Source organism: Streptomyces sp. HUAS 31 (assembly GCF_028198125.1).
In the GTDB taxonomy this organism is placed as follows: Bacteria; Actinomycetota; Actinomycetes; order Streptomycetales; family Streptomycetaceae; genus Streptomyces; species Streptomyces chartreusis.
On sequence record NZ_CP116353.1, the window covers coordinates 1,938,503 to 1,996,173 of the forward strand.

Annotated in this window: 45 protein-coding genes and 1 tRNA gene (2 of these 46 running past the window's edge); 24 read left to right on the top strand and 22 right to left on the bottom strand. The window is 70.9% G+C overall.

Annotation, left to right across the window (positions count from 1 at the left end; genetic code table 11):
- Window positions 1–1,179, bottom strand: partial view of a depupylase/deamidase Dop gene (gene dop / locus PGH47_RS08455; RefSeq protein WP_365100936.1) — the 5' portion only. 333 nt of this gene lie to the left of the window's left edge; only the first 1,179 of its 1,512 coding nucleotides appear in the window; the start codon lies at window positions 1,177–1,179; its stop codon lies off the left edge, out of view.
- A gap of 245 nt (window positions 1,180–1,424) precedes the next feature.
- The gene (gene arc / locus PGH47_RS08460; protein WP_093867001.1) at window positions 1,425–3,191 is read right to left on the bottom strand and encodes a proteasome ATPase; all 1,767 of its coding nucleotides are present in this window, start codon (window positions 3,189–3,191) and stop codon (window positions 1,425–1,427) included.
- A gap of 245 nt (window positions 3,192–3,436) precedes the next feature.
- Between arc and PGH47_RS08465 the strand changes: the two genes are divergently transcribed.
- Window positions 3,437–3,742, top strand: coding sequence for a ferredoxin (locus PGH47_RS08465; RefSeq protein ID WP_030955196.1), 306 nt, complete (start codon window positions 3,437–3,439; stop codon window positions 3,740–3,742).
- A gap of 58 nt (window positions 3,743–3,800) precedes the next feature.
- Here the strand turns inward: PGH47_RS08465 and PGH47_RS08470 are convergent, their stop codons facing one another.
- The 3 genes from PGH47_RS08470 to PGH47_RS08480 form a co-directional block, all read right to left on the bottom strand.
- The gene (locus PGH47_RS08470; protein WP_271662901.1) at window positions 3,801–4,379 is read right to left on the bottom strand and encodes a hypothetical protein; all 579 of its coding nucleotides are present in this window, start codon (window positions 4,377–4,379) and stop codon (window positions 3,801–3,803) included.
- Window positions 4,380–4,640: 261 nt separating this feature from the next.
- Window positions 4,641–5,543 (bottom strand): tRNA (adenine-N1)-methyltransferase, encoded by a 903-nt coding sequence (locus PGH47_RS08475; RefSeq protein WP_030959514.1) that lies wholly within the window; start codon window positions 5,541–5,543, stop codon window positions 4,641–4,643.
- A gap of 67 nt (window positions 5,544–5,610) precedes the next feature.
- Window positions 5,611–7,191, bottom strand: coding sequence for a site-2 protease family protein (locus PGH47_RS08480; RefSeq protein WP_271662902.1), 1,581 nt, complete (start codon window positions 7,189–7,191; stop codon window positions 5,611–5,613).
- A 189-nt stretch (window positions 7,192–7,380) separates the two neighbouring features.
- On the opposite strand from PGH47_RS08480, the gene PGH47_RS08485 reads away from it, so the two are divergent.
- Both PGH47_RS08485 and PGH47_RS08490 read left to right on the top strand, forming a co-directional pair.
- Window positions 7,381–8,433, top strand: coding sequence for a RecB family exonuclease (locus PGH47_RS08485; RefSeq protein WP_271662903.1), 1,053 nt, complete (start codon window positions 7,381–7,383; stop codon window positions 8,431–8,433).
- Between the two features lie 14 nt (window positions 8,434–8,447).
- On the top strand, window positions 8,448–9,119 hold the full coding sequence (locus PGH47_RS08490) for a response regulator (protein ID WP_030946450.1): 672 nt from the start codon (window positions 8,448–8,450) through the stop codon (window positions 9,117–9,119).
- Window positions 9,120–9,201: 82 nt separating this feature from the next.
- Here the strand turns inward: PGH47_RS08490 and PGH47_RS08495 are convergent, their stop codons facing one another.
- The 4 genes from PGH47_RS08495 to metH all read right to left on the bottom strand — a co-directional run bounded on the left by PGH47_RS08495 (window position 9,202) and on the right by metH (window position 17,351).
- Window positions 9,202–10,782, bottom strand: coding sequence for an ABC transporter substrate-binding protein (locus PGH47_RS08495; protein ID WP_271662904.1), 1,581 nt, complete (start codon window positions 10,780–10,782; stop codon window positions 9,202–9,204).
- A 93-nt stretch (window positions 10,783–10,875) separates the two neighbouring features.
- Entirely contained in the window at window positions 10,876–12,480 is a 1,605-nt protein-coding gene (locus PGH47_RS08500) for an ABC transporter substrate-binding protein (RefSeq protein WP_271662905.1), read from the bottom strand.
- 423 nt (window positions 12,481–12,903) lie between these two features.
- On the bottom strand, window positions 12,904–13,638 hold the full coding sequence (locus PGH47_RS08505; RefSeq protein ID WP_373309870.1) for an HAD family hydrolase: 735 nt from the start codon (window positions 13,636–13,638) through the stop codon (window positions 12,904–12,906).
- A gap of 194 nt (window positions 13,639–13,832) precedes the next feature.
- The gene (metH, locus tag PGH47_RS08510) at window positions 13,833–17,351 is read right to left on the bottom strand and encodes a methionine synthase (protein ID WP_271662906.1); all 3,519 of its coding nucleotides are present in this window, start codon (window positions 17,349–17,351) and stop codon (window positions 13,833–13,835) included.
- A 295-nt stretch (window positions 17,352–17,646) separates the two neighbouring features.
- Here metH and PGH47_RS08515 point away from each other — a divergent pair, with 295 nt between their 5' ends.
- The 7 genes from PGH47_RS08515 to PGH47_RS08545 all read left to right on the top strand — a co-directional run bounded on the left by PGH47_RS08515 (window position 17,647) and on the right by PGH47_RS08545 (window position 28,151).
- Window positions 17,647–18,411 (top strand): IclR family transcriptional regulator, encoded by a 765-nt coding sequence (locus PGH47_RS08515; RefSeq protein ID WP_271662907.1) that lies wholly within the window; start codon window positions 17,647–17,649, stop codon window positions 18,409–18,411.
- Window positions 18,412–18,788: 377 nt separating this feature from the next.
- Window positions 18,789–19,583: an MIP/aquaporin family protein gene (locus PGH47_RS08520; protein WP_271662908.1), complete on the top strand. Its 795-nt coding sequence runs from the start codon at window positions 18,789–18,791 to the stop codon at window positions 19,581–19,583.
- Between the two features lie 96 nt (window positions 19,584–19,679).
- A complete protein-coding gene (gene glpK, locus PGH47_RS08525; protein ID WP_271662909.1) occupies window positions 19,680–21,221 on the top strand; it encodes a glycerol kinase GlpK in 1,542 nt (513 codons plus the stop codon).
- A gap of 48 nt (window positions 21,222–21,269) precedes the next feature.
- Window positions 21,270–22,886 carry a glycerol-3-phosphate dehydrogenase/oxidase gene (locus PGH47_RS08530; RefSeq protein ID WP_107909251.1) on the top strand — a complete coding sequence of 539 codons (1,617 nt, stop codon included), beginning with the start codon at window positions 21,270–21,272 and terminating at the stop codon, window positions 22,884–22,886.
- Window positions 22,887–23,217: 331 nt separating this feature from the next.
- Window positions 23,218–26,142: an NACHT domain-containing protein gene (locus PGH47_RS08535; protein ID WP_271662910.1), complete on the top strand. Its 2,925-nt coding sequence runs from the start codon at window positions 23,218–23,220 to the stop codon at window positions 26,140–26,142.
- 89 nt (window positions 26,143–26,231) lie between these two features.
- Window positions 26,232–26,903 carry a FadR/GntR family transcriptional regulator gene (locus PGH47_RS08540; protein ID WP_030953901.1) on the top strand — a complete coding sequence of 224 codons (672 nt, stop codon included), beginning with the start codon at window positions 26,232–26,234 and terminating at the stop codon, window positions 26,901–26,903.
- Between the two features lie 324 nt (window positions 26,904–27,227).
- On the top strand, window positions 27,228–28,151 hold the full coding sequence (locus PGH47_RS08545) for a PAC2 family protein (RefSeq protein WP_271662911.1): 924 nt from the start codon (window positions 27,228–27,230) through the stop codon (window positions 28,149–28,151).
- A gap of 73 nt (window positions 28,152–28,224) precedes the next feature.
- On the opposite strand, the gene PGH47_RS08550 is transcribed toward PGH47_RS08545, so the two are convergent.
- Complete coding sequence (locus tag PGH47_RS08550; protein ID WP_271662912.1) at window positions 28,225–29,199, bottom strand: SMP-30/gluconolactonase/LRE family protein; 975 nt, start codon at window positions 29,197–29,199, stop codon at window positions 28,225–28,227.
- A 312-nt stretch (window positions 29,200–29,511) separates the two neighbouring features.
- On the opposite strand from PGH47_RS08550, the gene PGH47_RS08555 reads away from it, so the two are divergent.
- Together PGH47_RS08555 and PGH47_RS08560 are read left to right on the top strand one after the other, a co-directional pair.
- Window positions 29,512–31,257, top strand: a complete 1,746-nt coding sequence (locus PGH47_RS08555; RefSeq protein WP_271662913.1) for a S8 family peptidase — start codon at window positions 29,512–29,514, stop codon at window positions 31,255–31,257.
- A 35-nt stretch (window positions 31,258–31,292) separates the two neighbouring features.
- Entirely contained in the window at window positions 31,293–31,847 is a 555-nt protein-coding gene (locus PGH47_RS08560; RefSeq protein WP_271662914.1) for a hypothetical protein, read from the top strand.
- A gap of 100 nt (window positions 31,848–31,947) precedes the next feature.
- Here the strand turns inward: PGH47_RS08560 and mshC are convergent, their stop codons facing one another.
- The 4 genes from mshC to PGH47_RS08580 form a co-directional block, all read right to left on the bottom strand.
- Window positions 31,948–33,177 (bottom strand): cysteine--1-D-myo-inosityl 2-amino-2-deoxy-alpha-D-glucopyranoside ligase, encoded by a 1,230-nt coding sequence (gene mshC, locus PGH47_RS08565; RefSeq protein ID WP_093745411.1) that lies wholly within the window; start codon window positions 33,175–33,177, stop codon window positions 31,948–31,950.
- A 129-nt stretch (window positions 33,178–33,306) separates the two neighbouring features.
- Complete coding sequence (locus PGH47_RS08570) at window positions 33,307–34,125, bottom strand: SCO1664 family protein (protein WP_271662915.1); 819 nt, start codon at window positions 34,123–34,125, stop codon at window positions 33,307–33,309.
- Window positions 34,089–34,679, bottom strand: a complete 591-nt coding sequence (locus PGH47_RS08575; protein ID WP_271662916.1) for a DUF3090 domain-containing protein — start codon at window positions 34,677–34,679, stop codon at window positions 34,089–34,091. The genes PGH47_RS08570 and PGH47_RS08575 overlap by 37 nt, the downstream gene beginning before the upstream one ends.
- Before the next feature lie 99 nt (window positions 34,680–34,778).
- Window positions 34,779–35,465, bottom strand: coding sequence for a histidine phosphatase family protein (locus tag PGH47_RS08580; protein WP_271662917.1), 687 nt, complete (start codon window positions 35,463–35,465; stop codon window positions 34,779–34,781).
- A gap of 62 nt (window positions 35,466–35,527) precedes the next feature.
- Here PGH47_RS08580 and corA point away from each other — a divergent pair, with 62 nt between their 5' ends.
- Window positions 35,528–36,526 carry a magnesium/cobalt transporter CorA gene (gene corA, locus PGH47_RS08585; RefSeq protein WP_107909243.1) on the top strand — a complete coding sequence of 333 codons (999 nt, stop codon included), beginning with the start codon at window positions 35,528–35,530 and terminating at the stop codon, window positions 36,524–36,526.
- Window positions 36,527–36,529: 3 nt separating this feature from the next.
- Here the strand turns inward: corA and PGH47_RS08590 are convergent, their stop codons facing one another.
- Together PGH47_RS08590 and PGH47_RS08595 are read right to left on the bottom strand one after the other, a co-directional pair.
- A complete protein-coding gene (locus tag PGH47_RS08590) occupies window positions 36,530–37,318 on the bottom strand; it encodes a ferritin-like domain-containing protein (protein WP_271662918.1) in 789 nt (262 codons plus the stop codon).
- Window positions 37,319–37,555: 237 nt separating this feature from the next.
- Complete coding sequence (locus PGH47_RS08595; protein ID WP_126901938.1) at window positions 37,556–38,611, bottom strand: LLM class F420-dependent oxidoreductase; 1,056 nt, start codon at window positions 38,609–38,611, stop codon at window positions 37,556–37,558.
- Between the two features lie 185 nt (window positions 38,612–38,796).
- Here PGH47_RS08595 and PGH47_RS08600 point away from each other — a divergent pair, with 185 nt between their 5' ends.
- Window positions 38,797–39,780, top strand: coding sequence for an aldo/keto reductase (locus PGH47_RS08600; protein WP_271662919.1), 984 nt, complete (start codon window positions 38,797–38,799; stop codon window positions 39,778–39,780).
- On the top strand, window positions 39,777–42,026 hold the full coding sequence (locus PGH47_RS08605) for a helix-hairpin-helix domain-containing protein (protein WP_271662920.1): 2,250 nt from the start codon (window positions 39,777–39,779) through the stop codon (window positions 42,024–42,026). The genes PGH47_RS08600 and PGH47_RS08605 overlap by 4 nt, the downstream gene beginning before the upstream one ends.
- 331 nt (window positions 42,027–42,357) lie before the next feature.
- Here PGH47_RS08605 and PGH47_RS08610 read toward each other — a convergent pair whose 3' ends face one another.
- On the bottom strand, window positions 42,358–43,092 hold the full coding sequence (locus PGH47_RS08610) for a hypothetical protein (RefSeq protein ID WP_271662921.1): 735 nt from the start codon (window positions 43,090–43,092) through the stop codon (window positions 42,358–42,360).
- Between the two features lie 47 nt (window positions 43,093–43,139).
- On the opposite strand from PGH47_RS08610, the gene PGH47_RS08615 reads away from it, so the two are divergent.
- Window positions 43,140–43,328: a DUF5703 family protein gene (locus PGH47_RS08615; RefSeq protein WP_005485166.1), complete on the top strand. Its 189-nt coding sequence runs from the start codon at window positions 43,140–43,142 to the stop codon at window positions 43,326–43,328.
- 95 nt (window positions 43,329–43,423) lie between these two features.
- On the opposite strand, the gene PGH47_RS08620 is transcribed toward PGH47_RS08615, so the two are convergent.
- From PGH47_RS08620 to PGH47_RS08630, 3 genes are all read right to left on the bottom strand, one after another.
- Window positions 43,424–44,287, bottom strand: coding sequence for a chaplin (locus PGH47_RS08620; protein ID WP_271662922.1), 864 nt, complete (start codon window positions 44,285–44,287; stop codon window positions 43,424–43,426).
- A gap of 145 nt (window positions 44,288–44,432) precedes the next feature.
- Entirely contained in the window at window positions 44,433–44,666 is a 234-nt protein-coding gene (chpH, locus tag PGH47_RS08625) for a chaplin ChpH (protein WP_030954008.1), read from the bottom strand.
- 157 nt (window positions 44,667–44,823) lie between these two features.
- Window positions 44,824–46,149 carry a M20/M25/M40 family metallo-hydrolase gene (locus PGH47_RS08630; protein ID WP_271662923.1) on the bottom strand — a complete coding sequence of 442 codons (1,326 nt, stop codon included), beginning with the start codon at window positions 46,147–46,149 and terminating at the stop codon, window positions 44,824–44,826.
- 190 nt (window positions 46,150–46,339) lie between these two features.
- On the opposite strand from PGH47_RS08630, the gene PGH47_RS08635 reads away from it, so the two are divergent.
- Window positions 46,340–46,427 (top strand) — tRNA-Leu (locus PGH47_RS08635).
- A 13-nt stretch (window positions 46,428–46,440) separates the two neighbouring features.
- On the opposite strand, the gene PGH47_RS08640 is transcribed toward PGH47_RS08635, so the two are convergent.
- The gene (locus PGH47_RS08640; RefSeq protein WP_271662924.1) at window positions 46,441–47,706 is read right to left on the bottom strand and encodes a hypothetical protein; all 1,266 of its coding nucleotides are present in this window, start codon (window positions 47,704–47,706) and stop codon (window positions 46,441–46,443) included.
- A gap of 351 nt (window positions 47,707–48,057) precedes the next feature.
- Between PGH47_RS08640 and PGH47_RS08645 the strand changes: the two genes are divergently transcribed.
- From PGH47_RS08645 to PGH47_RS08655, 3 genes are all read left to right on the top strand, one after another.
- Window positions 48,058–51,912, top strand: a complete 3,855-nt coding sequence (locus tag PGH47_RS08645; RefSeq protein WP_271662925.1) for a Pls/PosA family non-ribosomal peptide synthetase — start codon at window positions 48,058–48,060, stop codon at window positions 51,910–51,912.
- 77 nt (window positions 51,913–51,989) lie between these two features.
- On the top strand, window positions 51,990–53,333 hold the full coding sequence (locus tag PGH47_RS08650; RefSeq protein ID WP_271662926.1) for a M1 family metallopeptidase: 1,344 nt from the start codon (window positions 51,990–51,992) through the stop codon (window positions 53,331–53,333).
- 13 nt (window positions 53,334–53,346) lie between these two features.
- Complete coding sequence (locus tag PGH47_RS08655) at window positions 53,347–53,721, top strand: YchJ family protein (RefSeq protein ID WP_271662927.1); 375 nt, start codon at window positions 53,347–53,349, stop codon at window positions 53,719–53,721.
- 10 nt (window positions 53,722–53,731) lie between these two features.
- Here PGH47_RS08655 and PGH47_RS08660 read toward each other — a convergent pair whose 3' ends face one another.
- Window positions 53,732–54,433, bottom strand: a complete 702-nt coding sequence (locus PGH47_RS08660) for a FadR/GntR family transcriptional regulator (protein WP_030952673.1) — start codon at window positions 54,431–54,433, stop codon at window positions 53,732–53,734.
- Between the two features lie 137 nt (window positions 54,434–54,570).
- On the opposite strand from PGH47_RS08660, the gene PGH47_RS08665 reads away from it, so the two are divergent.
- From PGH47_RS08665 to PGH47_RS08680, 4 genes are all read left to right on the top strand, one after another.
- Window positions 54,571–55,089, top strand: a complete 519-nt coding sequence (locus PGH47_RS08665; RefSeq protein ID WP_271662928.1) for a gluconokinase — start codon at window positions 54,571–54,573, stop codon at window positions 55,087–55,089.
- 92 nt (window positions 55,090–55,181) lie between these two features.
- Complete coding sequence (locus tag PGH47_RS08670; protein WP_271662929.1) at window positions 55,182–56,579, top strand: GntP family permease; 1,398 nt, start codon at window positions 55,182–55,184, stop codon at window positions 56,577–56,579.
- A 10-nt stretch (window positions 56,580–56,589) separates the two neighbouring features.
- Window positions 56,590–57,348: an SDR family oxidoreductase gene (locus PGH47_RS08675; protein WP_107909228.1), complete on the top strand. Its 759-nt coding sequence runs from the start codon at window positions 56,590–56,592 to the stop codon at window positions 57,346–57,348.
- A 14-nt stretch (window positions 57,349–57,362) separates the two neighbouring features.
- Window positions 57,363–57,671, top strand: partial view of an L-idonate 5-dehydrogenase gene (locus tag PGH47_RS08680; protein WP_271662930.1) — the beginning only. It continues 717 nt past the right edge of the window; 309 of the gene's 1,026 nt are visible here — the first part of the coding sequence; the start codon lies at window positions 57,363–57,365; its stop codon lies beyond the right edge, outside the window.

Sequence of the window (57,671 nt, forward strand, 5' to 3'; positions counted from 1 at the left end):
CTGGAGGTCGACCAGGTGCAGCCTGGCCGCGTCCCAGTCGAGGTCGTCGCGGCGGCGGTAGCCCTCCATGAGCTCCCGCTTGGCGACCCAGTCGAGCTCGCCCGAGAGGCTCATCGGGTCGCGTTCGAGCCGGTTCAGGGTGTCCTCCCAGCGGGCCAGGACGTCCTTGGTCTGCTCGTCGGCGTCCGCGCCGAAGCGCTCCTCGACGTATTTGCGGGACAGCTCGTAGTACTCCATCTGGAGCTGCACCGCGGTGAGTGTCCGGCCGCTGCGGAGGGTGACCAGGCGCTTGAGGGACGGGTCGTGCGAGACCTGGTGCAGTGTGCGTACGGGCTGGTCGACGGCCAGGTCCACCGCGATGAAGCCGTCCTCGATCATGGACAGGACCAGGGCCGTCGTGCCCAGCTTGAGGTAGGTCGAGATCTCGGAGAGGTTGGCGTCACCGATGATCACGTGGAGCCGGCGGTACTTCTCCGCGTCGGCGTGGGGCTCGTCGCGGGTGTTGATGATCGGGCGCTTCAGGGTGGTCTCGAGCCCTACCTCGACCTCGAAGTAGTCCGCGCGCTGACTGAGCTGGAAGCCGTGTTCGTGGCCGTCCTGACCGATGCCCACGCGGCCCGCTCCGGCGAAGACCTGCCGGGAGACGAAGAAGGGCGTGAGGTGGCGCACGATGTCCGAGAAGGCGGTCTCCCGCTTCATCAGGTAGTTCTCGTGCGTGCCGTAGGAGGCGCCCTTGTTGTCGGTGTTGTTCTTGTAGAGGTGGATGGGCTGGGCGCCGGGAAGCTGGGCGGCCCGCTCGGCGGCCTCGGCCATGATGCGCTCGCCGGCCTTGTCCCACAGGACGGCGTCGCGCGGATTGGTGACCTCGGGCGAGCTGTACTCGGGGTGCGCATGGTCGACGTAGAGCCGCGCTCCGTTGGTGAGGATCACGTTCGCGAGGCCGATGTCCTCGTCGGTGAGCTGGCTGGCGTCGGCGGCCTCACGGGCGAGGTCGAATCCCCGCGCGTCCCGCAGCGGGTTCTCCTCCTCGAAGTCCCAGCGGGCCCGGCGGGCCCGGTGCATCGCCGCCGCGTAGGCATTGACGATCTGGGATGAGGTGAGCATGGCATTGGCGTTGGGGTGGCCGGGGACGGAGATCCCGTACTCCGTCTCGATGCCCATTACTCGCCGTACGGTCATGCGGCCCTCCTTGCCCGGCGGCACCCTCGGTCGTGGGCGCCGCACAAGTACCGCTGGCGCTCGGTTGCGTGTGCGGTGCCCGTCCCCGCACTGCGCGACTCGGCGGTACGGAAGAGCCTAGAGCGCCTTTGCCCTGGTGGGGAGATCATTTGCGTCATTGCCTTGCACGCCTTGTGTTCCGGTTGTGGCCGGAAAAACAGTGGGCTGCGGGTACCCGATGAGGGCACCCGCAGCCGCCCTGGTTTTTACAGGTACTGTCCGGTGTTGGCCACCGTGTCGATGGAGCGTCCGGTGTCGGCGCCCTGCTTTCCGGTGATCAGGGTGCGGATGTAGACGATCCGCTCGCCCTTCTTTCCGGAGATCCGGGCCCAGTCGTCCGGGTTGGTGGTGTTGGGCAGGTCCTCGTTCTCCTTGAACTCGTCCACGCATGCCTGGAGCAGGTGGGAGACGCGGAGGCCCTTCTGCTTGTGCTCGAGGAAGTCCTTGATCGCCATCTTCTTGGCGCGGCCCACGATGTTCTCGATCATGGCACCTGAATTGAAGTCCTTGAAGTAGAGGACTTCTTTGTCGCCATTGGCGTAGGTGACTTCCAGGAAGCGGTTCTCCTCGGATTCGGCGTACATCTGCTCGACGGCGGTCTGGATCATGCTCTGGACCGTCATGGCCTTGTCGCCGCTGTGCTCGCCGACGTCCTCGGGGTGGAGCGGGAGACGCTGGGTGAGGTACTTGCCGAAGATGTCCTTGGCGGCCTCGGCGTCGGGACGCTCGATCTTGATCTTCACGTCCAGGCGGCCGGGGCGCAGGATGGCCGGGTCGATCATGTCCTCCCGGTTGGAGGCACCGATCACGACCACGTTCTGCAGGCCCTCCACACCGTCGATCTCGGCGAGCAGCTGCGGGACGATGGTGTTCTCCACGTCCGAGCTGACACCGGAGCCACGGGTGCGGAACAGGGACTCCATCTCGTCGAAGAAGACGATGACGGGCGTGCCCTCGGAGGCCTTCTCACGCGCACGCTGGAAGACGAGGCGGATCTGCCGCTCGGTCTCGCCGACGTACTTGTTCAGCAGCTCCGGACCCTTGATGTTGAGGAAGAAGCTCTTGCCCGCGGCCACGCCGGTGACTTCGGCGACCTTCTTCGCCAGCGAGTTGGCGACGGCCTTGGCGATGAGCGTCTTTCCGCATCCGGGCGGCCCGTAGAGCAGGACGCCCTTGGGCGGGCGCAGTTCGTGCTCCTTGAACAGGTCCGGGTAGAGGTACGGCAACTCGACGGCGTCGCGGATGGCCTCGATCTGACCGCCCAGGCCACCGATCTGCTCGTAGCCGATGTCGGGAACCTCTTCGAGGACGAGCTCCTCGACCTCGCTCTTCGGAACGATCTCGTAAACATAACCGGAACGGGGTTCGAGCAGCAGGGCGTCGCCGGGGCGGATGTTCACGCCGCGCAGCGGCTCGGCGAGCCGTACCACCCGCTCCTCGTCGGTGTGCCCGAGCACCAGGGCGCGTTCGCCGTCCTCGAGGATCTCCTTGAGGGTGACGATGTCCCCGACGCTCTCGAATTCCATGGCCTCGACCACGTTGAGGGCTTCGTTGAGCATCAGTTCCTGGCCGCGCCGGAGGTCGTCGAGTTCGACGCTCGGGCTGACATTCACGCGGAGTTTGCGTCCTCCGGTGAAGATGTCGGCGGTGCCGTCCTCATTGGCTTGCAGGAAGACACCGAAGCCGGCCGGCGGCTGTGCGAGCCGGTCGACCTCTTCCTTGAGGGCCACGATCTGGTCTCGGGCCTCACGGAGCGTGTTCGCCAGCCGCTCGTTCTGGGCGGACACGCCGGCCAGGTTCGTCTGCAACTCGACGATCCGCTCTTCGAGAATCCTCGTGTGTCGCGGAGAGTCGGCGAGCTTGCGTCGCAGGACGGCGATCTCCTGCTCAAGGTAGGCAATCTGCCCGGCCGGGTCGTCGGACCCTCGTCCCGGGCGGATGCCGCGGTTCATGTCGTCGTCGTGGGCTGCCACGGTCCTCACCTCCTCCAAGGGGAGCTGGACGCTTCCAGACCCTACCTGGGTGGGTGTCGATTGAAACCCCTAGATCACAAAGACGGTCGGGGTGTGTCCGATCTTCACCCTTGCGCTCTCCCTCACGCCAGGGGAATACCCACCGGACATGATTGGAACCCAGTCGAAGGTAGGGTCGAAGCGTTCAACACCCGTCAGAGCTGGCCGGATTCCCGTTCGGCTCGGCGCAGCGAGCGGTAGGAGAGATGAGCGTGGAGCGGACGGCCGGGGTCGAGGGTGAGGCACTGGAGGTCTGGATCGATCAGGATCTCTGTACCGGCGACGGCATCTGTGCCCAGTATGCGCCCGAGGTGTTCGAGCTGGACATCGACGGTCTGGCCTATGTGAAGAGCTCCGAGGACGAGCTCTTGCAGGCCAAGGGGGCCACAACGCCCGTACCCCTGCCGCTTCTCACGGATGTCGTGGACTCGGCGAAGGAGTGCCCGGGCGACTGCATCCATGTGCGTCGCGTTTCGGACAAGGTCGAGGTGTTCGGCCCGGACGCCGAGTGACCTTTCGTTCACGGGGTGTTACGACTGTCTGATTTCTCACAACTCTCCGTGGCGAGGGTCAGACGCTGTGGGCACCGGCGGGTGTCGAGCGCACGAACGAGCCGTTCTGCCACTGCCATTTCGCGCTCTTCTTCACGTCCGGGCAGCACCGCGGCACGTCGGTCGACGAGTAGCCGAGCAGCTCGGCCTCGACCGCTCCGTCACGGACGGCGATGTCACTGACGGTGATGCTGTCCTTCGGGTCGACGAGGGTCGCGACAACACGGGGAGCGGCCGTCTCCTTGGCGTGCGTGAGGACGTAGACGCCGTCGGGCGGGGTGCCCATCGGGGAGTCGCAGTGCACTACGGCCACGGTCTCGGGGCTGCCGTCGCCGTCGAGGTCTCCACTGGCCTTCTTCACCACCACCGCCTTGACGGGGCCGCATTCGAGCGGGAAGTCGATGCGCGCGGGGTCGGGGGGTGTGACCGCCGCGGCGGCGTGCTTCGTCTCCGGGCCGGCTGCCTGGGCCGCTGTCGCCGCGCCCGGCTGGAGGACCGAGGAGAACGCCACGACACCGGCGACCGCTGTGGCGGTGGCGAGCCAGTGGATGGGCCGGGTGTGGGTGTGTGCCAGTTCCGGGACGGCGGATTGCTGCACTAGGAGCGTCTCCTGTGAGGGCTGTGCCGGTGGGGGTGGGTGGCACGCATCGTGCCACACGTCACAGTGTCACGGAACGGCGGGGGTGTGGAGTTCCGGTGCCGGATGTCGGGTGGCCGGGGGTGCGGGCGGGGCGCGCGGAGCTCGGCAGGCGGTCGGTTCCCGCGGGCACGTCAACAGAAAGACGCTGTGGTCGAGTTCCCGGGTTGACCTGGGAACTCGACCACAGCGCCGGTGCGTTGGATGCGGTACGGGACCGGCTCAGCGGCCGGTGCCACCGTCGGCGTTGGGGCCCTCGTAGTCCTCGCCGTAGGCGCCCTTGGCGGGGCGTCGGCGGCGCATGGGCGGCTCCACTCCGTCGGCGAGTCGGCGGGCGGTGAGGAGGAAGCCGGTGTGTCCGATCATCCGGTGGTCGGGGCGGACGGCCAGGCCCTCGATGTGCCAGTTGCGGATCATCGACTCCCAGGCGGTCGGCTCGTTGAAGCAGCCGATCTCGCGGATGGACTCGACGGTCCGGGCGAGCTGGGTGGTGGTCGCGACGTAGCAGCAGACGATGCCGCCGGGGACGAGCGCCTTGGAGACGGCCTCCAGGCACTCCCAGGGGGCGAGCATGTCGAGGATGACGCGGTCGACCTCGGTGTCGGACAGGTTGTCCTGGAGGTCGCCGACGGTGAGCTGCCAGGCGGGGTGGGGGCCGCCGAAGTAGCGCTCGACGTTCTGCCGGGCGATGTCGGCGAAGTCCTCGCGGCGCTCGTAGGAGTGCAGCATGCCCTGGTCGCCGATGGCGCGCAGCAGGAAGCTGCTGAGCGAGCCGGAGCCGACGCCGGCCTCGACGACGCGGGCGCCGGGGAAGATGTCGGCGAAGGCGAGGATCTGTCCCGCGTCCTTGGGATAGACGACGGCTGCCCCGCGGGGCATGGACAGGACGTAGTCGGGGAGCAGGGGGCGCAGCGCGAGGTAGGCGACGTTCCCGGTGGTGCGGACAACGCTGCCCTCGGGAGCACCGATCAGTTCGTCGTGCGGGAAGGAACCCTTGTGGGTGTGGAAGTTCTTCCCGGCTTCGAGCGTGAACGTGTAGTGGCGGCCCTTGGGGTCGGTCAGCTGAACCTGGTCCCCGACCTTGAAGGGCCCGCGACGGCGGGCGGCACCGGTCGGTTCGGACATGTGAACAGCCTACCGGCGTTTCCCGGGGCCGCCGACCACGGGTGAGCGGCCCCGGGAGCGGGCTGCGTCAGTTCGGGCGGGCCATGGCCTTCACGAAGGCGCGCTCGACGTCGGCCGCCGACAGCACGCCGTAGATCTCGCCGGTCTCCTCGACGACCAGGTACTCGGTGGCGGGGGCGGCCCGTAGGGCGTCGAGGAGTTCCTCGCCGGAGAGTTCGGCGGAGACGCGCATGCCGTCGGTCAGGTCCTGGGCGACACCACTGACGGGGACCCAGGGGCGGCGGTGTTCCGGTACGCCGACGATGGCGGCCTCGCGGACGAGGGAGAGGGGGTTGCCGTCGGCGTCGACGACGACCAGGGCGCGGGCGCCGGCCGCGTTGGCGCGGCGCAGGGCCTCGGACAGGGGGGTGTCGGTCTCGACGGGCACGGCGCGGCGGGTCAGGTTGCGGGCGCGCAGCTCGGGGAGGTGCTCGCGCAGCCTGGCCATGCGCAGGCTGTTGCCGGCGCCGGTCCAGATGATCGCCGCGAGGATGGCGGCGAGCAGGGCGTCCATGACGGTGTCCATGCCGACGTTGTCGACGGCGTCGGAGCCGAGGGCGCCGGACTGGGTGAGCCACGGGAGGCCGACCAGGACGGAGACGGCGAGGGCGCGGCCGATCCAGGCGGCGGCGACGGTGCCGCTCATCGGCCTGCCGGTGATCTTCCAGACGACCGCGCGGAGCATGCGGCCGCCGTCGAGGGGCAGGCCGGGCAGCAGGTTGAAGGCGGCGACGATGAGGTTGGAGATCATCAGGCCGGCGAGCAGGACGCCGGGGACGGTGCCGGGTTCGACGAACTGCATGGCGCCGTAGAAGACGCCGCTGAGGACCAGGGAGAGCAGGGGGCCGACGAAGGCGAGCACGAACTCCCGGCCGGGGGTCTCGGCTTCCTTCTCGATCTCGGAGACGCCGCCGAAGAACTGGAGCTGGATGCGCCGGACCGGGAGCTTGAAGCGCAGGGCGGCGACCGTGTGGGCGAGTTCGTGGACCAGGACGGACGCGTAGAAGGCGACCGCGAAGAACAGCGAGACGAGGTAGCGGGCGGCGCCGAGCTCGGGCAGTACGCGGTCGAGCTGCCCGCCGAACACCCAGGTGATCAGGGCGGCGACGAGGAACCAGCTGGGCGCGACGTACACGGGCACGCCGAACGGCCGCCCCATCAGCAGCCCGCCCCGGGGATCCTTGGGCCGCTGCGGCGGACGCCCCTTGGTGGTGCCGGAGTGGGCGAGCGTGCGGTCGAGATGGGGGGTGGCCTGCTGGTCGTGCGGGGTGGGGGCGTCGGGGCGCGGGCGCCGGGGCTCGTGTGCGCCGGAGGCGGCGCCCTCCTCCGTGCCGGGCTCGGCGGGAGCGGAGGTCGATTGCGGGGCCTCGGGGCGGGTGGTGTCCTGCACCTCCGGGCGGTCGGCGGAGCCGTTCCCGGCGTCGCCAGCGCCGTCCGTGCCCTCTGGGCCCTGCGTGCCGTTCTCGGGCTCGGAGTCCGCGTGCGCGGTGTCGGACGGGGTCGGGTCGGGGCGTGTGGGGTCGGTGGCCGGGGCCGTACGGTCTGGTCGGCGCTCGGTCGACTCGTCGGTGCCGGACCGCGGCTGCCCGCTCCCGCCGCTCTCGTCCACGATGTCCCCTCGTTCTCAGCGTCTTCCGCCCAAGCGTCTTCCGCGCCTGCCGGGCGGAAGGGTCTCGGGTCGATGGTATGCGGCCGTCCTGAAGCGTTCCGCCCCGGCACCCCCTGAGTTTCCCCTGACGTACCGCCCGTAACAGCCGGGCTGGGTCACTGTCAGTGGTGGGCCGTAAGGTCTGTGGTCATGGAGACGAGCACGGAGGGTGCCGCGGCGGACAGCGGCAGCGACGTCACGCCGGTGACGGCACCGGTCACGGGGCCGGTGGCGGACGAGGAGCCGGCGGGGGCGGACGGTCCGGCGGATGCGGTCGCGACCGGCGAGGGCGTGACGGGTGAGGGCGCGGCCGCCGAGGCGGGCGAGGCCGGCGAGGTCGCCGCTCTGCCGGTGATACCGCCGAGCTCGCTGTCCCCGTCCCGTGCCAGTGACTTCATGCAGTGCCCTCTGCTGTACCGGTTCCGGGTGATCGACCGGCTGCCCGAGAAGCCGAGTGCGGCGGCGACCAAGGGGACGCTCGTGCACGCGGTGCTGGAGCGGCTCTTCGACTCCCCGGCCGCCGAGCGGACCGCTCCGCGGGCCAAGTCGCTGATCCCCGGGCAGTGGGACCGGCTGCGGGAGAGCAGGCCGGAGGTCGTGGAGCTGTTCGCGGACGACCCCGAGGGCGAGCGGCTGGCGACCTGGCTGGGCGAGGCTGAGCAGCTCGTCGAGCGCTGGTTCGGGCTGGAGGACCCGACCCGCCTCGAGCCCGCCGAGCGCGAGCTGTTCGTCGAGGCCCGGCTGGACTCGGGCCTGAAGCTGCGCGGGATCATCGACCGCGTCGACGTGGCGCCCACGGGCGAGGTGCGGATCGTCGACTACAAGACGGGCAAGGCGCCCCGGCCCGAGTACGCCGAGGGCGCGCTGTTCCAGATGAAGTTCTACGCCCTCGTGGTCTGGCGGCTGAAGAACGTCGTCCCGCGTCGGCTCCAGCTCGTGTACCTCGGCAGTGGTGACGTGCTGACGTACGACCCCGTGCTCGCGGACCTGGAGCGGGTCGAGCGCAAGCTGCTCGCACTGTGGGACGCGATCCGGCAGGCGACGGAGTCGGGCGACTGGCGGCCCCGGCCGACGAAGCTGTGCGGCTGGTGCGATCACCAGGCCCACTGCCCGGAATTCGGGGGCACTCCCCCGCCGTATCCGTTGCCGGTCGGGGCGGGCGAGTCCGGTGGCGGTGCGCAGGGCAGAATGGGGCCGGACTAGCGAAGGAGACTCACGTGGCCATCCGCGTCCTACTGGTCGACGACCAGCCCCTGCTGCGAACCGGCTTCCGGATGATCCTGGAGGCCGAGCAGGACATCGCGGTCGTGGGCGAGGCCGGTGACGGCCTCCAGGCCCTCGACCAGGTGCGGGCCCTGCAGCCCGACGTGGTCCTGATGGACATCCGCATGCCCCGCATGGACGGGGTGGAGGCGACGCGGCAGATCACCGGGCCCGGGCGGGACGGCCCGGCCAAGGTGCTGGTGCTGACGACCTTCGATCTCGACGAGTACGTGGTGGAGGCGCTGAAGGCGGGCGCCAGCGGGTTCCTGCTGAAGGACGCCCCGGCCAATGAGCTGGTGCAGGCGATCCGGGTGGTCGCCGCCGGTGAGGCGATGCTCGCACCGAGCATCACGCGCCGGCTGCTCGACAAGTACGCCACGCATCTGCCCTCGGGCGACGAGCCGGTCCCGGACACCCTGCACACGCTGACCGAGCGCGAGGTGGAGGTGCTCAAGCTGGTGGCGCGGGGGCTTTCGAACGCCGAGATCGCCGCCGACCTGTTCGTCAGCGAGACGACCGTGAAGACCCATGTGGGTCACGTGCTGACCAAGCTGGGTCTGCGGGACCGGGTGCAGGCCGCGGTGTACGCGTACGAGAGCGGTCTGGTGCGCCCCGGCGCGCAGTAGCAGACCGGGTCACGACGAAGAGGGCGCCCCTTCCGGAAGGAAGGGGCGCCCTCGGTGCGTTCGGGCCGCGTGCGGCCGTCCGTCAGCCCTTGCTCAGTTCCCAGAAGCGGAACACGGTGGACGCGTCGAGGCAGTACTCCAGGCCGTAGACGTTGTCCCGGACGACGGCGTACTGCTTGGCCTGCCAGACCGGCAGGACGGGCAGCTCCTTGGCGACGATGTCCTGGAGCTGGCCGAAGTCGTCCTCGGTCGCGGCGCGGTCGCTCTCGGCCGCGGTGCGCGGGATGAGCGTGCCGGTGATCGCGTTGTTGCTGTAGTTGTTGCTCAGCACGTTGCCCTTGCCGAAGAAGGGCGCGGTGAAGTTGTCGGCGTCCGGGTAGTCCGGGATCCAGCCCTTCACGTACACGCCGTACTTGCCGTCGGCGATGTCCTTCTCGTACTGGTCGAACGCGACGGACTGCACGTCCGCGTCGAACAGGCCGCTGGCGTTGAGCTGCTTGGCGATCGCCTTCAACTCGTCGTCGGTGGCGGGGCCGTAGCGCGACGGGGTGGACCACAGGGTCAACTTGACCTTGCCGTTCACGCCCTCGTCCTGGAGCGCCGCGGCGGCCTTGGCGCGGGAGGGGCGGGCGCCGTAGGTGTCGAAGAAGGCCGTGTTGTGGCCGCCGATACCGGCCGGGATGATCGAGTACAGCGGCGTGGCCGTGCCCTGGTAGACGTCCTTGATGAGGGCGTCGCGGTCGATCAGGTAGGCGATGGCCTTGCGCACGCCGAGCTTGCCGGTGACCGGGTCGTCCATGTTGAAGACCAGGTGCTGGACCTCGGCGCTGCCGCCCTCGACGACCTCTATGCCGGAGTCGCCGCCGGAGTTCTCGACGTCGGTGATGTCGCCGGCGGTGAGACCGCGGTAGGCGATGTCGACCTCGTTCTCCTTGACGGCCTTCTTCAGGGCTTCCTGGTCGCCGTGGAAGAACTTCATCGTCACGCCGGAGTTCTGCACTTCGGCGGTGCCCTTGTAGTTCTCGTTGACCGAGAAGACGGCCTCGTCGTCGTCGAACTTGTCGAGCTTGTACGGGCCGGAGCCGACCGCCTGGCCGTCCTTGCGCAGGCCCTCGGCGTCGTACTGGTCCTCGTCGACGATGGAACCGGCACCCGAGGCGATCTTGCTCGGGAAGGTGGCGTCGGAGGAGTTGAGCCGGAAGACGACCGTCTTGTCGTCCGGCGTCTCGACCTTGCTCAGGGTGGGGAACATGACCGCGGGGCCGTCGGGGTCATTGATCTTCAGCAGGCGGTCGAAGGAGAACTTGACGTCCTTCGAGGTGAGCTCGTCGCCGTTGCTGAACTTCAGGCCGTCCTTCAGCGTGCACTCGTAGACCGTGGCCTTGGAGTCGGAGAAGGCGCACTCCTCGGCGGCCTCGGGCTGCGGTTCCGTGGCTCCCTTGGGGAAGCTGAGCAGCGACTGGAAGACGTTGTTGAACAACAGCCAGGAACCGGGGTCGTAGCCCGAGGCGGGGTCCGTGGCCAGGACGTCGTCCGACATCCCCATGACCACCGAGGTGCCGGTGCCGCCGGCGCCCCCGGTCTCCGTGCCACAGCCGGTCAACAGGCCGGAGGCCAGCCCTGCCACTACGGGCAGGACTGGCCACTGGTTGCGCATGTTCACTTACGAGTGCCTTGTCGTCGATTGTGCGGAACCCGTCCCGGGTCCCCGGGCCAGGCCCGGCGTCCTGTTGGGGGCGCCGGGCTCGGAGAGACGTCAGCCGCTCACGCCACGGCCGAGCTCCCACAGCTGAAGGGTCGAGGAGGAGTTGAGGACGTAGGCCGTGCCCGTGACGGCGTCGTTCGCGGCGACGAACTGCTTGCCCTGCCACAGCGGCAGCACCGGCACGTCGTTGGCGACGATGTCCTGCATCTCCGTCAGGCTGCCGGAGGCGGACAGCCGGTCGGCGACCCGGCGGGACTCCGGGATCAGATCGCTGCGGATCGCGGAGTTGGCGTACGGCGAGCCGAGGAAGTTGTCCTTGTCGAGGAACGGCGCGAGGTAGTTGTCGGCGTCGGGGAAGTCCGGGAACCAGCCCATGCCGTAGACGTCGTACGCGCCCTTCTGCTCGGCGGGGCGGAACGTCGCCCAGGGCGTGCCCTTGATGTCGACGTCGAACAGACCGCTGTCGTTCAGCTGCTTCTTCAGCAGCTCGAACTCCTTCTCGGTGGCCGAGCCGTAGTGGTCGGTCGTGTAGTGCAGGGTCAGCTTCACCGGGGTGGTGACGCCGGCCCGCTCCATCATCGACTTGGCCTTGTCGACGTCGGGGTCGCCGTACTTGTTGAAGAACGAGTTGGAGTGGCCCGTGATGCTGGCGGGGACCAGCGAGTACAGCGGCTCGGCCTGCGAGCCGTAGACCTTGGAGACGAGCTCGCCGCGGTCGATGACCTGGGCCATCGCCTGGCGGACGGCCTTGCTCTTCACCGTCGGGGCGTTGGTGTTGAAGGCCAGGTAGCGGATCTCCAGGCCCGACATGTCGACGAGGTCGACCTTGTCGTCGGAGTCCGCCGACAGCTTCTGGATCTGCTCGGGCGACATGGTGCGGGTCATCAGGTCGATGTCGCCCTTGTCGAGGGCGCTGCCCATCTCGTCGGCGTCCTTGAAGTTCCGCAGCTCGACCTTGTCGTTGTTCACCTTCAGGCTCCCCTGGTAATTGGGGTTCTTGGTGAACACGGCGGAGACCAGCTTGTCGTCCTCGACCTCGGCCTTGAGCGTGTACGGGCCGGACCCGTCGAGCTCGAAGCCGTCGCGCAGCTTCTTCTTGTCGTAGATGTCGGGGTCGACGATGCCGGCGACCGGGGTCGACAGCTTGAACGGGAACGTGGCGTCCGCGGTCTTGAGGTGGAAGATGACTTCGTTGTCGCCCTGGGTCTCGACGGTGTCGATCGTGGACAGCAGGGCGAAGACACCGCTGTCGGCCTTCAGGGCGCGGGCGCGGTCGATGGAGTACTTGACGTCCGAGGCGGTGACCGGGTCGCCGTTCGCGAACTTCAGGTCCTTGCGCAGCGTGCAGGCGTAGCGCTCGTTGCCGCTGTCGGTGAATCCGCAGCTCTCGGCGGCCTCGGGGACCGGCTCGCCCTCACCACGCGGCTGGATCATCAGGGTCTGCACGGTCTGGCGCAGGATGTTCCAGGTGCCGACGTCGTAGGCGAAGGCCGGGTCGAGGGGGGCGGGAGCGTCCTTCGAGGCAGTGAACGCGTCGGTGGTGCCGACGACGATCGCGTCGCCATTGTCGCTGCCGCTGTCGGTCCCGCCACAGGCGGCGAGAACCGGCACGAGCAGGCCGATGACGGCCGGCAGCACCAAAGTCTTGCGGTTCATGCTCGGGTTTCTCCAGCGGTCGACTCCGTGTACCCGGCATGCAGGGGTGTCGCGGCGGATCACGGGGTAAGTTCGATGTTCTCGCGATGAGATTAGTCCGCGCGCGCAGGACGGTTCGAAGCGACCGGAGTTGAGGATCCATCACGGAGCGGAACCGGGCGCGGACGCAACGAAAACCTGACCGGGGAAGGATTCGTGCACCGGTCCATCAATCAGGACACAAAGGTGCGTCCGGCACCCCCGGCCGGGGGTCGACGGCACAGCGTGCGACTTCTGTCGACCCCCATTGAAGTGTTGAACATCACAAACTGAACGGTCTTCGGAGGCACCGGAATTCAGCCATCCGACACGTTCGAATTCACCCGTGGAATTCTCGCGTTATCGATGTTGCACGCTGGGTGAACGTCCGGCGCATTTGCGTTGTCAGGCGGCCATCAGCCCGCGCAGAAATGCCAGATCGACCTCTTCGAGGGAGGACACCACGGTGCGGCGGTCGGCCGGCGCGATGGGGGCGATCGACGGTACGGCCACCACATGGCAGCCGGCGGCCTCCGCCGCGGCGACGCCGGTCGCCGTGTCCTCGACGACCGCGCATCTGGCCGGGTCGGCGCCGAGTCCGGCCGCGGCGAGCAGGTAGGGGTCCGGGTGCGGCTTGGTGCGCTCCACCTCGTCACCGGCGACGGTCAACGCGAAGTACTGCGGGCCGAGCGAGGTGAGGACGCGGTCGATGATGCGCCGGTGCGAGGCGGAGACCAGGGCCGTGGGGATCTCGTAGGCGGCCAGTTCGGCCAGCAGCCGGGCCGCTCCCGGCATCAGCGGCAGGGCGCGGTCGATACGGTCCTCGAAGCCCTGGTTGAGCAGCACCGTGAGTTCCGCGAGCGCGATGTCGGCGCCGGTGGCCTCGATCAGGAAGCCGGCGCTGCGGGTCATGGGGCCGCCGACGACCACATGGCGCCAGGAGTCGTCGAGGGTGTGACCGAGGCCGGCGAAGATCTCGACCTCGACGTCCCACCAGAAGCCCTCCGTGTCCACCAGAGTGCCGTCCATGTCGAGGAGAACAGCCTGAAGAGCCGAACCATCGGCCATTGGGGTGTCCCCTGCTCGAGCGGAGCCGAGAGCTTGGGGAAGGGTTCCTGGCGCGGGGACCGTACTGGTCATCCTGGCGCACCTCCTTGAGGGGCGGACAGGCCGGCTCCCACTAGGGGAACCGGCCTGCGGTGGACCGTCCAGTGTACGACGTGCGCCGCCGGAGCGCCTGGTTTAACCGGTGTGCCCCGGGGCACACCGCAAACACGCCGGGGAGCGCTCCGACCTGCGTGGAAGCGGGCCCGGGAGCGGCGGCACGGGGCGCCTCACCGTGCGTTGAAGTACTTCGCCTCCGGGTGGTGGATCACGATGGCGTCCGTGGACTGCTCGGGGTGCAGCTGGAACTCCTCGGACAGGTGGACGCCGATGCGCTCCGGCTGGAGCAGATCGGCGATCTTGGACCGGTCCTCCAGGTTCGGGCAGGCGCCGTAGCCCAGCGAGAAGCGGGCACCCCGGTACTTCAGCGCGAACATGTCCTCCATCTCGGCCGGGTCCTCACCGGCGAAGCCGAGTTCCGAACGCACGCGCGCGTGCCAGTACTCGGCGAGCGCCTCGGCCAACTGCACGGACAGGCCGTGCAGTTCGAGGTAGTCGCGGTAGGAGTTCGACTCGAAGAGCCGGGCGGTCTCCTCGCCGATGCGGGAGCCCACGGTGACGACCTGGAGGCCCACGACGTCGGTCTCGCCGGACTCCTGCGGACGGAAGAAGTCCGCGAGGCACAGCCGGCGGCCGCGGCGCTGGCGCGGGAAGGTGAAGCGGGTGCGCTCGTTGCCGTGCTCGTCGAGCAGGATCAGGTCGTCGTCCTTGGACACGCACGGGAAGTAGCCGTAGACGACGGCCGCTTCGAGGAGGTTCTCCGTCTGGAGCTTGTCGAGCAGACCGCGCAGCCGCGGGCGGCCCTCGGTCTCGACGAGTTCCTGGTACGACGGTCCCTCGCCGCTGCGGACCTCCTTGAGGCCCCACTGCCCCTTGAACAGGGCGCCCTCGTCGAGCCAGGAGGCGTACTCCTTGAGCTGGATGCCCTTGATGACACGGGTGCCCCAGAAGGGCGGCTCGGGGACCGGGTTGTCGGTGGCGACGTCGGAGCGGACGTGGCCCTCCTCGGGCCGCTCGTCCACCACGGCCGCGGTGGCGGCGGTCCGTACGCGGCGCTGCTTGAGCTCGGGCAGCTGGACGCCGGGCACGCCGCGCTTGACGCCGATGAGGGCGTCCATCAGGCGCAGGCCCTCGAACGCGTCGCGGGCGTAGCGGACTTCGCCCTCGTAGATCTCGTGCAGGTCCTGCTCGACGTAGGCACGGGTCAGGGCGGCGCCGCCGAGGATGACGGGGTAGTCCGCCGCCAGGCCGCGCTGGTTGAGCTCCTCCAGGTTCTCCTTCATGATCACCGTGGACTTCACCAGCAGGCCGGACATGCCGATGACGTCGGCCCGGTGCTCCTCGGCGGCCTCCAGGATCGCGGAGACGGGCTGCTTGATGCCCAGGTTCACCACGTTGTAGCCGTTGTTGGACAGGATGATGTCCACGAGGTTCTTGCCGATGTCGTGCACGTCGCCGCGCACGGTGGCCAGCACGATGGTGCCCTTGCCGTCGGCGTCGGTCTTCTCCATGTGCGGTTCGAGGTAGGCGACGGCGGCCTTCATGACCTCGGCGGACTGGAGGACGAACGGCAGCTGCATCTGGCCGGAGCCGAAGAGCTCGCCGACGACCTTCATGCCGTCCAGGAGGGTGTCGTTGACGATGTCGAGGGCGGGGCGGTCCTGGAGCGCGGCGTCCAGGTCGGCCTCCAGGCCGTTCTTCTCGCCGTCGATGATGCGGCGCTTGAGGCGCTCCTCCAACGGGAGCGCGGCCAGCTCCTCGGCCTTGCCCGCCTTCAGGGACTTGGCGGTGGCGCCCTCGAAGAGCTGCATCAGCTTCTGCAGGGGGTCGTAGCCCTCGCTGCGGCGGTCGTGGATGAGGTCGAGGGCGGTCTGGACCTCCTCCTCGCTGAAGCGGGCGATCGGCAGGATCTTCGAGGCGTGCACGATCGCCGAGTCCAGGCCCGCCTTGGTGCACTCGTCCAGGAAGACGGAGTTCAGCAGGATGCGGGCGGCCGGGTTGAGGCCGAAGGAGATGTTGGACAGACCGAGGGTGGTCTGGACGTCCGGGTGACGGCGCTTGAGTTCGCGGATCGCCTCGATGGTGGCGATGCCGTCCTTTCGGGACTCCTCCTGACCGGTACAGATGGTGAAGGTCAGGGTGTCGATGAGGATGTCCGACTCGTGGATGCCCCAGTTGCCCGTCAGGTCCTCGATCAGCCGTTCGGCGATCTCGACCTTCTTCTCCGGCGTGCGGGCCTGGCCCTCCTCGTCGATGGTCAGCGCGATCAGGGCGGCGCCGTGCTCCTGGGCGAGCTTGGTGACCTTCGCGAAGCGGGACTCGGGGCCGTCGCCGTCCTCGTAGTTCACGGAGTTGATGACCGCGCGGCCGCCGAGCTTCTCCAGACCGGCCCGGATGACCGGCACCTCGGTGGAGTCCAGGACGATCGGCAGGGTGGAGGCGGTGGCGAAGCGGCCGGCGAGCTCCTCCATGTCGGCGACGCCGTCCCGGCCGACGTAGTCCACGCAGAGGTCGAGCATGTGCGCGCCCTCGCGGATCTGCTCGCGCGCCATCTCCACGCAGTCGTCCCAGCGGGCCTCCAGCATGGCCTCGCGGAACTTCTTGGAGCCGTTGGCGTTGGTGCGCTCGCCGATGGCCAGGTAGGAGGTGTCCTGGCGGAACGGGACGGTCTGGTAGAGGGAGGCGGCACCGGGCTCGGGGCGCGGGGCGCGCTCGGTCGGGGTGACGCCCTGCACGCGCTGGACCAGCTGGCGCAGGTGCTCGGGGGTGGTGCCGCAGCAGCCGCCGATCAGGGAGAGGCCGTAGTCCCGTACGAAGGTCTCGTGGGCGTCGGCGAGCTCCGGGGCGGTGAGCGGGTAGGTGGCGCCGTTCTTGCCGAGGACCGGCAGGCCCGCGTTCGGCATGCACGACAGCGGGATGCGGGAGTGCCGGGAGAGGTAGCGCAGGTGCTCGCTCATCTCGGCGGGGCCGGTGGCGCAGTTCATGCCGATCATGTCGATGCCGAGCGGCTCCAGCGCGGTGAGCGCGGCGCCGATCTCGGAGCCCAGCAGCATGGTGCCGGTGGTCTCGACGGTGACGGAGACGATGATCGGCACGTCCAGGCCGGCGATCTCGCGGGCGCGCTGGGCGCCGATCACGGCAGCCTTGGTCTGGAGCAGGTCCTGGGTGGTCTCCACGATCAGGGCGTCGGCGCCGCCCGCGATCAGGCCCTCGGCGTTCTGCTGGAAGGCGTCGCGGATCGTGGTGTACCCGATGTGGCCGAGCGTGGGCAGCTTGGTGCCGGGCCCGATGGAGCCGAGGACCCAGCGCTGGCGGCCGTCCCGGGCCCCGAACGCGTCGGCGGTCTCGCGGGCGATACGGGCGCCCGCCTCGGACAGTTCGTACACCCGGTCGGCGATGTCGTACTCGGCCGCCGCGGCGTAATTGGCGCCGAAGGTGTTGGTCTCCACGCAGTCCACGCCTGCGTCGTAGTACGCCTCGTGGACGGAGCGGACGATGTCCGGACGGGTGACGTTCAGGATTTCGTTGCAGCCCTCGAGGTTCTGAAAGTCCTCCAGGGTGGGTTCCTGGGCCTGCAACATGGTGCCCATCGCTCCGTCGGCCACCACCACTCGGGTGGCGAGCGCCTCACGGAGTGCGGACACGCGGGTCCGGCTGTCGGCGGAAGGGGTCGTTGGCAACGAGGCCATGAAAGGGCTCCCTGGAGTGCGACGGCTGTCGGCTTTGCACCCGGCACGGAACGGTCCGCTGTGGGCGCACGCCGCCAGCGTAGCCGGGTCCGTGCGGAAGTGGTCGGGCAGTCCACGACGCGGGACGGGCATGATGCCCGGGTCGATCTTCGGCCACGGGTGCGGTGACCGAAGCGGACCGATACCGGCCGACCATTAGCGAGAGGTCGGCATCGACCGGTAGTGTTCGACATTGCCGAACGGCGGCAGCGACGTCGCAGGGTCGACGCTCGAAGGGGACGGAGGCAGCACGGGGATGGCACGGAACATCCAGTCGCTCGAACGGGCGGCCGCGATGCTGCGGCTTCTCGCAGGCGGCGAGCGACGCCTCGGCCTGTCGGACATCGCCTCCTCACTGGGCCTCGCCAAGGGCACCGCCCACGGCATCCTGCGCACCCTCCAGGCGGAGGGCTTCGTCGAGCAGGACGAGGCGTCGGGGCGCTATCAGCTGGGCGCCGAACTGCTGCGCCTGGGCACCACCTATCTGGACGTGCACGAACTGCGGGCACGCGCCCTGGTCTGGACGGACGACCTTGCCCGCTCCAGCGGGGAGAGCGTCTATCTGGGCGTCCTGCACCAGCAGGGCGTGCTGATCGTCCACCACGTCTTCCGCCCCGACGACAGCCGGCAGGTGCTGGAGATCGGCGCAATGCAGCCGCTGCACTCCACGGCGCTCGGCAAGGTCCTGTCCTCGTACGACCCGGTCGCGCACAGCGAGGCGATCGAGGCCGACCGCAAGGCCTTCACCGACCGCACCATGTGCGAGCTGGACGGCTTCGAGCACATCCTCGACATGACACGCGCGCGTGGGTACGCCGCCGATGTCGAGGAGACCTGGGAGGGCGTCGCCTCCGTGGCCGCCCCCATCCACGACCGCCGCCGTATGCCGGTCGGCGCCGTCGGCATCACCGGCGCCGTGGAGCGGCTGTGCCGGGACGGCGAGCTGCGTCCCGAGCTGATCGCGGCGGTGCGGGACTGCGCGCGGGCCGTGTCACGGGATCTGGGCGCCGGACGCTTCTGAGCGCCGTACGAACAAGTAGTTACCGACCGGGACGTCATAGGACGTTCCGGTCTTCGACATAAGCGCACACAGCCGGGCGAACCACCCTTCGGGAACTCACCGTGTTCCCTACGCGGCAGTACGCATCGGATCGACCAGTGTCGACAAATCAACACATCCGATAACGATCGAGCATTCGATAACAGGACCCTTGACGCACGCCTTACACCGGGGCAAGCTCCCGTCCATCGGTCGGCATTGTCGAACACCTACCGGCAATACGCGCTAGAGTGTGACAGTGCCAAGGGCCGGCATCGCCCTCACCCCCGAGGGCAACGCGAACCACCGGTGGGACCCGGGGTTCGGCTTCCCCTGGACGAAGGACAAAGGAGTCGCGGGTGTCCAGCTCCGACATCTTCATCGGCGAGACCATCGGTACCGCCATACTCATCCTGCTCGGCGGTGGCGTCTGCGCCGCCGTCACGCTGAAGGCCTCCAAGGCTCGCAACGCCGGCTGGCTCGCAATCACCTTCGGGTGGGGCTTCGCAGTGCTCACGGCGGTCTACACCTCGGCGCCGCTGTCCGGCGCCCACCTGAACCCGGCCGTGACGGTCGCCCTGGCGATCAAGGACAACGACTGGAGCAACGTTCCGACGTACTTCGCCGGTCAGCTCCTCGGCGCCATGATCGGTGCCGCTCTGGTCTGGGTCGCCTACTACGGGCAGTTCCACGCCCACCTCACCGACAAGGAGATCGTCGGCGGTCCGGGCGCACAGGCCACGGCCGCCAAGGCCGTGGAGGCCCAGGAGAAGGGCGCGGGCCCGGTCCTGGGCATCTTCTCCACCGGTCCTGAGATCCGGAACGCGGTGCAGAACCTCCTCACGGAGATCATCGGCACCATCGTGCTCGTGCTCGCGGTCCTGACCCAGGGCCTGAACGACAGTGGCAAGGGCCTGGGCACCCTGGGCGCCCTGATCACCGCGCTCGTGGTGGTCTCGATCGGTCTGTCGCTCGGCGGCCCGACCGGCTACGCGATCAACCCGGCCCGTGACCTCGGTCCGCGCATCGTGCACGCCCTTCTGCCCCTGCCCAACAAGGGCGGCTCCGACTGGGGCTACGCCTGGATCCCCGTGGTCGGTCCGCTCATCGGCGGCGCCATCGCGGCAGGCATCTACAACGTCGCTTTCGCTTAGGAACAGTGAGTTCACCCATCCGGGTGAGATGCACCGAAACTCTCAGCGCGCGCCGTACGTAAAGCCCCATAACCACGGAACTTCCAGGAGCTAACTGTGACCGACGCCCACACCGCCGGCCCCTTCATCGCCGCGATCGACCAGGGCACGACCTCGTCCCGCTGCATCGTCTTCGACCGCGACGGCCGTATCGTCTCCGTCGACCAGAAGGAGCACGAGCAGATCTTCCCGAAGCCGGGCTGGGTCGAGCACAACGCCAACGAGATCTGGACCAACGTCCAGGAGGTCGTCGCCGGAGCCATCCAGAAGGCCGGCATCACCCGTGACGACATCAAGGCCATCGGCATCACCAACCAGCGCGAGACCACCGTGCTGTGGGACAAGAACACCGGTGAGCCCGTCCACAACGCCATCGTCTGGCAGGACACCCGCACGGACGGGCTCTGCAAGGAGCTCGGGCGCAACGTCGGGCAGGACCGTTTCCGCCGTGAGACCGGTCTGCCCCTCGCCTCCTACTTCGCCGGTCCCAAGGCCCGCTGGCTGCTGGACAACGTCGAGGGCCTCCAGGAGCGCGCCGCCGCCGGCGACATCCTCTTCGGCACCATGGACACCTGGGTCATCTGGAACCTGACCGGCGGTGTCAACGGTGGCAAGCACGTCACCGACGTCACGAACGCGTCCCGCACCATGCTGATGAACCTGCACACCATGGAGTGGGACGACAAGATCGCCGAGTCGATCGGCGTGCCGCTGCAGATCCTGCCCGAGATCCGCTCCTCCGCGGAGGTCTACGGCGAGATCACCGGCGGCAAGCTGGGCGACCTGCTCGGCGGCATCCCGGTCGCCTCCGCGCTCGGCGACCAGCAGGCGGCGCTGTTCGGCCAGACCTGTTTCGCCGAGGGCGAGACCAAGTCGACGTACGGCACCGGCACCTTCATGGTGATGAACACCGGCGACAAGATCATCAACTCGTACGCGGGTCTGCTGACCACCGTCGGCTACAAGATCGGCGAGCAGGACACGGTCTACGCCCTCGAGGGCTCGATCGCCGTCACCGGTTCGCTGGTGCAGTGGATGCGGGACCAGATGGGCCTGATCTCCACGGCCGCCGAGATCGAGACGCTCGCGCTCTCGGTCGAGGACAACGGCGGCGCCTACTTCGTACCGGCCTTCTCCGGTCTGTTCGCCCCGCACTGGCGCTCCGACGCCCGCGGTGTGATCGCCGGTCTGACCCGGTACGTCACCAAGGCGCACCTCGCGCGTGCCGTCCTGGAGGCCACCGCCTGGCAGACGCGGGAGATCGCCGACGCCATGACGAAGGACTCCGGTGTCGAGCTGTCCACCCTCAAGGTCGACGGCGGCATGACCGCCAACAACCTGCTGATGCAGCAGCTCTCGGATGTCCTGGACGCGCCGGTGGTGCGTCCGATGGTCGCCGAGACCACCTGCCTCGGTGCCGCCTACGCCGCCGGTCTCGCCGTCGGCTTCTGGTCCAGCACGGACGAACTGCGCGCCAACTGGCGCCGGGCCGCCGAGTGGACCCCCCGCATGGACGCGGAGACCCGCGACCGTGAGTACAAGAACTGGCTCAAGGCCGTCGAGCGGACCATGGGCTGGATCGAGGACGACGAGAGCTGACGACAGCCTTCGCCAGCCTCGAACTCTGATGAGGAGTAAGAACCCGAAATGACCAGTCAGACCACCCTGCAGTCCGTGCCTGCCCTCGGTACGCGCCCGGCCTCCGGCTTCAACCCGAGCCGAGCCGAGACCCGGGAGCAGCTCTCCAAGGCGTCGTACGACCTTCTCGTGATCGGCGGCGGCATCCTGGGCATCTCCACCGCCTGGCACGCCGCGCAGTCCGGCCTCAGGGTGGCTCTGGTCGACGCCGGCGACTTCGCCGGCGCCACCTCCTCCGCCTCCTCCAAGCTGCTCCACGGCGGTCTGCGCTACCTGCAGACCGGCGCGGTGAAGCTGGTGGCGGAGAACCACTTCGAGCGCCGTGCGGTCTCCCGCCAGGTGGCCCCCCACCTGGCGAACCCGCTCACGTTCTACCTCCCCGTGTACAAGGGCGGGCCGCACGGCGCCGCGAAGCTCGGAGCGGGCGTCTTCGCCTACTCCGCGCTCTCCGCCTTCGGTGACGGCGTCGGTCACCTCCTGTCCCCCGCCAAGGCGGCGCAGGACGTGCCCGAGCTGCGCACCGACAACCTCAAGGCCGTGGCCGTGTACGGCGACGACCAGATGAACGACGCGCGCATGGCGCTGATGACGGTCCGCGGGGCCGTCGAGGCCGGCGCGGTCGTGCTCAACCACGCCGAGGTCACCGGCCTGCGCTTCACCAAGGGCCGGGTGACCGGCGCGGACCTCAAGGACCGTCTGTCCGGTGACGAGTTCGGCGTCAACGCCCGTCTCGTGCTGAACGCGACCGGCCCCTGGGTCGACCACCTGCGCAAGATGGAGGACCCGAACGCCGCCCCGTCGATCCGGCTGTCCAAGGGCGCGCACCTGGTCCTGAAGCGGACGGCGCCCTGGAAGGCGGCGCTCGCGACCCCGATCGACAAGTACCGCATCACCTTCGCCCTGCCCTGGGAGGACATGCTGCTCCTCGGCACCACGGACGAGGAGTTCGAGGGCGACCCGGCGGACGTCGCGGTCACCGAGAAGGACACGGCCCAGATACTCGACGAGGCCGCGTTCTCCATCCGCGACCAGCAGCTCGACCGCGACCTGATCACCTACGCCTTCGCGGGTCTGCGTGTGCTGCCCGGCGGCCCCGGTGACACGGCGAAGGCCAAGCGCGAGACGGTCGTGACCGAGGGCACCGGCGGCATGCTGTCCGTCGCCGGCGGCAAGTGGACGACGTTCCGCCACATCGGCCGCACGATCATGCAGAAGCTGGAGGCGCTGCCGGGCCACCCGCTCGGCGACGACTTCGAGCCCATCTCCTCCCTGCCGAAGAAGCTGCCGCTGCCGGGTATCGCCAACCCGCGCGCGGTCGCCCACCGGCTGCTCACCGACCGCCCGGCGCCGGGTCCGCGCATGGCGGCCGACACGGCGAAGCACCTGGCGACGCACTACGGCTCCCTGGCCTTCGACATCGCCCGCATCGCCAACGAGAACCCGGAGCTGGGCGAGCGCGTCCACCCGGACGCCCCGGAGATCTGGGCGCAGGTCGTCTACGCCCGGGACAACGAGTGGGCCGAGACGCAGGACGACGTGCTGCGCCGCCGTACGACGCTGACGATCCGCGGCCTTGCGACGGACGACGTCCGGGCGAAGGTGCAGGACCTGCTCGACAAGAAGTGACCTCGCACGCGCGGCGGGCGGATTTTCGCCGGATGAGCCACTCGCCGCGCAAGGTCCGGCCACTCCCCTGACCACGCCGGACCGTACGAGGGCGGCCCCTTCCGCACCGGGGCCGGCCACCACCGGAAGGGGCGGCCCCACGCCGATGGGAGCCGCCCCTTCCGTCTGTGCGGAACTGATGCACGAGGCCGGCGGCCCGAGCTTCCGGCAGCCCTCCGACTGCTCCCGCGCGCCCCTCCCCCGGACCGGTGAATCGGTGATCCGCACCCCGCACGGCCGCTAGAAAAGTGCCTTTGCACAGGGTTCGGTTCGACACGGGGAGCGTCGGGTCATGAGTGGCGGATGGCGGAGTGCGCGGCTGCGCCGACGCGTGGCCTTCGGGGTGTGCGGAGCCGCGCTGGTGGCGCTGGCGGCCGTGCTGCGCACGATCGACGACGTGAGTGCCGCGAGCGTGCTCGTCTCCGTGATCGGCGCGGTCGTGTCGGTCGCCGCACTCCTAGCCGACGTGCTGCGCGGTGACGCCGATCCCCTGCCCCGGCCGGCCGCGGAGTTACGGCACCGGGCCGCCGACGCGCTCGCCGATGCGGTACGGGAGCAGTGGGCGGCGGAGTTCCGGCTGCGCAGGCTCCAGGACCCGGAGCCGGTGGACGTGCCATGGGTCGCGGCGGATCCCCGGCTGGCCGACCATCCGGAGAACGTCCGGCGGATCCCAGCGCCCCGCGACGGCGAACGGCAACTGGGCGGCATCGTGGACGCGTTCGCGGCCGCGCCGGGCCGCCGGCTCGTGGTCCTCGGCGGCCCCGGTTCCGGCAAGAGCGTGCTGGCCCTGCGGTTCACCCTGGGCCGGCTGGCCGTCCGGCGACCCGGCGGCGCGGTGCCGGTGATCTTCCCGCTGGCCGGCTGGGACCCCGGGCACAACGGGCTGCGCGACTGGATCGCCGAGCGCCTGGCCGCCGACCACCGCCCCCTGGCCGCGCTCGCGGACGGGCGGCGCACCCTGGCTCGCGCCCTGCTCGACACCGGGCTGGTGCTGCCCGTCCTCGACGGCTTCGACGAACTGCCGCAGGCCGTGCACGGGGAGGCCGTACGGCGGATCAACGCCGAACTCGACGACGACCTACCGCTGTTGCTCACCAGCCGTCCGCAGGCCTGGGCGACGGCCGTGGACGAGGGCGATGTCCTCACGGCCGCCCAGGTCGTGAAGCTGCTGCCGCTGGACATAGGGCAGTCGGCGGCGTATCTGGAGCGCACGGCCCGGCCCCTGCCCGCCGACGGTGGCCGCCGGGCGACCGTGTGGACGCCGGTGCTGCGCTACCTGGAGGAGGAGCCGGGGCACCCGCTGGCCGCGGTGCTGACGGTGCCGCTGATGGTGGCACTGGCCCGGACCGTCTACGGCGACAGGTCCCGGGATCCGGCCGAACTGCTGGACGACGCCCGTTTCGAGAGCGCCGAGCGGATCGAGGAACACCTGCTGGAGGCGTTCGTGCCGGCGGCGTTCCACGACGCCGGGGACGGGGGCGCGGTGGAGGCGAGGCGCCGGCTGGGGGCGCTGGCGCGGGAGTTGCAGAAACGCGGGACCGGGCGCCTGGGGTGGTGGGAGCTGGAGGCCATGGCGCCGCGGGTGCTGCGGGTGTACGCGCCTGGGCTGGTGGCGATGGCGGCGACCGCGGTGCTGCTGATCCCCGGGCTGCTGAGCCGTGCGTCGGCGGACCTGGCCACGGTGGAGGACGCCGGTTCGCTCGTGATGAACCTGGTGGGCCAGACGCTGGGCTACTCGCTCGGGGTGGCCTTCCTGCTGCAGCCGGTGGCCGGCCGGGTGCGCCGGATCGTCTTCCTGCGCCGGCAGTTGGCGATCACCACGGCGGCCGCGGGTGTGCTGTGGGCGGGCTTCGCGCTCGGGGACGATCTGCGCTTCGGCTACCGCTTCGGCGCGGTGACCGACGGCTGGCTGCCGGACATGTTCGGGGGCTGTCTGTTCGCGCTGTTGTTCACGCTGTTCTTCGGCATCGCGGGGCTGCCGAGGCGTCCCGTGCCGCTGAGCCTGCCCTGGACGGGCGATCACCGGGGGCGGGCCGCCGCCCGGGGCTGCGGGGGCGCGCTCCTGGTGGGCGGTCTCTCGGTGGTCGGCGGGGTGCTGCTCGGGGTGGCGGACAGCCCCTGGACCGCGCTCATCGGCACGGTCTGCGCGGTGGCGGGGGTCGTGCTGCTGCTGAGCGCCACCCGGCGGGCCGAGCGGGACGGCATCCCCCGGGCCCGGCCCGGCCGGACGACCCGGCGCTTCGCGGCGGAGCTGGCGCGCGGCACGGCTGCGACGCTGCTGATCGGCCTGGTCGCGACGGGCGTCGGAGGCACCGTCGCGGTGAGTGTCACGGTCCTCAAATCGGGGTCCCGGGACGACCTCGACGGGCGGCGGATCGAGAGCTGGGAGTTCCGGGAGCGGCACGGGGTGCGGATCGCGGACACCGAGCGGCCGGTGCGGGGCACTCTGCTGTACCCCGCCGAGCGCACCCGGCCGGTGGCCTATCCGAGGGGGACGACGCCGCCGAACTGCGAGGTGCCGCTGCTGACCGGTCGGCGGTGCCGCGCCTTCGTCTCCGCCCGCACCGAGTTCCGTTCGCAGCGGGGCGCCGTGGTCCTGCGCCTGGCCACCTCGCGCGGCCCGGTGACGGCCGAGGCGGCGGGCATGCGGAACGCGCTGCCGCCACGGGGACGTGACTGGCTCACCGAGGGGCCCGCGTGGGGCGTCGCCGGGCGGCTGCTTCCGCCGATCCTGGCGGCGGGCCTCCTGGTCGGGGTGGTCGGCGGCTGTGTGTGCGGTGTGCATCACGCCCTGAGCGCGCCGTCCGACGTGATGCGAGCGGCGGGCCCCCGGTCCTCGCTGCGCACCGACCGCACGGCCGCCTTCGCGCGGGGCGGGGTCGCGGCCCTGGTCACCGGGGCCGTCTGCCTGCCGGTCGTGGCCTTCTCCCGCGACTGGGGCGGGTTCATGCACGCGGGCACCCAGCTGTGGGTTCCCGTCGGCACCGCCGCACTCGCCCTGAGCGCCTGGGGCCGCCTGGCCGTCACCCGGGTCTGGCTGGCCGCGTCCGGCCGTATGCCGTGGCGGCTCATGGCGTTCCTGGACGAGGCGCACCGCCGGGGGGTGCTGCGGCAGTCGGGGGCGTACTACGAGTTCCGGCATCTGCGGCTCCAGCGGCAACTGGCCTCTGAGCCGGCGCCCCATGCCGAGGATCAGCGGCCGCACGCGCGCCGGTAGCCGCTCGGGGGCCCCGGGCCGGAGCCCGCATAATGGCGGGATACGTCGGATGTCTCATCACGACATCCTGAACGACAGGGAGGCCGGCCATGGCAGTCACCGACGAGGCGATCGAGAAGATCAAGGGCATGATCGTCTCCGGCGCACTGCGCCCCGGCGACCGGCTCCCCAAGGAGAGCGAGCTGGCCGCCGAACTCGGACTGTCCCGCAACTCCCTGCGGGAGGCCGTGCGCGCCCTGTCGCTGATCCGGATCCTGGACGTACGGCAGGGCGACGGCACCTACGTCACGAGCCTGGACCCGCAACTGCTGCTGGAGGCGCTGAGCTTCGTCGTCGACTTCCACCGCGACGACACGGTGCTGGAGTTCCTCGCCGTGCGCCGCATCCTGGAGCCGGCGGCCACGGCGATGGCCGCTTCCCGGATCAGCGAGCAGCAACTGGACGCGCTGTCGGCCCAGTTGGAGAAGCTGGGCGACGCCCCCTCGGTGGAGGAACTCGTCGCCTGCGACCTGGAGTTCCACCGGGGCATCGTGCAGAGCTCCGGCAACTCCGTGCTGTGCTCGCTCCTGGACGGCCTGTCCGGACCGACGACACGGGCGCGCATCTGGCGCGGCCTGACCCAGGAGGACGCGGTCAGCCGCACCCTGCACGAGCACCGGGCGATCCTGGCGGCCCTGCGCGACCGGGACGCGGAGGCGGCACGCTCGTGGGCGACGGTGCACATCGCGAGCGTGGAACAGTGGCTGCGCTCCACGCTGTGAGTCAGGGCCGTTGAGGCGTGGCGGCAGGGCGCACGGCTGCCGCGCCCGGCCCGAACCCGCCCTGTCCATCGGACCTCTGAACGATCATCCGACGTATGATGTGGCCATGTGCGGGGCGACCCGGCCCCGACCTCCGCGATCGCCGAACCCCCCTGATCAGCCACCGCCCCCGCCCGGGTACAGCTCGGATGACTGTGGGGTGTTTCGGGGGGACGAACGGGGCAGTGATCCGTTCATGTCCCCGTGCAAGGGGGCTGCGGGCGCCCCCGTCGCACGCCGTAAGGTTGGTTCGTCAGGCGAGGGCACGTCGGAAGGAGGCACTGGGTGATCGAGCTCGAGGGGGTTCCCGAGCTGATCGACCCGGTCATGGTGGCCGCGTTCGAGGGCTGGAACGACGCCGGCGACGCCGCCTCCACCGCGGTCGCGCATCTGGACAGGGAATGGAAGGGCGAGGTCTTCGCGGCGCTGGACGCCGAGGACTACTACGACTTCCAGGTGAACCGCCCCACGGTGTGGATGGACGGGGGCGTCCGCAAGATCACGTGGCCGACGACCCGGCTCTCGGTGGTCCGGGTCGGCGGCGAGAAGCCACGTGATCTCGTTCTCGTCCGAGGTATCGAACCGTCCATGCGCTGGCGCTCGTTCTGCAACGAGCTCCTCGGCTTCGCGCACGAATTGGGCGTGGAGCTGGTGGTCATCCTGGGCGCCCTGCTCGGTGACACCCCGCACACGCGTCCGGTCCCGATCAGCGGCACCACCTCCGACCCGGACCTGGCCCGCCGGATGGATCTGGAGGAGACCAAGTACGAGGGCCCGACGGGCATCGTCGGCGTCCTCCAGGAGGCGTGCACGCACGCGGGCGTACCGGCTGTCAGCCTGTGGGCCGCCGTACCGCACTACGTCTCGCAGCCGCCGAACCCGAAGGCGACGCTGGCGCTGCTCAACCGGCTGGAGGACCTGATCGACGTCCGCATCCCGCTGGGCGAGCTGCCCGAGGACGCGCGCGCCTGGCAGGTCGGCGTCGACCAGCTGGCCGCGGAGGACAGCGAGGTGGCGGAGTACGTGCAGACGCTGGAGGAGGCCCGCGACACCGCGGAGCTGCCGGAAGCCTCCGGCGAGGCCATCGCGCGCGAGTTCGAGCGGTATCTGCGGCGCCGGGACGGCGGCCCGTCGCCCGAGGACCGTACGCGTCCGCCGATGCCTCCGAAGCCGGGCAACAGGGACGACGAGGACTCGTCGGACGACTGAGGCCGTTCGATCGCGGAAGAGGGCGGTGCGCTGGACTGCGCACCGCCCTCTTCCGCGATCGCCGTCACCTGCGTCACACGGGCACGGAGATCACGTCGTACGTCGTGTCCGGCGTCGGTGTCGTGGTGAAGCGGGCGTTGGGCAGGTAGAGGCGCCCCTTGTACGCGGCCACCGTGGTCGGCACGTCGAACAGCGGGTCGGTGACGCGGCGTTGGAAGACGCCGCCGCGGCCGTCGGCGGCGAGCCTGAAGACGTCGATGGCGTTCTGCCGGTTCTGCACGACGTACAGCGTCCGGCCGATCAGCAGCAGGCCGTCGCCGTTGGTGAGCGGTGCCGCGTCGCCGAGGTCGACGAGTTGCGTGACGCCGGTGCGCGGGTCGACCCGGTGCAGCCCGCCGACCCCGGACTGCACGACGAGCAGCGCGGAGCCGTCCGGCGTGGCGGTGATGCCGTTGGCGTTGACGACCTCGCCCGCGACTTGGCTCCAGTCGCCGCTCAGGGTGAGCGTCACGACCTCGTCCGCGTCCGGCAGTTGCCCGTGCCGGCCGAGCGGCAGGGCGTACAGCGCGGGCTGGAAGGAGTCCGTGAACCAGGCCGCGCGCGGGGTGAGGAACACGTCGTTGGCGAAGGTCGGGGTCGCCGAGGTCAGGGCGTAGGAGGCGAGGATCGCGCCGCTGCGGGCGTCCACCACACGGGCGCCCTGGCCGCGTCCGGCGACGAACAGGCGGCCCCGGTGGTCGAGTTTGAGACCGACCGAGGGCGTCCCGGGTCCGGCCGAGAAGATCGCACCCTCACCGGTGCGCAGATCGGCGCGGTAGAGGGAGCCGTCGCCGAGCGAGCCGAGATAGGCGAACGGTCCGCCGCCGATGGTGATGCCCTCCGGGCGGAAGCCGTTCGGGAGGCGGAGCACCTGGGGGCGGCGCTTTCCGGCCGCGACGGCGGGGGTGCCGGTGGCCGGGACGAGTGCGGCGCCGGCGATCGCGGCGCCCGTCGCGAGGAGTCCGCGGCGGGTGAGGTGAGGTGCGAAGGAGCGGTGTTCGGGGGCCACTGTGCGTCCTTCCGCTGAGAGGACCGGCCGACAGCTGGTCCAACGGTCAACTGACTCCCCCACCCCACCACACGCCGGGCGCCTCCGCAGCCGAGGCCGGTGTCTCGACAGGGACTGGACAGCAGCTGGCCGGATTATGGCGTGACATCTCTTTCCGGACGGATTGCACACGTTGCCCAATTCAACTTGTTCCCAAACCAAGTTGGCGAAAATGGTCTGGACGGACCGGCCCGCGCGTGCTTGGTTGTCCACCGAAGGCGCGCCGCACCACCCGCACTTGGCAACCCCCAGGACCGAAGGGAGCGGCAGACCATGACCGACCAGGGACAGCCGGCGCAGGGCCCCGGAACGGCCGGGCCGGGGCCCGACGGAGCGGGATTCACCTATCGAGGAGCCGAGCCGGAACTGATCGTCGTCGCCCGGCCCGAGGCCCGGCTGCGGGCCCAGGCCGAGGGCGTCCGGTCGGTCGCGGGCGCCGATGTGACGGCTCTCAACATGTTCCTCAGTGACGAACAGCTCGCGCTGGAGCCGCTGTTCGGCAGCGAGGAACGGCTTCAGCAGACCACGGACACGCAGGACACGTCCGACCTGGCCCTCTTCTACCGGGTGCGCGGCGGGGAGAGCCGCGCCGAGGAGCTGCGGGCCCGTATGGCCGCGCTGCCCGGCATCGACACGGCGTATGTGAAACCGGGCGCGGTGCCGGCCTCCCTCGGGCATGTCGGCGAGGGCAGCGGGCGCCTGGGCGAGGGCAGCGGGCGCCTGAAGGAGGGCGCGCCGGTCACGCCCGACTACAGCGGCCGGCAGGGCTATCTGCGCCCGGCGCCCGAGGGCGTGGACGCGCTCTGGGCCTGGCAGCGGCCGGGCGGCGCCGGTCACGGCGTGACCGTGATCGACGTCGAGGGCTCCTGGCAGCTGGGCCACGAGGACCTGGCCGGCAAGCTGGCCGGCGTCGTCGTCGGCACCCCGCTGACCGACCTGGCCTGGCGCAACCACGGCACCGCGGTGATCGGCGTGATCGGCGGCGACCGCAACGACCACGGCGTCACCGGCATCGTGCCGGAGACGGTGACCGCGGCCGCCTCCTTCCACGGCATCGGCACGGCGGCCGCGATCCACGCGGCGGCCGAGCGGCTCGGCCCCGGCGACATCGTGCTGGTCGAACTGCACCGCCCGGGACCCCGGTTCGAGTTCGCCGACCGCGACGACCAGCGCGGCTACGTCGCACTCGAATGGTGGCCCGACGACCACGCCGCGATCCGCAGCGCCACCGCCAGGGGTGTGCTGGTCGTGGCCGCCGCGGGCAACGGCGGCGAGTCCCTCGACGACGCGGTCTACGAGCGCCGCCCCGACGAGTTCCCGGAGTCGTGGCGCAACCCGTTCAACCCGTCCAACCCGTCCTCGGGGGCGGTCCTGGTCGGCGCGGGCGCCCCGCCCCCCGGCACGCACGGCCGCGATCACGGCCCGGACCGCTCCCGGCTCGCCTTCTCCAACTACGGCGCCCGGGTGGACGCGCAGGGCTGGGGCCGCGAGGTGACGACGACCGGCGGCTTCTGGGACCGGCCCGGCGACCTCCAGGGCGGGCCCGAGGAGATCGCCTGGTACACCGACACGTTCTCGGGTACGTCGTCAGCCTCCCCGGTGGTGGTCGGCGCGCTGGCCGCGCTCCAGGGAATGCTGAAGGCCGCCGCGCAGCCGCCGATGTCCCCCGAGCAGGCGCGTGCGGTGCTGCGGGCGACGGGTTCCCCGCAGCAGGACGCGCCGGGCCGGCCGGCCTCCCAGCGGATCGGCAACCGGCCCGACATCAAGGCGGCGGTCACCCATCTGGTGCCGCAGGCGGTCGGCTCCGGCCTCGCCGAGCGGTACTGGGACGAGTTGCTGCCGTATCCGCGCGAACTTCCGCCCCGGCTCCGGCTGTTCGTGGCCGGCGAGTGGCGGAACCTGAACCATCCGTCCCCCGAGATCCGCCAGGCGGTCCATACCGCCTTCGCGGGGGGACGGCCGGAGGTCCGAGTGTGGTTCTCGGACGACGAGATCGTCGGCCTGGTCATCACCGGCTGACGCAGCCCATCGCATCAAGGGAAGGTGACACCCGTATGAGCACCACCCCGCAGATGAGTCACATGGGACAACAGCAGGGCCAGCAGTACCCGAGCACGTCGCCGTACCAGCAGCCCTTCGGGCAGCAGCAGGGCTACGGCCAGCAGCAGGCGTACGGCATGAGCGGCTCGCTGGAGCAGCTCCAGCAGCTCGGCCGGCAGCAGCCGTTCCAGCACTTGCTCCAGCAGCTCGGCCAGCCGCAGGGCTACGGGCAGCAGCAGGTCCAGGGCCAGGCGTTCCAGGGCGAGCAGCAGCAACAGCAGTCCGAGCAGCAGGTGCTGCACCTGATGCAGCAGGTCACACAGGCCGCCGTGCAGCAGGCGCCGCAGGCGGGCGTCGCGGACGGCTACATCGACATCGTCCAGCCGCTGCCCGGGCAGCCGTCGCAGATCTTCCTGCGCATCCACGATGTGTTCCGGGTCTTCAACAACCCGAACCCGCAGATCCACGGCCAGGTCCAGGAGGCCTTCGCACACGGCCACCAGGTCGTCGGCGTCTGGGACAGCAGCCAGCCGCTGGTCCTGCGGAGCATCCAGATCCGCAGGATCTGACCGGCCGTAGCCGAACCGGCCGGCCACCGAAAAGGGGCGCTTCCACCCGCGGGGAGGAAGCGCCCCCTCTCTTGTGCCGAGGTCTTTGTGTCGGCGTCCGCTACAGGGCCACGCCCAGCAGCGCGTCGACGGCTCGCGACACGACGCCGGGGGCGCCGATGTCCGTGCCGCCCTCGGTGTCCTGCCGGGTCACCCAGCGGTCGACCGCGGCGAGCGCGGCCGGGGCGTCGAGGTCGTTCGCGAGGGCTTCGCGGATCTCCTCGACGAGCACCTCCGCGTCCGGTCCGTCGGGCCGGGACACGGCGGCCCGCCAGCGGCCGAGGCGGTCCACGGCGTCCTGGAGCACCTGGTCGGTCCACTCCCAGTCGGCCCGGTAGTGGTGGGCGAGGAGGGCGAGCCGGATGGCTGCCGGGTCGACGCCGTCGCGGCGCAGCTGCGACACGAAGACGAGATTGCCCTTGGACTTGGACATCTTCTCGCCGTGCAGGCCGACCATGCCCGCGTGGACGTAGGCCTTGGCCATGGGGAACTCGCCGGTCAGCACCTGGGCGTGCGAGGCGCCCATCTCGTGGTGCGGGAAGGCGAGGTCGGAGCCGCCGCCCTGGACGTCGAAGGTCATGCCGAGGTGGTCCAGGGCGATGGCGACGCACTCGATGTGCCAGCCGGGCCGGCCCTGTCCGAGCGAACCGCCGTCCCAGCTGGGCTCGCCCGGACGGGCGGCCATCCACAGCATCGGGTCGAGAGGGTTCTTCTTGCCGGGCCGCTCGGGGTCGCCGCCGCGCTCGGCGGACAGCAGGCGCATGGCTGCGGCGTCGAGGTTCGACACCTTGCCGAAGTTCGGGTCGGACTCGACGGAGAAGTAGATGTCGCCGTCGAGTTCGTACGCGGCGCCCGCGTCCCGGAGCCGCTCGACGAGCGGGACGATCCCGGGTATCGCCTCGACGGCGCCGATGTAGTGCCGCGGCGGCAGCATGCGCAGCGCGGTCATGTCCTCGCGGAAGAGGGCGGTCTCCTTCTCGGCGAGGGCGACCCAGTCGATGTCGTCGCGCTGGGCCCGCTCCAGGAGCGGATCGTCGACGTCGGTGACGTTCTGGACGTAGTGGACCTGCCGCTTGGTGTCGAGCCACACGCGCTGAACGAGGTCGAACGCGTTGTAGGTCGCCGCGTGACCCATGTGGGTCGCGTCGTACGGCGTGATACCGCAGACGTAGATACGGGCGACGGGACCGGGGTCCAGGGTGACGAGACCCTCGGTCGCGGTGTCGTGGATCCTCAGGTCGCGGCCCTGACCGGGCAGGGCGGGGACCTCAGAAGCGGGCCAGGCATACATGTCATGAGCCTAACCGGACGGATGTTCCGTACACGAACCGGACCGGGCCGGATGGCCGGGGAGGCGTTCTTGCGCGACACCGGCCCTTGTGCTGCACGCCCTGGGCCGCAACCGTGTCCTGGGTGACGGCTAGACCGGCGGCCACGGAATGGCGGGCCACTCCCCGCTCGGCTCCGGGTGCCTGCCGGAGGCGAGCAGGGCGTCCACACGCGCGCGCGTGGCGTCCACCTCGGCGCCGGTGATCAGCCCGGCCAGCCGTACGGCCAGCTCGCCGCCCTCCTTCAGCCCTTCCCGCAGGGCCCCGAGGACCTCGACGGCCTCCTGGGTGAGCGGCTCCCCCGCCCAGCCCCACAGCAGCGTCCGCAGCTTGTTCTCGGCGTTGAAGGTGACGCCGTGATCGATGCCGTAGAGCCGGCCGTCCTCGGTGGGCAGCAGATGGCCGCCCTTGCGGTCGGCGTTGTTGATCACGGCGTCCAGCACGGCGAGGCGCCGCAGCCGCTCGTCGTCGGCGTGCACCAGCAGCGCGGTCTTCCCGTCGCCGACCTCGGCGAAGGCGACCGCCTTCCAGCCCGGTTCGGGTTCCTCGCCGTCCACCAGCGCGAGCAGCTCGGCCTCGGGTGTCACGTCGATCCACAGCTGGCACATGCCCTCGCCGTACGGCCCGTCGCGCAGCACGGTGGGCGGTACGAGCCCCCAGCCGGTCGCCTCGGAGATCTCGTACGCGGCGACCTCGCGCCCGGCGAGGGTTCCGTCGGGGAAGTCCCACAGCGGCCGCTCACCGGCGACCGGCTTGTACACGCAGGTGGCCTCACTGCCCTCGTGCGCGACGGTGCAGTACAGGGCGGCGTTGGACGCCTCGCGGATGCGTCCGCGCACCGTCAGCTCACCGCGGGTGAGCAGTTCCACCGAGGTCACGCTCCGCGGCGGTATCCGTTCTGGCGCGGACATACGTGTCCTTCCGGGTCGAGCGGGAGGCTGCACAGCGGACACGGCGGCCGCCCGGCGTTGACGACGTCCAGGGCGCGCTTGGCGAAAGCCCTCGCCTGCGCGCCGGTGAGCCGGACCCGCAGCATCGGGGGACCGTTCTCCTCGTCCTGGAGCAGCCGCTCCTCGGCCTCGGCGAGGTCCTCCTCGGAGTCGGCGTCGAGCTCCACGAGGGCCTGTGCCTCGACGATCATGCGCTGTTCCTCGCCGTCCCAGGCAAGGGCCATGGTGCCGACGCGGAACTCCTCCTCGATGGGGGTGTCCAGCGGGCCGGTGTCGGCGACCTCGCTGGGCGTCATGGCGGGGACGGAGGCGCTTCCGCCACTACGCCGTACGACCTCGTCGAGCAGTTCGTCCATGCGCTCGGCGAGTGCGGCGACCTGGGTCTTCTCCAGGGCCACGCTGGTCACGCGGGAGCCGGCGACGGCCTGGAGGAAGAACGTACGGCGTCCGGGCAGTCCTACCGTGCCGGCCACGAAGCGGTCCGGGGGGTCGTAGAGGAACACCTGACGGGACACGTCCTGTCTCCATTGGAATCGTGGGTACGGCGAATCGTGAGTGCGACGACTCGTGAGTGCGACGCTGCTTCGACCGCTTCACCCTACTGCGCCCGACGATCACGGTGCGCCCGCGCCGCCCCCTACCGTCGCGTCACCGGCCGGCGGTTCCTCGCGCGGGGCGAGGGACGCGAAGTCCCCGGTGTCCCCGAGACGTACGAGGAACGGCCTCAGGCGTGTGTAACGGATCGCGGTGATGGAACACGGTTCAACGGAAATCCTCTGGAAGAGGTCGAGATGAAGACCGAGTGCGTCCGCCACGAGGGACTTGATGATGTCGCCGTGCGAGCACATCACGTACACGGCGTCGGCGCCGTGATCGCGCTCCACGCGCGCGTTCCACTCCCGTACCGCCTCCGCGGCCCGGGTCGCCATGGCCCGCATCGACTCGCCGCCGGGGAACGCCGCCGCCGACGGATGGGCCTGCACGACCTCCATCAGCGGCTCGTCCTTGAGGTCGGCGAGCTTGCGGCCGGACCAGTCGCCGTAGTGGCACTCCCCGATCCGCTCCTCGGTGTGCGCGGTGAGTCCGGGCCGGGCCTCCAGCAGCGGCCGGATCGTCTCCTGGCAGCGCTGCAGCGGGCTGGTGACGACCTCGGAGATCGGCAGCGCGGCGAGGCGTGCGGGCAGTGCGGCGGCCTGCTCGGCCCCGCGCTCGTCGAGGGCGACGCCGGGTGTCCACCCGGCGAGCACTCCCTCGGTGTTGGCGGTGGAACGTCCGTGCCGGACCAGGATCAGCGTGGGCATGCCGCCCAGCGTAGGCGCACGACGGGGTGCGTCCGGGGGCGGAGGGCGGGAGAATACGCTCCGTGATCGTCGACTGCGCCATCTACCGGGACGGGCGCCGGACGGAGGGGCCCGCGGACTTCTCCGACGCCCTGGATCTGTGCCGTCTTCAGGACGACGCGTTCGTCTGGATCGGTCTGTACGAGCCGACGGAGACGGAGTTCGACAAGGTCACCGAGGAGTTCGGGCTGCATCCGCTGGCCGTGGAGGACGCCCTGAACGCGCACCAGCGGCCCAAGCTGGAGGTGTACGACGACTCGCTGTTCATGGTCCTGAAGCCGGTCGGCTACGAGCCGAAGAGCGACATCGTCTCCTCCGGCGAGGTCATGGTCTTCATCGGCGACTCGTTCGTGGTGACCGTCCGGCACGGCGAGGAGGCACCGCTGGGGGTCGTCCGGGAACGTCTGGAGCACGAGCCGGAGATGCTGCGGCACGGTCCCACTGCAGTGCTCTACACGATCGCGGACGCGGTGGTCGACCACTACGTCGAGGTGGCGGGCGAGTTGGGCACCGACCTGGCGGAGCTGGAGGCGGAGGTGTTCTCGCCGACCGCCGGCGGCTCCCGGCACACGGCCTCGCGCATCTACGCCTTCAAGCGGCAGATCATGGAGTTCCGCAGGGCCACGGGACCGCTCGCGCAGCCGGTGTCCCGGCTGGCGGGCACGGGCCTGATCGGCGCGCGCGTGCCGTTCGTGCACGACAAGGCGCAGCCCTTCTTCCGTGACGTGAGCGACCACCTCACGCGCGTGAACGAGGCCGTGGAGGGCCTGGACCGGCTGGTGTCGGACGTCCTGTCGGCGCATCTGGCGCAGATGAGCGTGCGGCAGAACGACGACATGCGGAAGATCTCCGCGTGGGCGGCCATGGCCGCGGTCCCCACGATGATCGCGGGGATCTACGGCATGAACTTCGAGCACATGCCGGAGCTGCACTGGACCGGTTCCTATCCGGTGCTGATCCTGGCCATGGCCGCCGTCGAGGTGCTGTTGTACCGGCTGTTCAAACGCCGGGGCTGGTTGTAGCGGTCAGGCGAACTCGGGTGCCGAGGCGGCGGGTCCGCCGAGTGCGTCGCGGCGTTCCGGCATCGCCAGGGACACCATGCGCCGCCAGCCCGCGAGCCGCTCCCAGGCGTACACGGCGTGGATGCCGGCGGCGAGCGCGGCGGCCTTGGCCCGGGGCCAGCCGAGGACGCGTCCCATGTGGTCCATGACCGCGAGGCTGACGTCCCGGTAGACCCGGATCTCGGCTAGGGCGCACTCGCGCAGGGTGGCCTGGATCCGCCGGCCGTGACCGGCGGCCGCGAAGCGCAGGAGTTCCTCGTGCGTGTAGGCGAGGTGGTTGTCCTCGTCGTTTGAGATCATCCGGACGGCCTTGCCGATCACGGGGTCGTCGGCGAAGTACTTGCGGAGCATGATCATCTGTTCCGAGGCGCGCTGCTCGGTGACCCGGCTGTGCGCGAGGTAGGTGATGATGTCGTCGACCGTGAGCGGCTTGTCGGCCTTCAGCTTGTCGTGGGCGAGGCCGATGCCGTGCTTCTCGAGCAGCATCGTGTAGTCGGTCTCGGACGGGACGGGGACGGGGTCGAGCCCGCGCTTCTTCAGCAGGGCGTTGAAGATCCGCCCGTGCTTGTCCTCGTCCGCGCCGTGCCGGGTGATCTTGGGCGCCATGGCGCGCTCGCTGTCGGGCACGAGCGCGGCGATGCGCGCGTTCTCCCAGCCGCCCTGGGACTCGCCGCTGGCGGCGATCGAGCAGAACAGCCGGAAGGAATCGTCGTTGTCGAGGATCTCCTGGAACAGACTCTTGGCCGAAAGCATCGTGGGGCACCTCTCTCAGGACGCCGCAGGATTCCGCAAAGAACGAGTCAAATGCGGTGAGAGAGCCGCTGCAACAGCTGAGTCGGACAACTCCGCCAAAAGAATGACCATCGGGGTCACGACGGGGGCGTAACCGGGTGGGCACGCGCGCGTTGTTCTGCTTGACGGCCGTGGCGGGGAAGACCCCCGAGCCCCCACCACGGCCGCAGAACTTCCCCGGCCCGTACGGCCCTCGCGTCACGCCAGTCCGGCGCGCTCCAGGGCCTCGGTGCCGGCGCGCAGGGAGGCGAGCCGCTCGTCGAGCGTGAAGCCCGCCGGCGCGAGGGACAGGGTGGTGACACCGGCGGCGGCGTAGGCCTTCATCCGGTCCGCGATCCGGTCGACGGAGCCGAGCAGCGTGGTCTTGTCGATCAGGTCCTGCGGTACGGCGGCCGCGGCGCCCTGCTTGTCGCCGGAGAGGTACTTCGTCTGGATCTCGGCGGCTTCCTTCTCGTACCCCATGCGCTGGGCGAGCTGGTTGTAGAAGTTCTGCTTGGGGCTGCCCATGCCGCCGACGTACAGCGCGGTGTAGGGGCGGAAGGTGTCGGCGAGCGTGGCCACGTCCTTGTCGTCGCCGACGGCGAGCGGCAGGGTCGGGCAGATGTCGAAACCGTCGAGGCTCTTGCCGGCCTTCTCGCGCCCCGCGCGCAGGTGCTTGACGGTGGTGTCCTCCAGGTGGTCGGCGGACGGGAAGATCACCAGTGCGCCGTCGGCGATCTCGCCGGTCTGCTCCAGGTTCTTCGGGCCGATGGCGGCGATGTACAGCGGGATGTGCTCGCGCTGCGGGTGCACGGTCAGCTTGATCGGCTTGCCGGGGCCGCCGGGCAGCGGCAGCGTCCAGTGCTGACCTTCGTAGGTCAGGCGCTCACGGGTCATGGCCTTGCGGACGATCTCGACGTACTCACGCGTGCGTGCCAGCGGCTTGTCGAACTTGACGCCGTACCAGCCCTCGGAGACCTGCGGTCCGGAGACGCCGAGACCGAGCCGGAAGCGGCCGCCGGACAGGGAGTCGAGGGTCGCGGCCGTCATCGCGGTCATCGCGGGCTGGCGGGCCGGGATCTGGAAGATGGCGGACCCGACGTCGATGCGCTCGGTCTGGGCGGCGACCCAGCTGAGCACGGTGGCCGCGTCCGACCCGTACGCCTCGGCGGCCCAGCACACGGCGTAGCCCAGCCGGTCGGCCTCCTGCGCGACGGCGAGATTGTCCGCGTCCATTCCGGCACCCCAGTAGCCGAGGTTGATCCCGAGCTGCATGGCCGATCCCCTTACCGATCAGTAACGTCCCTTGTGGGCCAGACCTTAGCGCGGGGGGCCACTCACCGGGAGGCCGATGTGGCGGGCGTCGCCCGACTGCCCCCGCCCATCCCTGGTGACGGTCCTGAAAACTGGTTATCCACAGGCCCCCACATGGCAGGTTCTGGCCAGTAATCTCGGCGTTCATGGAGCAGAGGCATCTCGGCCGCACCGGCCTGCGCGTGTCCCGGATCGGGCTCGGCACCCTCACCTGGGGCAGGGACACCGACGAGCACGACGCCGCGGACCTCTTGAAGACGTTCTGGGAGGCGGGCGGCACCCTCGTCGACACGGCGGACGTGTACGGCGACGGGGAGGCCGAGTATCTGCTCGGACGGCTGATGGAGGGGCTGATCCCGCGGCGGGACCTGGTCATCTCGACGAAGGCGGGCAGCGTGCCCGACCCCGACCGCCGCTTCGACGGCTCGCGCGGCCATCTGCTCTCCGCGCTGGACGCCTCACTGGCCCGGCTCGGCACGGACTACGTCGACGTCTGGCACATCCACGCCTTCGACCCGTACACCCCGCTGGAGGAGACCCTCCAGGCGCTCGACCTCGCCGTCAGCAGCGGTCGGGTGCGCTATGCCGGTGTCTCCAACTTCTGCGGCTGGCAGCTCGCCAAGGCCGCGACATGGCAGCTCGCGGCGCCCGGCACACGCACCCGGCTGGCGAGCACACAGCTTGAGTACTCGCTGCTCCAGCGCGGTGTGGAACGTGAGGTGCTGCCGGCCGCACTCGACCTCGGCATCGGCATGCTTCCCTCGTCCCCGCTCGGCCGGGGCGTGCTGACCGGCAAGTACCGCAACGCGACACCGGCCGACTCGCGCGGCGCCTCGGAGCATCTGGCGCCGTTCGTCGCGCCGTACCTCGACGACACGGCCAGCCGGATCGTGGACGCCGTGCAGACGGCGGCCGACGGGCTGGCCGTCTCCCCGCTCCAGGTCGCCCTCGCCTGGGTCCGCGACCGGCCCGGCGTGACCGCTCCCGTGATAGGCGCGCGCAACGCCCAGCAGCTCACAGCGGCGTTGTCAGTGGAGGCCCTTAGTCTTCCTGACGAGATCTGCCGGGCGCTCGACGACGTGTCGGCGCCCGTGCACCGCTATCCCGATCACGACTGGAGCACGCTGTGAGCACGGAGCCACCCGAGACCACGGAGAACTCGGAGCCGGGGACGCCGGGGGCCGCGGCCCAGGACGGGGCCGCCGCTTCGGAGTCGGGAGGCGAAGGCACGGACAGCACGACCGCCGACGGCGAGGACGTCACCGGAGCCGAGTCGGACGGCGGCGAAGGCGAAGCCTCCGAGGGTGCGGCGCAGCAGTCGGAGGCCGCGGCCGAGCTCGCCGCCCAGCGGGTCGAGCGGGAGCGGATCGCGCGGCGCAGGGCCGAGCGGGCGGCGCCCGTCGACAGCGGGGCCAAGCTCAGCGGGCAGGCCGCCGATCTCCTCGCCGCCGTACGGGCCGTGGAGAGCGGTGCGAAGCCCACGGCGACCGTCTTCAGCGAGCCGGAGCCGCCGCGGCGCCCAGCTGCGGAGCCGGCCCGCCGACCGGAGCCCGCACCCGTGTCCGCCGCGCCCGCTGCCCCCGCGTCCGAGACCGTGGAGTCCGTGCGAGCCGTGCTGACCGAGGGCGGCGCCCCGGAGGCGCTGGCCGCGCAGGTCGCCGCCGCGCTCGGCGAGGGCGCCGCGGACCAGCTGCGGGCGGACCCCTGGCAGTTGCTACGTATCGCCGGCGTACGGCCCGAGCAGGCCGACGGGTTCGCGCGGGCGCTGCTCGGCGCGGAGGCCGGACCGGACGACGAGCGGCGCGGCCGCGCGGTCACCGTCTGGCTCCTGGAGCAGGCGGCCCTGGCCGGACACACGGCCCTGGAGCTGCCGGCGCTCACCGCCGCGCTGGCCCAGCGGGGCGTGCCGGACGCCGATACGGCCGTGCAGAACACCCTGGCCGAAGGTGAGGCGTTGGCCTTCCAGGACGCCCTGGACGAGCCCGGCGCCTCGGCCCGGCGGGACGAGGAGGCGGAGGAGGGCGAGGAGCGGCCGGTCCGTGTCCTCGTCGGCCTGGAGCGGTACGCCCTCGCGGAGGAGAGCCTCGCCGACGGACTGGGCCGCCTGATCAACTCGGCGCCCAAGCAGGACGGTTCGGTCGAGGACTGGGAGCGGGAGGCGGGCGGCGCGGGTTCCGCCGCCGACCTGGTCCGGGCCGTCGCGGGCCACGGCCTGGTCCTGCACACGGGTGGGGAGGCGTCCCGCGCCGAACCGGCGGCGCTGCTGCGTGCCGCGCGGGCCCTCGGACTGCGCGCCTGGGCGGCCACAGCGGGCCCGCAGGGCAAGGAGCGCTTCTCGGCGCTGCTGAGCGGGCCCGGCGACTCCGCTGGGACCGGAGCGGAGTTGCCCGGCGACGCCACTGGGACCGGAGCCGAGTTGCCCGGCGTCGCCACCGTGGCCGGGCTGCTGTCCGGCGCCGAGGGGCCTGGCAGGGACGCGGACGGGGCGTTCGACCTCGACCTGCTCGTCCTGCTCGACGCACCCCAGCTGGACGTCGAGACGGCCGCGCTGCTCACGGAGTCGCTGCCGGACGGGGCCCGGCTGGTGCTCGCCGGGGATCCCGGGGTGTTGTGGTCGGCGGGGCCCGGCCGGGTGTTCGCCGATCTGCTGGCGGCGCGGATCTGCCCGCAGATCGCCTCGCGCCGGCCGGATCCCGGCCCGCTCGGCGAGCTGGTGTCCGGTGTCGGCATCGGTGAGCTGAACCAGGTCGAGGCGCCCGGCAAGGAGGTCGTGATCGTGCCGGCGCGGGACGCGGGCGAGGCCGTGCACCGCACCGTGCAGCTCGTCGCGGACTCGGTGCCGCGGGCGATCGGTGTCCCGGCGGAGCAGACCCAGGTGATCACGCCGGGCCACGGCGGCGCGGCCGGCACCCGCGCGCTCAACGCCGCGCTCAAGGAACGGCTCAACCCGGGCCCCGGGCGCTTCGGCGGGTTCGACCCCGGTGACCGCGTCGCGTACTCCCCCGCGCCGGGCCGTACGGTGCCGGGCCAGGTGGTGAAGGCCGACGCCGAGGGGCTGCATCTGTCCTGCGCCGGCGAGGCCGTGGTCGTACCGAAGGAGCGGGTGGAGCAGTCGCTGCGGCACGGCTGGGCGCTGACCGCCCACCAGGCGGCGGGCGCCCGTTGGCCCGCGGTCGTCGTGGTCCTGCCCGGTGACGCGGCCCAGGCTCTGAGCCGCCCGTGGGTCTACACGGCCTTCAGCCGGGCCGACCGCCATCTGTCCGTGGTCCACGGTGTCGAGCAGGCCCTCGCCCGGGCGGTCGCCGAGATCCCGGCCAAGCCGCGCACGACCCGCCTGCCGGCGCTGCTGGCACCGCAGCCGCCGACGGCCGGCTGACAGCGACGGCTGACGGCTGACGGCCGACGGCCGACGGCTGACGGCCGACGGCCGACGGCCGACGGCTGACGGCCGACGGCTGACGGCCGACGGCCGACGGCTGACGGCTGACGGCCGACGGCTGACAACGTAGGCGGACGGCTGACACCGGCGCAGACCGGCTGACGGCGACGATGTGCGGCCGGCACCGGCGCGAACCCGGTCCCAGCGACAACATGCGGCTGGCACCGGCGCCGGCTGCGACGACGTCCGGCCGCCCGACGCGCGACGGCGGCGGTCACGGAAGCATCGGCTCCGTGACCGCCGCCGCCCGGGCAGCCTCAGCCGTGGGTCAGCGATCCGCGTCCATGGGTTCGAGGTCGTCCTCGTCGAGGTCGGTGTCCAGCTCGTCCTCGATGTCCCCGTCGGAGTCCGCCGTGAGCCGCCTGCGGGTGCCGCCGGCCGTGTCCTCGTCGTCGAGGTCGTCGTCGAACACCGTGCTGACGTCGAAGCGGCAGACCACCCGCTGCGGGTCGACCCCCTCGAAGGGCGCCTCCAGCCATTCGCCGGGATCGGTCTGGTCGTCCGCCGCGGTCACCCAGAGCGTGGAGTCACCCTCCTCCAGGCCGAACTCCTTGTGCCGGGAGGCGATCTCGTCCGGCTCGAACTCGCCGAACAGGATGCCCAGCGCCCCGTGCACCGTGCCGGAGGCCTCGCCGTCCGCACCCTCGTCGTAGTCCGCCGCCTCGACCCGCTGGGCCTGTGCCAGCAGCCGCTGCGGCTCCGCCACGGCGTAGTCGCGGCGGATCAGCACGCTCAGCGCGTTCGGTTCCTCGGGGCCCGTGTACGGCGGCAGAGCGTCCTCCGTACCGGGGATCTCGAAGGGTGTGACCTCGTCGTAGCGGTCGTAGAGCAGCTCGTCGTAGGTCTCGGCGGCCGCGGCCAGCTGGTTGAACGCCTCGTAGACGGCCGGGTCGTCCTCCCCCGACCGGCGTTCGACCGCGGCCAGATGGCGGTCGAGCGCGGTCTTGACCGCCTCGGCGGCGGCGCGTACCTCGGCAGCGGTGGGCTGCACAGCATCAGACATAGTGCAGACGCTATCCGTACCGGGCCCCAGCCCGCACAATAGATGCGATGCCGGAATACGAATTTGTCGACGTGTACGTACCTCGCGGGGTCTCCCGCAAGGACGCGACACGCCTGTTGACGGACCATGCCGAGTACGGACACTGGGAGTTGGACCGCCTGAGCCTGCTGCGGGACGGAAGCCGCAGGGTGCGGTTGCGCCGCCGGATCATCCGGCAGGTGCGGGCCACGTGGTGAGCTAGGGCGCCGGACAGGATACATATGGAGCGGGCCCCGCCGATGCGGGGCCCGCTCCGTTCGTACCGGAGGTCAGAGCCTCCTGGCGGGCCGCCCTACTGCGACGGCCGTGCCTTGCGGTACAGCACCGCTCCCGCCAGCAGCGCACCCGCGCCCACCGGGAGGACGAGGCCCAGCGGCAGGTCACTGCCGGTCTGGGCGAGCTCCGCGTCGCCCCGGGGCTGGGTGACGAAGTGCGCGCCCGGCTTGTTCGGGTTCGAGGAGCCACCGTCCGGAGTCTCGCCGCCGGTTCCGGGCGGCGTGCTCGGGGTACCGGGCTGGTTCGGCTCCCCCGGGTTACCGGGGTTCCCCGGATTGCCCGGGTTTCCGGGGTTCCCAGGGTTACCGGGCTCACCGGGATTTCCAGGGTTACCGGGATTCCCCGGCTCTCCCGGATTCCCCGGCTCTCCCGGATTTCCGGGCTCTCCCGGGTTACCGGGGTTCCCCGGATTGCCGGGGTTGCCCGGCTCGCCCGGCGAGTTGTGACCGCCGCCATTGCCGCAGTCGTTGTCCGCGCTGGGGTTGCCGATCCCGATGACGTCGACGCTGTTGCCGCACACGTTGACCGGTACATGGACCGGCACCTCGACGTGGTTGCCGGAGCCGACGCCGGGCGAGTCACTGGCGTGGCCGTCGGAGGACGAGCCCCCACCGCCGTTGGAGCCGCCGTGGCCGCCCCCGTTGGCGCACTTGTTGCCGGCCGCCGGGTTGAGCACGCCGACGACGTTCACGGTGTTGCCGCAGACGTTGACCGGCACGTCCACCGGTACCTGCACAGTGTTGCCCGACAGCACGCCGGGCGAACTCACGCTGGAGCCGTGTGCTCCCGCGCCGGTCGCGTGGGCCGTGCCGCCCGCCGCGGCGATGACGCCGGTCGCGGCCGCCACGGTCATCAGGCCCTTGCGGGTGACCTGTCGCATTTGCTGATTACCTGCCTTCGACGTTGTTCCGAAAGGACGACGTCGGAATTCGACCGACGTCCGAAAGGCCGGTCGGCCCCGGAGCGCATGGCGCGCGCTCCGGGGCCGACGGGCTCAGCCCCGAATCACGGGGCGAGGCACAACGTCACTTGTTGATGCAGGTGTTGCCGAAGGCGGGGTTCAGCAGCCCGATCACCGAGATCGTGTTGCCGCAGACGTTCACGGGGACGTGAACCGGAACCTGGACCACGTTGCCGGACAGGACACCCGGGGAGTGCACCGCGGCACCCTGGGCACCCGAGTCGGCGACGGCCAGGCCCGCGCCCGCGAGAACCAGCCCACCGGTGGCAGCCGCAGCGGCGACGACCTTCTTGATCATTATTCCTCCTTGTTGGCAATGCGATCTCAAGTAGCTGATCGCATCACCTGTAACGAGGAGGAACTAATAGGGCTACGACCCTATGAGCGTGTTCACTCTCGCCAGTCACGGCCAGTACGTCTGGACGATTACTGGATGGTTGTAACGGCGGGCCCCTTCAGGACGCGTCGATGAACCTGTCGAGTACACGGACCCCGAATTTCAGCCCGTCCACGGGCACCCGCTCGTCGACGCCGTGGAACATGCCCGCGAAGTCCAGCTCCGGCGGCAGCTTCAGCGGGGCGAAGCCGAAGCCCCGGATTCCGAGGTCGTCGAAGGACTTGGCGTCCGTACCGCCGGAGAGCATGTAGGGGATCGCCTTCGCGGCCGGGTCCTCGGCGACCAGCGCGGACTGCATGGCGTCCACGAGGGCCCCGTCGAAGCTCGTCTCGACTGCCTTGTCGGAGTGCACGTCCTCGCGCCTGACCTCGGGGCCGAGGATCTTGTCGAGGTCGGCGAGGAACTCCTCCTCGAAGCCGGGCAGGAAGCGGCCGTCGACATGGGCGGTGGCCTCGCCGGGGATGACGTTGACCTTGTAGCCGGCGCCGAGCTGGGTGGGGTTGGCCGTGTTGCTGAGGGTCGCGCCGATGAGCTTGGCGATGCCGCCGAGCTTGGCGAGGGTGCCCTCCATGTTCTCCGGGTCCAGCTCGGTGCCGAGGGCGTCGCCGAGCTCGTCGAGGAAGGCCCGGGTGGTCTTGGTGACCCGCACCGGGAACTTGTGCCGGCCCAGGCGCGCGACCGCCTCCGACAGTTCGGTGATCGCGTTGTCCCGGTGGATCATCGAGCCGTGCCCGGCGGTGCCGGCCACGGTCAGCTTCATCCAGTGCATGCCCTTCTCGGCCGTCTGGATCAGATAGAGCCGCCGCTGCTCGCTCACCGTGAACGAGAAGCCGCCCACCTCGCTGATCGCCTCGGTGACGCCCTCGAAGAGGTCCGGGTGCTTGTCGACCAGGAAGCGGGCGCCGAACTTGCCACCGGCCTCCTCGTCGGCGAGGAACGCGAGGACGATGTCCCGCGGGGGCCTGCGCCCGCTGCGCAGCCGGTCACGGACGACCGCCAGGGTCATCGCGTCCATGTCCTTCATGTCGACGGCGCCACGCCCCCATACGCACCCGTCGGTGACCTCGCCCGAGAAGGGGTGGTGGGTCCAGTCGTCGGCGTTGGCCGGTACGACGTCGGTGTGGCCGTGGATCAGCAGTGCGGGCCTGGAGGGGTCCTCGCCCTGGATGCGGGCCACCGTGGAGGCGCGCCCCGGGTGCGACTCGAAGATCTGCGGTTCGAGGCCCACCTCGGCGAGCTTCTCGGCGACGTACTCGGCCGCCTTGCGCTCTCCGGGTCCCGAGTGGTCGCCGTAGTTGCTGGTGTCGATCTGGATCAGCTCGCGGCAGAGGTCCACGACCTCGTCCTCGCCGGTGACGCCCCTGGCCGTGTCCGTGTCGCTCACGCTGCTTCCTTCCGCGCGGTCGCTGCTGGTGGTCCCCCTCATCCTCCCCCCCGACCACGGCCCTGCCCAAGACCGGCCGCGACCCGTCACACGCCGTTCACGTCGCGACGGGGGGTGATCGGGCACCCCTCGAAAGCCTGGTAATGTTTCCTCTGTCGCCGCGGGGGAAACCCCGCACGACAGACACCTTGTCCGGGTGGCGGAATGGCAGACGCGCTAGCTTGAGGTGCTAGTGCCCTTTATCGGGCGTGGGGGTTCAAGTCCCCCCTCGGACACCAGCTGAAACCCCTGTCAACCAGGGGTTTCTTGCTTTTCCGGGGTTCCCTCGGCGTTGCCGCGGCCGTCGGCCGCGAGCAGGGCGATCACCCCGAGCGCCACGAGCAGGATGATCACCAGGACCACGACCGTCAGGACCGTGGGGTTGTTCCACAGCGCGAACACCAGCGTGATCAGCAGCAGGACGCCCACGGTGAGCCACTTGCGGTTGGCCTCGGTCCAGGTGCCGACCCGGCCCGTGGTGACACCGTGCGAGCCCGCCCATCCGGCCGTGGTGTCCGCGCCCTGCTCGGCCCAGCCGCGCACAGCGCGCGGCAGCCGCCCGGGGCCGACGAAGTAGGCGCCGAGGGCGACCACCACGCCGAGCACGATCACGGTCCGCAGGGTGACCTTCAGGAAGCGCAGAAGGGTGTCGAAGACGGACGCGGCGGCCGGCTCGGACAGGACCGTCGGCGGCAGATGGTCCAGGTAGTAGCGGCGGGCGACCACGAGGGCGATGGCCACGACGAGACAGCCGAAGGCCGCTCCGAGGGCCGCCTTCGCCAGGGCGCGGCGGCGTCGGCGGGCCAGCAGGACGCCCAACGCCCCGAGCAGCACGGTGATCACCGGCATCCAGTAGCCGGCCAGGTCCAGTGCGCGTGCCCCGTCCTGGAACTGGTCGAGCTTGTCGGACTTGAACAGGACCACCTGTTTCTCGACGGCCGGGATCTTGGAAGCCGGCTGGATACCGGCGTTCACCAGGTCCTTCTTGACCTGCTCCACGGCGGTTCCGACGTCGAGGGTGACGGTGCCCTCCTCGACGCCGATGGCCCCGCGGCCCTTGCCCGTGAGGGCGTGCACCACGGCCGAGTGGGCGGTCCGGTTCGCGGTGACCCACAGCTTCTCGAACCGGTCACTCTCGACGAAGCGCTTCGCCACCCGGTCCGCGGCGGCGTTCACGGCCTCGTCCACCTGCGGGGCCAGCGCCTTGACGGCGTCGGCAGCGCGGGGCGGCAGGCCCTGCGACTTCAGCCAGTCGGAGATGTCGGAGGTGACCTGCTTGCCGTTCACACGGACGTCCACCGCGTCGACGAGCCGGTGGCGCACGGCGTCCTCGATGTCTCGGTCGGTGGCGAGCGGCTTCATCGTCTTGACGTAGCGGTCGGTGTCGAGGGCGATGTCGTGCACCCACACCGTGATCACGGTGACAGGGACCAGAATGCACGCGAGGACGATCAGTACCGCCGAGGCCGTGCTCCGCAGGATCCTGGTCGCGCGACTTCCCTGTGGTGGGTTCGTCATCCGCCCTCCGGCATCGGGACACCGGCCGCGACCCGCCGCGGCTCAAGTCCATTCCCGCCGAACGCGGGGATCCCGGCATCCCGGAATGGGCCATCCGGACGCTGCGTCGACCGCGTTGTCACGCACTGTGTGGGCGATGTCTCCTTCGATCGAAGATCACCAGGTCAGCGTGGGTTCGCCGGGCTCCGGAGTAGCCTCGAACGGGTGCTCCGAATGGCCGTTCCCCGACCCTGAACCTAGCGTCGTACTAAAATTTCCGGCTTGTTACGGAGCTGGAGCCGGACAACCCCAGGCAAACCTGCGGGCCCGCCAGCGCCCCGGAGGCATCCGGGATCGAGACGCGAGGACCGGATGGCAGCGATACACGAGAGCGATGCTCTCGGTCTGCTCGACGAAGAACTCCGCGAGAAGTTCGGCGACACCGCCCGTTTCTCCGGAGGCCCCGCGGCCTCCTCGCGCACCCTCGTCGACGTCTTCGACGCGTCGGTGCGCTCCTTCCCGGACGAGCCGGCGCTGGACGACGGCACGACCGGCCTGACCTACCGGGAGCTGGCGGTCGAGGTGGAGCGGCTGCGGCGCGCGCTGGGCGCGGCCGGGGTCGGGCTCGGGGACCGGGTGGGCGTGCGGGTGCCGTCCGGCACCAACGACCTGTACGTCGCGATCCTCGCCGTGCTCGCGGCCGGCGCCGCCTATGTCCCGGTGGACGCCGAGGACCCGGACGAGCGGGCCGAGCTGGTGTTCGGCGAGGCGGACGTACGGGCCGTCGTGGGCGCCGGGCACGAGCTGACCGTGCACTCCCGCAGTGACGTTCCCGCCGCACGCCCCGGTGTAGGACACGACGCCTGGATCATCTTCACGTCCGGCTCGACGGGGAAGCCGAAGGGCGTCGCCGTCTCGCACCGCAGTGCCGCCGCGTTCGTGGACGCCGAGGCCGCGCTGTTCCTCACCGAGGAGCCGATCGGGCCCGGCGACCGGGTCATGGCGGGCCTGTCGGTCGCGTTCGACGCGTCCTGCGAGGAGATGTGGCTGGCCTGGCGGTACGGCGCCTGTCTGGTGCCGGTGCCGCGTTCGCAGGTCAGGAGCGGTGCCGATCTCGGGCCGTGGCTGGTGGAGCAGGAGATCACGGTCGTGTCGACCGTGCCCACGCTCGCCGCGCTCTGGGAGCCGGAGACCCTCAACGACGTACGACTGCTGATCTTCGGCGGTGAGGCCTGCCCGCCCGAGCTGACACAGCGGCTGGTGACCGAGGGCCGTGAGGTCTGGAACACCTACGGGCCCACCGAGGCGACCGTGGTGGCCTGCGCGGCGCTGATGAGCGGCAAGGAACCGATCCGGATCGGGCTGCCGCTGAACGGCTGGGAGCTGGCCGTCGTGGACGAGGCCGGTGAGCCCGTGCCGATGGGTGCGAGCGGGCAGCTGGTGATCGGCGGAATCGGTCTCGCCCGGTATCTCGATGCCGAGAAGGACGCGGAGAAGTACGCCCCGCTTGAGTCGCTGGGCTGGGAGCGGGCGTACCGCAGTGGTGACCTCGTCAAGGCGGAGCCGGAGGGGCTGGTCTTCCTCGGGCGGGCCGACGAGCAGATCAAGCTCGGCGGGCGGCGGATCGAGCTCGGCGAGGTGGATGCCGCGCTCCAGGCGCTGCCCGGTGTCGCCGGTGCGGCGGCCGCCGTGCGGACCGCCCGCAGCGGCAACCAGCTTCTCGTGGGGTACGTCGTCACCCAGGACGGCTGGGACCAGGCGACCGCGGTGGAGAAGCTGCGGGCGGAGCTGCCGGCCGCGCTGGTGCCGCTGCTGGCGCCGGTGGACGACCTGCCGACCCGCACCTCGGGCAAGGTGGACCGGGGCGCGCTGCCCTGGCCGCTGGAGGGCCTGGAGACGGGCGGTCCTGCGGAGCATCTGTACGGCACCGAGGCATGGCTGGCGGAGCAGTGGACCGAGGTCCTCGGTATCCCCGTCACCAGTGCCTCCGACGACTTCTTCGCGATCGGCGGCGGCAGTCTGGCCGCCGCGCAGCTGACGACGCGGCTGCGGACGCGCTATCCGAGCTCGGCCGTCCTGGACATCTACCAGCAGCCGGTGCTGCGCAAGCTGGCGCGGCGTCTGGAGGAGTCCGCGCACGACGACGGGGCGGAGCGGATCGTCGCGCCGGTGCCCCGGAGTGCGCAGCTGATCCAGCTCTTGCTGCTCGTTCCGCTGTTCACGCTGCTCGGCCTGCGCTGGACGGTCGTGCTGGCCGCGCTCGGGAACCTGCTGCCCGCCTACGGGTGGCTGCCGACCGCGCCCTGGTGGCTGCTCGCGGCCGGGGCGGTGGCGCTGTTCAGCCCGCCGGGGCGGCTCGCACTGGCCGCCGGCGGGGCACGGCTGCTGCTGGGGGGCGTGAAGCCGGGCCGGTACCCGCGCGGTGGCGGTGTGCATCTGCGGCTGTGGACCGCCGAGCGGCTGGCCGAGTTCAGCGGGGCGACCTCGCTGACCGGGGCCTGGCTGGAGCGGTACGCGCGGGCGCTGGGCGCCAAGGTCGGGCCCGAGGTGGACCTGCACTCGCTGCCGCCGGTCACCGGGCTGCTGAAGCTGGGGCGCGGCGCCGCGGTCGAGTCCGAGGTGGACCTGTCCGGGTACTGGCTGGACGGGGACCGGCTGGAGATCGGCTCGGTCAAGGTCGGCGCGCACGCCGTCGTCGGCACCCGCAGCATGCTCTTCCCGGGTGCCCGGGTCGGCAAGCGGGCCGAGGTGGCGCCCGGCTCGGCGGTGACCGGGCAGGTCCCGACCGGGCAGCGCTGGGCGGGCGCACCCGCGATCAAGCTCGGAAAGGCCAAGCGCAACTGGCCCAAGGACCGGCCGCGGCGCGGCACGTACTGGCGCGTGATGTACGGCCTGACCGGCTTCGCGCTGAGCGCGCTGCCCGTGCTGGCGGGTGCGGCCGCGTTCCTCGTCGGCCGGGTGTTCTTCACGCCGGGCTCGCCCCTGGCAGGCGCCGCGCTGGCCCTCGTACCGGCGACGCTCGCCTTCGGGGCGGCGTACGCGCTGCTGATCCTGATCTCCGTACGGCTGCTGAGCCTCGGGCTGCGCGAGGGGACTCATCCCACGCACAGCCGGGTCGGCTGGCAGGCCTGGACCGTCACGCAGCTGATGGACCGGGCCCGCGACACCCTGTTCCCGCTGTACGCCGGGCTGGCCACACCGGTGTGGCTGCGGCTCCTCGGGATGCGGATCGGGCGGGGCGCCGAGGTCTCCACGGTGCTCGCGCTGCCGAGTCTGACGACGGTCGGCGAGGGCGCGTTCCTGGCCGACGACACGCTGACCGCGCCGTACGAGCTCGGGGGCGGCTGGATGCGGATCGGGCGCGCGGAGATCGGGCGGCGGGCGTTCCTCGGGAACTCGGGGATGACCGGGCCCGGGCGGACCGTGCCGGACGGCGGGCTGGTCGGTGTGCTGTCGGCGACGCCGAAGAAGGCCAAGAAGGGCACCTCGTATCTGGGGCTGCCGCCGGTCAAGCTGCCGCGTGCCGCGTCCGACGGCGACCAGAGCCGGACGTACGACCCGCCGGCCCGGCTGCTGTGGGCGCGCGGTCTGGTGGAGCTGTGCCGGATCGTGCCGGTGTTCTGCTCGGCGGGCATCGCGGTGCTGACGGTCGCCGCGCTGTGTGTGCTGGGCACCTGGGCGCCGCTGCTGTCCGGGCTGGTGCTGCTCACGGCGGGTGCCGCCGCCGGCCTGGTGTCGATCGTCGCGAAGTGGCTGCTCGTGGGGCGGCACCGCAGCGGGGAGCATCCGCTGTGGTCGTCCTTCGTGTGGCGCAACGAGCTTGCCGACACCTTCGTCGAGGTGCTCGCCGTGCCGTGGTTGGCGGGCTCGGTACCGGGTACGCCGGTGATGACGGCGTGGCTGCGGGGGCTCGGCGCGCGGATCGGCAAGGGCGTGTGGGTGGACAGCTACTGGCTGCCGGAGACGGACCTGGTGACCTTGGAGGACGCCGCGACCGTGAACCGGGGCTGTGTGCTCCAGACACACCTCTTCCACGACCGGATCTTGCGGACGGATACTGTGGTCCTCCGTGAGGGCGCGACGCTGGGTCCTGGCGGGATCGTCCTGCCCGGCAGCGCGATCGGGGCCCGCACGACTCTGGGTCCCGCGTCGCTCGTCATGGCTGCGGAGTCCGTCCCTGACGACACCCGTTGGCTGGGCAACCCGATCGAGGCATGGCGTCCCTGAGCTCGGCCCGCCCCGGGCCGCAGAGCGGTGGACCGGCACGGAGTGGCAGCGGCAAGGCGCAGGGAGCACAGACGGCAGTGGCAGTTCAGCAGGCGGCGGGCGCGGACCCGTACTTCCCGGAGCACGGCGATCCCCGCTACCGGGTGCACCGGTACGAGCTGGCGCTGGACTACCGCCCGGGCCCGAACCGGCTGTCGGGGACGGCCCGTATCAACGCGATCGCGGGGCGCTCGCCGCTGGCCGAGTTCGTGCTGAACCTCGCCGACTTCAAGATCGGGCGGATCCGGGTGGACGGGCGCCAGCCGCACTACACCCACCGCGGCGGCAGGCTGCGGGTGCGCCCGGCGAAGCCGGTCCGGGCCGGGGCCGCCTTCACGGTCGAGGTGCACTGGTCGGGCAATCCCAAGCCGGTGAACAGCCCGTGGGGCGGTGTCGGTTGGGAGGAGCTGGAGGACGGGGCGCTGGTGGCGAGCCAGCCGATCGGGGCGCCGTCGTGGTACCCGTGCAACGACCGGCCGGCCGACAAGGCGTCGTACCAGATCTCGATCACCACGCCGTCGGCGTACGCGGTGGTCGCGGGCGGACGGCTGCTGACGCGGACGACCAAGGCGAGCACCACCACCTGGGTCTACGAGCAGGCCGCGCCGACGTCCAGCTATCTCGTCGGGCTGTCGATCGGGAAGTACCAGACGGTGCTGCTGGGCGACCCGGGGCTGGGCGGGGTGCCGCAGCACGGGCACATCCCGGCGCATCTGCTGGCGGACTTCTCGCGGGACTTCGCGCGTCAGCCGCAGATGATGGACGTCTTCCAGGAGCTGTTCGGGCCGTACCCGTTCGACGAGTACGCGGTCGTGGTGACCGAGGAGGAACTCGATGTGCCCGTCGAGGCACAGGGGTTGTCGCTGTTCGGCGCCAACCATGTGGACGGGGCGCGGGGTTCGGAGCGGCTGGTGGCGCACGAGCTGGCGCACCAGTGGTTCGGCAACAGCGTGTCCATCGCGGACTGGCGGCACATCTGGCTGAACGAGGGGCTCGCGAAGTACGCGGAGTGGCTGTGGTCGGAGCGCTCGGGCGGGCGGACGGCGCAGCAACTCGCCTCCGCGGCGCACCGGTTGCTGTCGTCGATGCCGCAGGACCTGCGGCTGGCCGACCCGGGCCGCAAGGCGATGTTCGACGACCGGCTCTACGAGCGCGGCGGGCTGACCCTGCACGCGGTGCGCTGCGCGCTGGGCGACATCGCCTTCTTCCGCATGCTGCGCGGCTGGGGTCAGCTGCACCGGGGCGGCACGGTGACGACGGCGGCGTTCACGTCCCATGTGGCCCGCTTCGCGAGCGAGCCGGTGGACGAGCTGCTGCGGGCGTGGTTGCACGGACCCGCGCTGCCGCCGCTGCCGGGGGCCGAGACACGGGCGGCGGGCTAGCACAATGGCGCGCATGACCACGCGTTCCTGCCCGTGCGGCCTGCCCGCGTCCTACGGCGAGTGCTGCGGCCGCTTCCACTCCGGTGCCGCGGCCGCGCCGACCGCCGAGGCGCTGATGCGCTCGCGCTACAGCGCCTTCGTCAAGGGCGATCCGGCGTACCTGCTGCGCACCTGGCATCCACGGACGCGTCCCGCCCGGCTGGACCTCGATCCCGGCATGCGGTGGACCGGCCTGGAGATCCTCGCCACGACGGACGGCTCGGCGTTCCACACCACGGCCACGGTGACCTTCCGAGCCTCCTACCGGGGCGGCTCCCTGCACGAACGCAGCCGGTTCGAGCGGGTGGACGGGGCCTGGGTGTACGTGGACGGGGAGTTCCTGGACTGACCACCGCGGGTCACGGCGCCAGGATGTCCAGCTCCTGGAGTGCGCCGACCGTGATCTCGCGGGTCAGGTGTTCCGCTCGGGCGGCGTCGCCGGCGCGGATCGCCTCGGCGACCTGCACGTGGAGGGTGACGGCGGCGGGGTCGGGGTCCTCGAACATGATCTCGTGGTGGGTGCGGCCCGTGAGGACCTCGGCCACGACGTCGCCGAGGCGCGCGAACATCTCGTTGCCGGAGGCGTTCAGGACGACGCGGTGGAAGGCCACGTCGTGGATCAGATAGCCCTCCAGCTGGTGGCCGCGGGAGTGGGCGACCATGCCGAGGGCGCACTCGGTGAGTTCGGCGCACTGCTCGGCGGTGGCGTGCTTGGCGGCGAGGCCGGCGGCGGCCGGTTCGATCGCCGAGCGCAGGACCGTGAGTGAGCGCAGCTGCTGGGGGCGGTCGGCGCCGGCCAGCCGCCAGCGGATGACCTGGGGGTCGTAGACGTTCCACTCGGACTTCTGGCGGACCGTCACGCCGACGCGGCGGCGGGACTCGACCAGGTGCATGGACTCCAGGACGCGGACCGCCTCGCGCATCACAGAGCGGGACACATCGAAGCGCTGCGCCAGTTCGTCGGTGCGCAGGACGCTGCCCGGCGGGTACTCGCCGGCGGTGATCGCGGGGCCGAGTGTTTCCAGTACATGGCCGTGCAGACCCCGGCCCGGAGTGGTCATGCACTCAGCGTACGCGGTGGATCACGATCTTAAAAAGTCAGACTTATACATCACACACTCTTGAATTCGTCGTACCTAATGCGTTTCATGGGCGTCGACATCACGTGTCGACGAGGACAGCAGACAGTGAGGCAGCGATGAGTACCCCCCATGTCGTCGTGGTCATGGGCGTCGCGGGCACCGGGAAGACCACCATCGGTCCCCTGCTCGCCGCCCGGCTCGGCGTCCCCTACGCCGAGGGCGACGACTTCCACCCGCAGGCCAACATCGCCAAGATGTCGGCCGGCGTCCCGCTCGACGACGACGACAGGTGGCCCTGGCTCGACGCCATCGGCACCTGGGCGCACGAACGGGCCGGGCTCGGCGGGGTGGTCAGTTGCTCGGCACTGAAGCGGTCGTACCGTGACCGGCTGCGGGCCGAGGCGCCCGGAGTCGTGTTCGTGCACCTCAGCGGCGACCGGGCCCTCATCGAGGACCGGATGGCGCACCGGCAGGGGCACTTCATGCCGACCGCGCTGCTGGACTCGCAGTTCGCCACGCTCCAGCCGCTCCAGGCCGACGAGGCCGGGGTCGCGGTGGATGTCGCAGGCAGCCCCGAGGAGATCACCGAACGGGCAGTCGAAGCGCTGAGCGGGATTCCCGAGTCGGCCGCGTAACCCGCACCACCCCCGCTACACCCCCGGCAGCCGCCGGACACCCCCCACGGCAGCACCCCCTCCCCAACCCCCGTATCTGCAAGGGAACCCCCGTGACCAGACTCAGCGTCGAGATGCTGGCAGCGGACACCGTCGAGCCCATCACCTCGGCCGGCCACGCTCAGCTCGGTGTCGCCGTCCTGGTGGGCATCGCCGTCATCGTCCTGCTCATCACCAAGTTCAAGCTCCACGCCTTCCTGTCGCTGACCCTCGGCTCGCTGGTGCTCGGCGCGCTCGCCGGGGCACCGCTCGACAAGGTCATCGTCAGCTTCACCACCGGTCTCGGCACCACCGTCGCCGGCGTGGGCGTGCTGATCGCGCTCGGCGCGATCCTCGGCAAGATGCTCGCCGACTCCGGCGGCGCCGACCAGATCGTCGACACCATCCTCGCCAGGGCGAGCGGCCGTTCGATGCCCTGGGCGATGGTGCTGATCGCCTCGGTGATCGGTCTGCCGCTGTTCTTCGAGGTCGGCGTCGTACTGCTGATCCCCGTCGTGCTGATGGTCGCCAAGCGCGGCAACTACTCGCTGATGCGCATCGGCATCCCCGCACTCGCCGGCCTGTCGGTGATGCACGGTCTGGTACCGCCGCACCCTGGCCCGCTGGTCGCCATCGACGCGATCGGCGCCAACCTGGGTGTGACGCTGGCGCTCGGCGTCCTCATCGCCATCCCGACGGTGATCATCGCCGGTCCGCTGTTCTCGCGGTACGCGGCCCGCTGGGTGGACGTACCGGCTCCGGACCGGATGATTCCGCAGCGTGTCTCGGAGGACCTGGAGAAGCGGCCCGGCTTCGGCGCCACGCTCACGACCATCCTGCTGCCCGTCGTCCTGATGCTCTCCAAGGCCCTGGTCGACATAGTCGTCGACGACCCGGAGAACACCGTCCAGCGGGTCTTCGACGTCATCGGCTCGCCGCTGATCGCGCTGCTGGCCTCCGTGCTCGTCGGCATCTTCACCCTGCTCAGGCCCGCGGGCTTCAGCAAGGAGCGGATCTCGCCGCTGGTCGAGAAGAGCCTCGCCCCCATCGCGGGCATCCTGCTCATCGTGGGCGCCGGCGGCGGCTTCAAGCAGACGCTGATCGACACCGGCGTCGGCCAGATGGTCCTGGACATCTCCAAGGACTGGTCGATCCCGGCGCTGCTGCTGGCCTGGCTGATCGCGGTCGCGATTCGGCTGGCGACGGGCTCGGCGACGGTGGCCACGGTCTCCGCGGCCGGTCTGGTCGCCCCGCTCGCGGCCGACATGTCGACGACGCACGCGGCCCTGCTGGTCCTCGCCATCGGCGCCGGCTCGCTGTTCTTCAGCCATGTCAACGACGCCGGTTTCTGGCTGGTGAAGGAGTACTTCGGCCTGAACGTCGGACAGACCGTCAAGACCTGGTCCGTCATGGAGACGATCATCTCGGTGGTCGCCGGCGGTCTGGTCCTGCTGCTCTCGCTCGTGATCTAGGGGTATGCCCATGAGCCACCCGCTCTTCGACATCAGCGGCCGCACGGCCCTGGTCACCGGTTCCAGCCGGGGCATCGGCCTCGCGCTCGCCCGCGGTCTGGCCGAGGCCGGCTGCACGGTCGTCCTCAACGGACGCGACGCGGAACGCCTCGCGAAGGCCGCCGGGGAACTCCCCGGCGACGTCCGCACGGCCGCGTTCGACGTGACCGACGGCCCGTCGGTGGCCGCCGGGATCGCGGACGTCGAGGAGCGGGTGGGCCCGCTCGACATCCTGGTCAACAACGCGGGAATGCAACTGCGCGCGCCCCTGCTGGAGTTCGGGGACGCGGACTGGCACCGCATCCTGGACACCAATCTCACCAGCGCGTTCCTGGTGGGCCGGGAGGCGGCCCGCCGGATGACGGAACGCGGCCACGGAAAGATCGTGAACATCTGCTCCCTCCAGAGCGAGGTGGTCCGCCCCGGCATCGCGCCGTACGCGGCCACCAAGGGCGCCCTGAAGATGCTCACCAAGGGCATGTGCGCCGACTGGGGCCCCTACGGCGTCCAGGTCAACGGCCTGGGCCCCGGCTACATCGAGACCGAGCTGACCCGGCCACTCGTCGAGGACGAGGAGTTCAGCGCCTGGGTGCGCCGCCGCACCCCGGCCGGACGCTGGGGACGCACCGAGGACCTGGTGGGCGGCTTGCTCTTCCTCGCCTCCCCGGCCGCGGACTTCGTCGGCGGGCAGGTGCTGTACGTCGACGGCGGCATGACCAGCGTGCTGTGAAGGAGGCCCGAGGGATGCTCGGTTGTGTGATCCACGGTCAGGGCGACCTGCGGGTCGAGGAACTCCCGGTGCCGCTCCCGGGCCCCGGACAGGCGCTGGTGGCCGTCAGGTACGGCGGGGTCTGCGGCTCCGACCTGCACTACTGGCGGCACGGCGGGGTCGGCGACTTCCGGCTCAGGGAGCCGATGCTGCTCGGGCACGAGGTGGTCGGGACGGTCGTCGCGTACGGCGACGGGGCGTCGGGCCCCCTCTCCGGTACGGCCGTCGCGGTCCACCCCGCCACGCCCTGCGGCCGCTGCCCGGAGTGCGTGGACGGGCGGCGC

Bases quoted from the DNA above. Each gene is read 5' to 3' on its own strand.
- PGH47_RS08465 (WP_030955196.1), top strand. From the start codon at position 3,437: ATGAGCGTGGAGCGGACGGCCGGGGTCGAGGGTGAGGCACTGGAGGTC.
- PGH47_RS08475 (WP_030959514.1), bottom strand. From the start codon at position 5,543: ATGTCCGAACCGACCGGTGCCGCCCGCCGTCGCGGGCCCTTCAAGGTC.
- PGH47_RS08485 (WP_271662903.1), top strand. From the start codon at position 7,381: ATGGAGACGAGCACGGAGGGTGCCGCGGCGGACAGCGGCAGCGACGTC.
- PGH47_RS08500 (WP_271662905.1), bottom strand. From the start codon at position 12,480: ATGAACCGCAAGACTTTGGTGCTGCCGGCCGTCATCGGCCTGCTCGTG.
- PGH47_RS08505 (WP_373309870.1), bottom strand. From the start codon at position 13,638: ATGACCAGTACGGTCCCCGCGCCAGGAACCCTTCCCCAAGCTCTCGGC.
- metH (WP_271662906.1), bottom strand. From the start codon at position 17,351: ATGGCCTCGTTGCCAACGACCCCTTCCGCCGACAGCCGGACCCGCGTG.
- PGH47_RS08515 (WP_271662907.1), top strand. From the start codon at position 17,647: ATGGCACGGAACATCCAGTCGCTCGAACGGGCGGCCGCGATGCTGCGG.
- PGH47_RS08530 (WP_107909251.1), top strand. From the start codon at position 21,270: ATGACCAGTCAGACCACCCTGCAGTCCGTGCCTGCCCTCGGTACGCGC.
- PGH47_RS08535 (WP_271662910.1), top strand. From the start codon at position 23,218: ATGAGTGGCGGATGGCGGAGTGCGCGGCTGCGCCGACGCGTGGCCTTC.
- PGH47_RS08540 (WP_030953901.1), top strand. From the start codon at position 26,232: ATGGCAGTCACCGACGAGGCGATCGAGAAGATCAAGGGCATGATCGTC.
- PGH47_RS08555 (WP_271662913.1), top strand. From the start codon at position 29,512: ATGACCGACCAGGGACAGCCGGCGCAGGGCCCCGGAACGGCCGGGCCG.
- PGH47_RS08560 (WP_271662914.1), top strand. From the start codon at position 31,293: ATGAGCACCACCCCGCAGATGAGTCACATGGGACAACAGCAGGGCCAG.
- mshC (WP_093745411.1), bottom strand. From the start codon at position 33,177: ATGTATGCCTGGCCCGCTTCTGAGGTCCCCGCCCTGCCCGGTCAGGGC.
- PGH47_RS08570 (WP_271662915.1), bottom strand. From the start codon at position 34,125: ATGTCCGCGCCAGAACGGATACCGCCGCGGAGCGTGACCTCGGTGGAA.
- PGH47_RS08580 (WP_271662917.1), bottom strand. From the start codon at position 35,465: ATGCCCACGCTGATCCTGGTCCGGCACGGACGTTCCACCGCCAACACC.
- PGH47_RS08590 (WP_271662918.1), bottom strand. From the start codon at position 37,318: ATGCTTTCGGCCAAGAGTCTGTTCCAGGAGATCCTCGACAACGACGAT.
- PGH47_RS08595 (WP_126901938.1), bottom strand. From the start codon at position 38,611: ATGCAGCTCGGGATCAACCTCGGCTACTGGGGTGCCGGAATGGACGCG.
- PGH47_RS08600 (WP_271662919.1), top strand. From the start codon at position 38,797: ATGGAGCAGAGGCATCTCGGCCGCACCGGCCTGCGCGTGTCCCGGATC.
- PGH47_RS08610 (WP_271662921.1), bottom strand. From the start codon at position 43,092: ATGTCTGATGCTGTGCAGCCCACCGCTGCCGAGGTACGCGCCGCCGCC.
- PGH47_RS08615 (WP_005485166.1), top strand. From the start codon at position 43,140: ATGCCGGAATACGAATTTGTCGACGTGTACGTACCTCGCGGGGTCTCC.
- PGH47_RS08620 (WP_271662922.1), bottom strand. From the start codon at position 44,287: ATGCGACAGGTCACCCGCAAGGGCCTGATGACCGTGGCGGCCGCGACC.
- chpH (WP_030954008.1), bottom strand. From the start codon at position 44,666: ATGATCAAGAAGGTCGTCGCCGCTGCGGCTGCCACCGGTGGGCTGGTT.
- PGH47_RS08640 (WP_271662924.1), bottom strand. From the start codon at position 47,706: ATGACGAACCCACCACAGGGAAGTCGCGCGACCAGGATCCTGCGGAGC.
- PGH47_RS08645 (WP_271662925.1), top strand. From the start codon at position 48,058: ATGGCAGCGATACACGAGAGCGATGCTCTCGGTCTGCTCGACGAAGAA.
- PGH47_RS08655 (WP_271662927.1), top strand. From the start codon at position 53,347: ATGACCACGCGTTCCTGCCCGTGCGGCCTGCCCGCGTCCTACGGCGAG.
- PGH47_RS08660 (WP_030952673.1), bottom strand. From the start codon at position 54,433: ATGACCACTCCGGGCCGGGGTCTGCACGGCCATGTACTGGAAACACTC.
- PGH47_RS08665 (WP_271662928.1), top strand. From the start codon at position 54,571: ATGAGTACCCCCCATGTCGTCGTGGTCATGGGCGTCGCGGGCACCGGG.
- PGH47_RS08675 (WP_107909228.1), top strand. From the start codon at position 56,590: ATGAGCCACCCGCTCTTCGACATCAGCGGCCGCACGGCCCTGGTCACC.